This is a genomic window from Solimonas flava DSM 18980 (assembly GCF_000426685.1).
In the GTDB taxonomy this organism is placed as follows: Bacteria; Pseudomonadota; Gammaproteobacteria; order Nevskiales; family Nevskiaceae; genus Solimonas; species Solimonas flava.
Window position 1 is genome coordinate 230687 of the sequence record NZ_AUFV01000007.1, and the last position, 55065, is coordinate 285751.

General features: G+C 69.0%; 55 protein-coding genes and 2 riboswitches (2 of these 57 only partly in view). Of the genes, 37 read left to right on the forward strand and 18 right to left on the reverse strand.

Features of this window, described 5'->3' with window-relative positions:
• The 4 genes from K343_RS0108470 to K343_RS21445 form a co-directional block, all read right to left on the reverse strand.
• On the reverse strand, positions 1–252 hold the 5' portion of the coding sequence (locus K343_RS0108470; protein ID WP_028007698.1) for a SufB/SufD family protein. 1041 nt of this gene lie to the left of the window's left edge; 252 of the gene's 1293 nt are visible here — the first part of the coding sequence; its start codon is at positions 250–252; its stop codon lies beyond the left edge, outside the window.
• Entirely contained in the window at positions 252–1007 is a 756-nt protein-coding gene (gene sufC, locus K343_RS0108475; RefSeq protein WP_028007699.1) for a Fe-S cluster assembly ATPase SufC, read from the reverse strand. Before sufC ends, K343_RS0108470 begins: the two co-directional genes overlap by 1 nt.
• A 226-nt stretch (positions 1008–1233) precedes the next feature.
• Positions 1234–2715 carry a Fe-S cluster assembly protein SufB gene (gene sufB / locus K343_RS0108480; RefSeq protein WP_028007700.1) on the reverse strand — a complete coding sequence of 494 codons (1482 nt, stop codon included), beginning with the start codon at positions 2713–2715 and terminating at the stop codon, positions 1234–1236.
• Between the two features lie 29 nt (positions 2716–2744).
• Positions 2745–3203, reverse strand: coding sequence for an SUF system Fe-S cluster assembly regulator (locus K343_RS21445; RefSeq protein ID WP_043112330.1), 459 nt, complete (start codon positions 3201–3203; stop codon positions 2745–2747).
• A 96-nt stretch (positions 3204–3299) separates the two neighbouring features.
• On the opposite strand from K343_RS21445, the gene K343_RS0108490 reads away from it, so the two are divergent.
• Both K343_RS0108490 and K343_RS0108495 read left to right on the forward strand, forming a co-directional pair.
• A complete protein-coding gene (locus tag K343_RS0108490) occupies positions 3300–3791 on the forward strand; it encodes an acyl-CoA thioesterase (protein ID WP_051278071.1) in 492 nt (163 codons plus the stop codon).
• The gene (locus K343_RS0108495) at positions 3788–4075 is read left to right on the forward strand and encodes an Rdx family protein (RefSeq protein ID WP_043112331.1); all 288 of its coding nucleotides are present in this window, start codon (positions 3788–3790) and stop codon (positions 4073–4075) included. The genes K343_RS0108490 and K343_RS0108495 overlap by 4 nt, the downstream gene beginning before the upstream one ends.
• A gap of 25 nt (positions 4076–4100) precedes the next feature.
• On the opposite strand, the gene K343_RS21450 is transcribed toward K343_RS0108495, so the two are convergent.
• Positions 4101–6527: a hypothetical protein gene (locus tag K343_RS21450; protein WP_154662486.1), complete on the reverse strand. Its 2427-nt coding sequence runs from the start codon at positions 6525–6527 to the stop codon at positions 4101–4103.
• Between the two features lie 206 nt (positions 6528–6733).
• Here K343_RS21450 and K343_RS0108505 point away from each other — a divergent pair, with 206 nt between their 5' ends.
• Positions 6734–7537 carry an AraC family transcriptional regulator gene (locus K343_RS0108505; RefSeq protein ID WP_161628867.1) on the forward strand — a complete coding sequence of 268 codons (804 nt, stop codon included), beginning with the start codon at positions 6734–6736 and terminating at the stop codon, positions 7535–7537.
• Positions 7538–7571: 34 nt separating this feature from the next.
• Here the strand turns inward: K343_RS0108505 and K343_RS23330 are convergent, their stop codons facing one another.
• Positions 7572–7991 carry a DUF3293 domain-containing protein gene (locus tag K343_RS23330; protein WP_051278072.1) on the reverse strand — a complete coding sequence of 140 codons (420 nt, stop codon included), beginning with the start codon at positions 7989–7991 and terminating at the stop codon, positions 7572–7574.
• On the reverse strand, positions 7988–8497 hold the full coding sequence (locus K343_RS0108515; RefSeq protein WP_028007704.1) for a YqiA/YcfP family alpha/beta fold hydrolase: 510 nt from the start codon (positions 8495–8497) through the stop codon (positions 7988–7990). Before K343_RS0108515 ends, K343_RS23330 begins: the two co-directional genes overlap by 4 nt.
• A gap of 47 nt (positions 8498–8544) precedes the next feature.
• Between K343_RS0108515 and K343_RS0108520 the strand changes: the two genes are divergently transcribed.
• The 9 genes from K343_RS0108520 to K343_RS0108560 all read left to right on the forward strand — a co-directional run bounded on the left by K343_RS0108520 (position 8545) and on the right by K343_RS0108560 (position 18689).
• On the forward strand, positions 8545–8856 hold the full coding sequence (locus K343_RS0108520) for a hypothetical protein (RefSeq protein WP_028007705.1): 312 nt from the start codon (positions 8545–8547) through the stop codon (positions 8854–8856).
• A complete protein-coding gene (locus tag K343_RS0108525) occupies positions 8853–9146 on the forward strand; it encodes a hypothetical protein (RefSeq protein ID WP_028007706.1) in 294 nt (97 codons plus the stop codon). Before K343_RS0108520 ends, K343_RS0108525 begins: the two co-directional genes overlap by 4 nt.
• 115 nt (positions 9147–9261) lie before the next feature.
• Positions 9262–10671, forward strand: a complete 1410-nt coding sequence (locus tag K343_RS0108530) for an alpha/beta hydrolase family protein (protein WP_028007707.1) — start codon at positions 9262–9264, stop codon at positions 10669–10671.
• A gap of 37 nt (positions 10672–10708) precedes the next feature.
• On the forward strand, positions 10709–11830 hold the full coding sequence (locus tag K343_RS0108535) for a beta-ketoacyl-ACP synthase III (protein ID WP_028007708.1): 1122 nt from the start codon (positions 10709–10711) through the stop codon (positions 11828–11830).
• Positions 11831–11852: 22 nt separating this feature from the next.
• Positions 11853–13745: a signal peptide peptidase SppA gene (sppA, locus tag K343_RS0108540; protein WP_028007709.1), complete on the forward strand. Its 1893-nt coding sequence runs from the start codon at positions 11853–11855 to the stop codon at positions 13743–13745.
• Between the two features lie 5 nt (positions 13746–13750).
• The gene (locus K343_RS21460) at positions 13751–14644 is read left to right on the forward strand and encodes an alpha/beta fold hydrolase (RefSeq protein WP_154662487.1); all 894 of its coding nucleotides are present in this window, start codon (positions 13751–13753) and stop codon (positions 14642–14644) included.
• Entirely contained in the window at positions 14641–15417 is a 777-nt protein-coding gene (murI, locus tag K343_RS21465) for a glutamate racemase (protein WP_043112333.1), read from the forward strand. Before K343_RS21460 ends, murI begins: the two co-directional genes overlap by 4 nt.
• 111 nt (positions 15418–15528) lie before the next feature.
• Positions 15529–15624: riboswitch (glycine riboswitch) on the forward strand.
• A 369-nt stretch (positions 15625–15993) separates the two neighbouring features.
• Positions 15994–16102: riboswitch (glycine riboswitch) on the forward strand.
• A 51-nt stretch (positions 16103–16153) separates the two neighbouring features.
• Positions 16154–17446: a D-amino acid dehydrogenase gene (locus K343_RS0108555; RefSeq protein WP_028007710.1), complete on the forward strand. Its 1293-nt coding sequence runs from the start codon at positions 16154–16156 to the stop codon at positions 17444–17446.
• A gap of 112 nt (positions 17447–17558) precedes the next feature.
• Entirely contained in the window at positions 17559–18689 is a 1131-nt protein-coding gene (locus K343_RS0108560; RefSeq protein WP_028007711.1) for an aminotransferase class V-fold PLP-dependent enzyme, read from the forward strand.
• Between the two features lie 141 nt (positions 18690–18830).
• On the opposite strand, the gene nadC is transcribed toward K343_RS0108560, so the two are convergent.
• From nadC to K343_RS0108580, 4 genes are all read right to left on the reverse strand, one after another.
• Positions 18831–19685 carry a carboxylating nicotinate-nucleotide diphosphorylase gene (nadC, locus tag K343_RS0108565; protein ID WP_084615779.1) on the reverse strand — a complete coding sequence of 285 codons (855 nt, stop codon included), beginning with the start codon at positions 19683–19685 and terminating at the stop codon, positions 18831–18833.
• Positions 19686–19722: 37 nt separating this feature from the next.
• Positions 19723–20382, reverse strand: coding sequence for a DedA family protein (locus tag K343_RS0108570; protein WP_028007713.1), 660 nt, complete (start codon positions 20380–20382; stop codon positions 19723–19725).
• A 109-nt stretch (positions 20383–20491) separates the two neighbouring features.
• On the reverse strand, positions 20492–21394 hold the full coding sequence (argF, locus tag K343_RS0108575; protein ID WP_028007714.1) for an ornithine carbamoyltransferase: 903 nt from the start codon (positions 21392–21394) through the stop codon (positions 20492–20494).
• Between the two features lie 79 nt (positions 21395–21473).
• Complete coding sequence (locus tag K343_RS0108580; RefSeq protein ID WP_028007715.1) at positions 21474–22049, reverse strand: superoxide dismutase; 576 nt, start codon at positions 22047–22049, stop codon at positions 21474–21476.
• 172 nt (positions 22050–22221) lie between these two features.
• Between K343_RS0108580 and grxD the strand changes: the two genes are divergently transcribed.
• Positions 22222–22548, forward strand: coding sequence for a Grx4 family monothiol glutaredoxin (gene grxD / locus K343_RS0108585; RefSeq protein ID WP_028007716.1), 327 nt, complete (start codon positions 22222–22224; stop codon positions 22546–22548).
• Positions 22549–22611: 63 nt separating this feature from the next.
• Here the strand turns inward: grxD and K343_RS0108590 are convergent, their stop codons facing one another.
• Positions 22612–23157 (reverse strand): DJ-1 family glyoxalase III, encoded by a 546-nt coding sequence (locus tag K343_RS0108590; RefSeq protein ID WP_028007717.1) that lies wholly within the window; start codon positions 23155–23157, stop codon positions 22612–22614.
• 156 nt (positions 23158–23313) lie between these two features.
• Here K343_RS0108590 and icd point away from each other — a divergent pair, with 156 nt between their 5' ends.
• Both icd and K343_RS0108600 read left to right on the forward strand, forming a co-directional pair.
• Positions 23314–25077, forward strand: a complete 1764-nt coding sequence (icd, locus tag K343_RS0108595) for an isocitrate dehydrogenase (NADP(+)) (RefSeq protein WP_028007718.1) — start codon at positions 23314–23316, stop codon at positions 25075–25077.
• A gap of 49 nt (positions 25078–25126) precedes the next feature.
• Positions 25127–25891: a competence/damage-inducible protein A gene (locus tag K343_RS0108600; RefSeq protein ID WP_028007719.1), complete on the forward strand. Its 765-nt coding sequence runs from the start codon at positions 25127–25129 to the stop codon at positions 25889–25891.
• A 17-nt stretch (positions 25892–25908) separates the two neighbouring features.
• On the opposite strand, the gene K343_RS0108605 is transcribed toward K343_RS0108600, so the two are convergent.
• On the reverse strand, positions 25909–26781 hold the full coding sequence (locus K343_RS0108605; protein ID WP_028007720.1) for a DMT family transporter: 873 nt from the start codon (positions 26779–26781) through the stop codon (positions 25909–25911).
• A gap of 125 nt (positions 26782–26906) precedes the next feature.
• On the opposite strand from K343_RS0108605, the gene K343_RS21470 reads away from it, so the two are divergent.
• The 4 genes from K343_RS21470 to nadA all read left to right on the forward strand — a co-directional run bounded on the left by K343_RS21470 (position 26907) and on the right by nadA (position 31544).
• On the forward strand, positions 26907–27992 hold the full coding sequence (locus tag K343_RS21470) for a sensor histidine kinase (protein ID WP_051278074.1): 1086 nt from the start codon (positions 26907–26909) through the stop codon (positions 27990–27992).
• Positions 27993–28076: 84 nt separating this feature from the next.
• Positions 28077–28376, forward strand: coding sequence for an FmdB family zinc ribbon protein (locus tag K343_RS0108615; RefSeq protein WP_028007721.1), 300 nt, complete (start codon positions 28077–28079; stop codon positions 28374–28376).
• 206 nt (positions 28377–28582) lie between these two features.
• Positions 28583–30367: an aspartate--tRNA ligase gene (gene aspS / locus K343_RS0108620; protein ID WP_028007722.1), complete on the forward strand. Its 1785-nt coding sequence runs from the start codon at positions 28583–28585 to the stop codon at positions 30365–30367.
• Between the two features lie 79 nt (positions 30368–30446).
• Positions 30447–31544 carry a quinolinate synthase NadA gene (nadA, locus tag K343_RS0108625; protein ID WP_028007723.1) on the forward strand — a complete coding sequence of 366 codons (1098 nt, stop codon included), beginning with the start codon at positions 30447–30449 and terminating at the stop codon, positions 31542–31544.
• A gap of 665 nt (positions 31545–32209) precedes the next feature.
• On the opposite strand, the gene K343_RS0108630 is transcribed toward nadA, so the two are convergent.
• The 3 genes from K343_RS0108630 to K343_RS0108640 are packed head-to-tail and all read right to left on the reverse strand — an operon-like array spanning position 32210 to position 34843.
• On the reverse strand, positions 32210–32620 hold the full coding sequence (locus tag K343_RS0108630) for a hypothetical protein (RefSeq protein WP_028007724.1): 411 nt from the start codon (positions 32618–32620) through the stop codon (positions 32210–32212).
• 13 nt (positions 32621–32633) lie between these two features.
• Positions 32634–33716 carry a fatty acid desaturase family protein gene (locus K343_RS0108635; protein ID WP_245585147.1) on the reverse strand — a complete coding sequence of 361 codons (1083 nt, stop codon included), beginning with the start codon at positions 33714–33716 and terminating at the stop codon, positions 32634–32636.
• 38 nt (positions 33717–33754) lie between these two features.
• The gene (locus K343_RS0108640) at positions 33755–34843 is read right to left on the reverse strand and encodes a ferredoxin reductase (protein WP_051278075.1); all 1089 of its coding nucleotides are present in this window, start codon (positions 34841–34843) and stop codon (positions 33755–33757) included.
• 143 nt (positions 34844–34986) lie between these two features.
• Between K343_RS0108640 and fabR the strand changes: the two genes are divergently transcribed.
• From fabR to K343_RS0108715, 15 genes are all read left to right on the forward strand, one after another.
• Positions 34987–35658: an HTH-type transcriptional repressor FabR gene (gene fabR / locus K343_RS0108645; RefSeq protein WP_043112408.1), complete on the forward strand. Its 672-nt coding sequence runs from the start codon at positions 34987–34989 to the stop codon at positions 35656–35658.
• A 138-nt stretch (positions 35659–35796) separates the two neighbouring features.
• The gene (gene glyA, locus K343_RS0108650; RefSeq protein WP_028007728.1) at positions 35797–37074 is read left to right on the forward strand and encodes a serine hydroxymethyltransferase; all 1278 of its coding nucleotides are present in this window, start codon (positions 35797–35799) and stop codon (positions 37072–37074) included.
• Between the two features lie 29 nt (positions 37075–37103).
• A complete protein-coding gene (nrdR, locus tag K343_RS0108655) occupies positions 37104–37637 on the forward strand; it encodes a transcriptional regulator NrdR (RefSeq protein ID WP_020648187.1) in 534 nt (177 codons plus the stop codon).
• Between the two features lie 45 nt (positions 37638–37682).
• Complete coding sequence (gene ribD, locus K343_RS0108660; RefSeq protein WP_084615780.1) at positions 37683–38759, forward strand: bifunctional diaminohydroxyphosphoribosylaminopyrimidine deaminase/5-amino-6-(5-phosphoribosylamino)uracil reductase RibD; 1077 nt, start codon at positions 37683–37685, stop codon at positions 38757–38759.
• Positions 38760–38782: 23 nt separating this feature from the next.
• Positions 38783–39376, forward strand: a complete 594-nt coding sequence (locus tag K343_RS21475) for a riboflavin synthase (protein ID WP_020648185.1) — start codon at positions 38783–38785, stop codon at positions 39374–39376.
• Positions 39377–39382: 6 nt separating this feature from the next.
• Positions 39383–40522 carry a bifunctional 3,4-dihydroxy-2-butanone-4-phosphate synthase/GTP cyclohydrolase II gene (ribBA, locus tag K343_RS0108670; protein WP_051278076.1) on the forward strand — a complete coding sequence of 380 codons (1140 nt, stop codon included), beginning with the start codon at positions 39383–39385 and terminating at the stop codon, positions 40520–40522.
• A gap of 97 nt (positions 40523–40619) precedes the next feature.
• Positions 40620–41072, forward strand: a complete 453-nt coding sequence (gene ribH / locus K343_RS0108675) for a 6,7-dimethyl-8-ribityllumazine synthase (RefSeq protein WP_026352780.1) — start codon at positions 40620–40622, stop codon at positions 41070–41072.
• On the forward strand, positions 41069–41524 hold the full coding sequence (nusB, locus tag K343_RS0108680) for a transcription antitermination factor NusB (protein WP_020648182.1): 456 nt from the start codon (positions 41069–41071) through the stop codon (positions 41522–41524). The genes ribH and nusB overlap by 4 nt, the downstream gene beginning before the upstream one ends.
• A 9-nt stretch (positions 41525–41533) precedes the next feature.
• Positions 41534–42487, forward strand: coding sequence for a thiamine-phosphate kinase (thiL, locus tag K343_RS0108685; RefSeq protein WP_028007731.1), 954 nt, complete (start codon positions 41534–41536; stop codon positions 42485–42487).
• A complete protein-coding gene (locus K343_RS0108690) occupies positions 42484–43020 on the forward strand; it encodes a phosphatidylglycerophosphatase A family protein (protein ID WP_028007732.1) in 537 nt (178 codons plus the stop codon). The genes thiL and K343_RS0108690 overlap by 4 nt, the downstream gene beginning before the upstream one ends.
• A gap of 127 nt (positions 43021–43147) precedes the next feature.
• The gene (locus K343_RS0108695; protein ID WP_043112337.1) at positions 43148–44968 is read left to right on the forward strand and encodes an acyclic terpene utilization AtuA family protein; all 1821 of its coding nucleotides are present in this window, start codon (positions 43148–43150) and stop codon (positions 44966–44968) included.
• A 146-nt stretch (positions 44969–45114) separates the two neighbouring features.
• Positions 45115–46788 (forward strand): electron transfer flavoprotein-ubiquinone oxidoreductase, encoded by a 1674-nt coding sequence (locus tag K343_RS0108700; RefSeq protein ID WP_043112338.1) that lies wholly within the window; start codon positions 45115–45117, stop codon positions 46786–46788.
• A 124-nt stretch (positions 46789–46912) separates the two neighbouring features.
• A complete protein-coding gene (locus K343_RS0108705) occupies positions 46913–47659 on the forward strand; it encodes an electron transfer flavoprotein subunit beta/FixA family protein (protein ID WP_028007735.1) in 747 nt (248 codons plus the stop codon).
• 19 nt (positions 47660–47678) lie between these two features.
• The gene (locus K343_RS0108710; RefSeq protein ID WP_028007736.1) at positions 47679–48614 is read left to right on the forward strand and encodes an electron transfer flavoprotein subunit alpha/FixB family protein; all 936 of its coding nucleotides are present in this window, start codon (positions 47679–47681) and stop codon (positions 48612–48614) included.
• A 72-nt stretch (positions 48615–48686) separates the two neighbouring features.
• Entirely contained in the window at positions 48687–49550 is an 864-nt protein-coding gene (locus K343_RS0108715; protein ID WP_028007737.1) for an SDR family oxidoreductase, read from the forward strand.
• A 93-nt stretch (positions 49551–49643) separates the two neighbouring features.
• Here the strand turns inward: K343_RS0108715 and K343_RS0108720 are convergent, their stop codons facing one another.
• Together K343_RS0108720 and K343_RS0108725 are read right to left on the reverse strand one after the other, a co-directional pair.
• Positions 49644–50150: a DinB family protein gene (locus K343_RS0108720; protein ID WP_028007738.1), complete on the reverse strand. Its 507-nt coding sequence runs from the start codon at positions 50148–50150 to the stop codon at positions 49644–49646.
• A gap of 26 nt (positions 50151–50176) precedes the next feature.
• Positions 50177–50614, reverse strand: coding sequence for a YybH family protein (locus K343_RS0108725; RefSeq protein ID WP_028007739.1), 438 nt, complete (start codon positions 50612–50614; stop codon positions 50177–50179).
• A 226-nt stretch (positions 50615–50840) separates the two neighbouring features.
• Here K343_RS0108725 and K343_RS0108730 point away from each other — a divergent pair, with 226 nt between their 5' ends.
• The 3 genes from K343_RS0108730 to K343_RS0108740 form a co-directional block, all read left to right on the forward strand.
• Positions 50841–52466 carry an acyl-CoA carboxylase subunit beta gene (locus tag K343_RS0108730; RefSeq protein ID WP_028007740.1) on the forward strand — a complete coding sequence of 542 codons (1626 nt, stop codon included), beginning with the start codon at positions 50841–50843 and terminating at the stop codon, positions 52464–52466.
• 20 nt (positions 52467–52486) lie between these two features.
• The gene (locus K343_RS0108735) at positions 52487–53308 is read left to right on the forward strand and encodes an enoyl-CoA hydratase/isomerase family protein (RefSeq protein ID WP_028007741.1); all 822 of its coding nucleotides are present in this window, start codon (positions 52487–52489) and stop codon (positions 53306–53308) included.
• Positions 53309–53402: 94 nt separating this feature from the next.
• A protein-coding gene (locus K343_RS0108740; RefSeq protein ID WP_028007742.1) for an acetyl/propionyl/methylcrotonyl-CoA carboxylase subunit alpha crosses the window boundary here: on the forward strand, positions 53403–55065 show its 5' portion. Its footprint extends 344 nt past the window's final position; the window shows 1663 of its 2007 coding nt (coding positions 1–1663); it begins with the start codon at positions 53403–53405; its stop codon lies off the right edge, out of view.

The window sequence follows — 55065 nt, forward strand, 5'->3', positions numbered from 1 at the left end:
GATCCAGACGTGCTCGTCGCAGCCGTCGAGCCGCCAGGCCGAAAGATCCGGCGCGGCCGTTGCGAGCGCGAGGTGCACGGGCTGTGCCGCGAACGGCTGCAGATTGGTGTAGTGCCAGCGCTCGATGCCGTCGTCCGGCAGGCCGCGCTGCGCGAATGTATCGAAGGCGGCGGCGCGGGCGGCGCGTTCCGTGGCCGGCAGCGCCGCCGCGAAGCGTTCGAAGGCTTCGCCGTAGGATGCGTGGATCGTCATCACGCCGCCTGCTGCAGCCAGCCGTAGCCCTTTTCCTCGAGCTCGCGCGCGAGCTCCGGGCCGCCGCTCTTGACGATGCGGCCGGCGGCGAGCACGTGCACGACGTCGGGCTGCACGTGGTCGAGCAGACGCTGGTAGTGCGTGACGAGGATGGTCGCGCGCTCGGGCGAGCGCATCGCGTTGATGCCGTCGGCGACGATCTTCAGCGCGTCGATGTCGAGGCCGGAGTCGGTTTCGTCGAGCACCATCAGCCGCGGTTCGAGCACCAGCATCTGCAGGATCTCGTTGCGCTTCTTTTCGCCGCCGGAGAAGCCCTGGTTGACGCCGCGCGAGAGCATCGCCGGGTCCATCTTCATCTGCTTGACGCGGTGGCGGACCCAGGCGAGGAAGTCGCCGGCATCGAGTTCCGGCTCGCCGCGTTCCTTGCGCTGCGCGTTGAGCGCTGCCTTGAGGAACATCATGTTGCTGACGCCGGGAATCTCGACCGGGTACTGGAAGCCCATGAAGATGCCGTGCGCGGCGCGCTGTTCGGCCGACAGCGCGGCGAGGTCGCGGCCCTGGTAGCGGATCGTGCCGGCGGTGACGACGTAGTCCTCGGCACCGGCCAGCACCTTCGACAGCGTCGATTTGCCGGCGCCGTTCGGACCCATGATCGCGTGCACTTCGCCGGCGTTCACCGCGAGGTCCAGGCCCTTGAGGATTTCCTTGCCGGCGACTTCGGCGTGCAGATTTTCGATTTGCAGTAACTGGCTCATCTCTCGTTCCAACTCAGGCGTAGAGCGGGTGCAACCCGCCTTTCGCGTTGTCTGTTTTCGCGCCGGCAGGCCGTCCATGGCGCGACTTCGGTTCCTGATCCGGCCCCGGCCCGGCGTTTGCTTACCTCGTAGCGACATCGAGTCGCTCCTCGCCGTTGCAAACGCTCCATGGCCGCGCGTTCGCCGGCGCCGATTGCCATTCAAGGCAATCGTCGACAACCCCGGCTCATCCCACCGCGCCTTCCAGCGAAACCTGCAGCAGCTTCTGCGCTTCCACGGCGAACTCCATCGGCAGTTCCTTGAAGACGTCCTTGCAGAAGCCGTTGACGATCATCGACACGGCGTCTTCCTCGCCGATGCCGCGCGCGCGGCAGTAGAACAGCTGGTCGTCGGCGATCTTCGAGGTCGTGGCCTCGTGCTCGATGATCGCCGTCGGGTTGCGGATCTCGGTATACGGGAAGGTGTGGGCGCCGCACTGGTCGCCGATCAGCAGCGAGTCGCACTGCGTGTGGTTGCGCGCGCCTTCGGCTTTTTCGAGCACGCGTACCAGGCCGCGGTAGGCCTGCTGGCCGTGACCGGCGGAAATACCCTTGGAGACGATCGTCGACTTGGTGTTGCGGCCGAGGTGGATCATCTTGGTGCCGGTGTCGGCCTGCTGGCGGTGATGGGTCAACGCCACCGAGTAGAACTCGCCGACCGAGTCGTCGCCGCGCAGGATGCAGCTCGGGTACTTCCAGGTGATCGCCGAACCGGTCTCGACCTGCGTCCACGAAATCTTGCTGGCGCGGCCGCGGCAGTCGCCGCGCTTGGTGACGAAGTTGTAGATGCCGCCGACGCCGTTCTCGTCGCCCGGATACCAGTTCTGCACGGTCGAGTACTTGATCTCGGCGCGGTCGAGCGCGACCAGCTCGACGACCGCCGCGTGCAACTGGTTCTCGTCGCGCTGCGGCGCAGTGCAGCCTTCGAGGTAGGAGACCTGGGCGTCGTCCTCGCAGATGATCAGCGTGCGCTCGAACTGGCCGGTGTTGCGCTCGTTGATGCGGAAGTAGGTCGACAGTTCCATCGGGCAGCGCACGCCCTTGGGCACGAACACGAACGAGCCGTCGGAAAACACTGCCGAGTTCAGTGCCGCGTAGTAGTTGTCGCCGAACGGCACGACGCTGCCGAGGTACTTCTTCACCAGCTCCGGATGCTCGCGCACCGCTTCGGAGATCGGACAGAAGATCACGCCGGCGTCGGCGAGCTTCTGCTTGAAGGTGGTGGCGACCGAGACCGAGTCGAACACGACGTCGACGGCGACGTTCTGCACGCCGGCGAGCATTTCCTGCTCCTTGAGCGGGATGCCGAGCTTGTTGTAGGTCTCGATCAGCTTCGGGTCGACCTCGTCGAGCGATTTCGGCCGGTTGGCCATCGACTTCGGCGCCGACCAGTAGGTGATCGCCTGGAAGTCGATGCGCGGGTGCTCGACATGCGCCCAGTGCGGCTCGCGCATCGACAGCCAGCGGCGGAAGGCCTTGAGGCGGAATTCGAGCAGCCACTCGGGCTCCTGCTTCTTCGCCGAGATCAGGCGCACGACGTCTTCGCTCAGGCCCGGCGCGATGCGCTCGGACTCGACGTCGGTGACGAAGCCGGCCGCGTACTTGCGGTTCTGGACCAGCGCTTCGATCCCCTCGGCGGGGACCGGGATGTCGGAGGGATTGGCTGCCATGAGGTCGCTATCCGTTGGGGCGGATCCGGTCAGGCCCGGATCAGCGGGAATTCCTGGGGCGGCGGCGTGCGGGCCGCGGCGGCGGCGCCTTGCGCCATCTGCGCCAGCGTCACCGCGGCGAGGGCCTGGTGGATCGCCGTGTTGATGAGGCGCCAGTTGGCGCGCGTCGCACAGTCCGTCTCGATGCTGCAGGGTTCGCTGCCGTGGCCGGCGCAGGCGGTCACCGCGATCGGCCCTTCGAGCGCGCCGATGATGTCGGCGACCGAAATCTGCTCGGCCGCGCGGCCGAGCCGGTAGCCGCCATGGGCGCCGCGCAGCGATTCGAGCAGTCCGCCCTTGGTGAGCACCTTGAGCAGCTTGGCGACCGTCGGCAGCGGGATGCGGGTGCGGTCCGCGAGTTCCTGGCCGGTGTGCGTCCGCTGCGGCGCGCGCGCGACCGCCGTCATCAGGACGGTGGCGTAGTCGGCAAGGCGGCTGAGCTTCAACACGGACAATCAAGACCAAATCAGTACGGATTGAAATTGTACGAACGGAAGGCCGCCGCCGCAATGCCGGCACACGGTCGATCCGCTAATCTCCCGCGCATGAATCACGCAGATCCGCCGGGCCCGATCGCCGATCCGGCCCTCGATACCGTGTGGGATGTCGAACGTCCGTACACGCAGACCGTGCTCGTCGGCGCCGAGCACCTCGACGCTTTCGGCCATACCAACAACGTCGTCTACCTGTCCTGGCTGGAGCAGGTCGCCTGGGGGCATTCGGTGAGCCTGGGCCTGGACTTCGCCGCCTACGGCGCGCTCGGCGCCGGCTGCGTGGCGCGGCGCCACGAGCTGGACTATCTGGCGCCGACCTTCGCCGGCGACCAGCTGTGGCTGGCGACCTGGGTACACGAGAACGACTTCCGCCTCAGCATGTGGCGGCGCTACCAGATCGTGCGCGCCAGCGACCGCAAGACCGTGCTGCGCGGCCAGACGCACTGGGTCTGCGTCGACATGAAGAGCGGCCGGCCGCGGCGCATGCCGCCGGAATTCCACGCCTATCAGCCCTGGCCGCGGCGCGGCGAGGGTGCCGCGTGAGCGCCCGGCCGCGCGTCGAGATCGAATACTGCACGCAGTGCCGCTGGCTGCTGCGCGCCGCCTGGGTCGCGCAGGAATTGCTGACGACCTTCCAGGACGAGCTCGCCGAGGTCGCGCTGCAACCCGGCAGCGGCGGCGCGTTCCGCGTGCGGCTCGACGGCGAGCTGCTCGCCGACCGCGCGCGCGATCGCGGCTTTCCGGACCTGCCGCTGCTCAAGCAGGCGATCCGCGACCGCATCGCGCCGCAGCGCGATCTCGGCCACAGCGACCGCAAGGCGGACTGAGCCGCCCCGCGGCGCCGGGCCGCGCTCACAGCGTCAGCACGTACTCGACGAGCGCGTCGATGTCGTTCCTGCTGGCGGCGCACCACGGGTGCGGCGCGGCCGGCAGGCCGATCGGCCCCGGCGTGCCCATCTCGCTCGGACCGTACTCGCGGCGCATCTTCTGGTAGTCCCAGTAGTAGTGGTCGGCGTCCCAGGGCACGGTCACGAAGTACTTGTGGCGCTCGACGAAGCGGTTGCGCTGCGCCGCGGTATCGCCGGGCAGCTTCGACGTTTCGCGGTAGACGCGGAAGACGTCGCCCTTGCGGTTGAGGTCGGGGGCCGGCGTCGGCTGGTCGGCCGAGCCCGGCGCCGGCCGCAGCGGTTCGTGCAGCGTGTAGTACTGGTCGTAGAGCGCGGTGCCCTCGGTGCAGCGATCCGGGTCGACGAGGTCTTCGAGGTTGCGCACGTGGCCGTCGGTCAGCAGGCCGCGCGACTGCACCCAGTACTCGTTGCGCAGGAAGGTCGCGCGGATCGACTGCAGGTCGCGCTGGTAGACGGTCGGCTCGAAGAAGCGGCCGACCTCGTCGAGGCGGAACATGCGCTCGTTGCTGTTGGCGCCGAGCGCATCGTTGTGGCACGCGCCGCAATCGCGGTCGAAGGCCTTCTTGCCGGTGGCGACCGCGGACGCGACGCCGGAATACGCCTGCCAGCCCTTCTGCACGAACTGTCCTTCCTGGACGCTGTCGCTGCCGGTCTGCGCAGCGAGCTTGCCGCGGAACTTCAGCCAGCGGTACAGGCCGACGTCGATCAGCGTGCCGTCGTCGGCGTCGAGCGTGGTCATGTACGCGGTCAGCGCGCGCAGCGAGTCGGCGTCCATCGAGCCGAGCGCGCCGTCCGGTTCCTGGGCGTGGATGTACGAGCCCTCGAAACCGACGTAGGACTCGGTGTGCGAGAGCGAGCGGCGGATCGGCAGATGATTGGTGACGTTCGGGATCGCGATCGGCGAGAACTGGTAGTCGTTGTCGTAGAGACTGCCTTCGTCGGACTGGCGGATCAGCGTGTGCTCGCCGGTGCCCGGCGGGTTCAGGTAGACCAGCGTCGTGCGGTCGATCTTGGCCTGGTCGGAGTCGCTCGACCACGGCGGCGTCGCCTCGCGCGTGACGATGCCGTCGAACGTCGGGCCGAGCCGGTTGCCGAGCACCGCCCATTTCAGCGACCAGCCCGGGTTCGGCAGGCCGGGGAACACGCGCGTCACGTGATGACCCGGCGCATCCTCGTAGGCGATGCGGTAGCCGTGGCAGGACGCGCAGTTGAAGCCGACCCACGCGCCCTTGCCGGTGAACGGATCGACCGATTCGGCGTAGCGGTAGCCGACCCAGCCGGACGAGAAGGTGTTGCCGGACGTCGCCTGCGGACCGATCGCGAGCAGGCCCGGGATCGGGTTCTTCTGCGGATACGGATCGAAGTAGTAGTCCTCGTACGCTTCCGGCGGGACTTCGTCGGTCTTGATCGGGTAGGCGGCGAACAGTGCGAGCGGGTCCGCCTTCTGCTGGGTCACCGGATCGATGGCGTCGCCGGCCAGGATCGCCGTCCAGTCGAGCTTGCGGAAGTGGTGCGAGAGGCCGAGGTTGTAGTCGTACGACCAGAAGATCGCGCGGCCGTGATCGCGCATCGTCGCGAACTGCGGGTTGTTGACGGTGACGGCGATCGGCGTGATCGCGCGCGCCTCGGTGCTCAGCGTCGACACCACATCGCAGCCGTACGGGAACGAGGCGTCGGTGATGCGGAACTGCTGGGCGTCGATGATCTCCAGCGGCTGACCCGGCTGCGTCAGCGACTGCAGGTAGCCGGTGCGCTTCTGGATCTGCAGCTTCAGCGGGCCGCTGCTGGCGTGCGCCGGCACGCGGAAGCGGATCTCGCTGTCGGTCCAGGCGAGGATGTCCTTGTCCCAGGTGCTGCGGATCTGCGGAATCTCGTAGTTCACCTCGGTGAGGATGTTCAGCTCCTGCTCGTAGATCTGCAGATCGGTTTCGAGCACGCGCGTGTTGCCGAGCATGAGCTTGGCGAAGTCGATGTCCGGTCCGGCGCCGAAGCCGCTGCCGAGCAGCGTGACGATATCGCCGGGCTGCAGCGTCGGCGCCGCGGTGCCGCCGGCCGACCAGACCTGCGTGCCGTTGACGCGCATCGCGCTGACGCGCGGCGTCGCGAAGCGCGTGGCCGACGCCGCGCGCTCCTGCTCGCGGTCGGCGTCGAAGTGGCAGACCTTTTCCTGATCCGGGAAGCCGGCTGCCGTCGAGCCGCTGCCCGAACCGCTGTCGCCGGTGGTCGCGCCGGTCGTGCCGCCCGAGCTGTCGCCGGTCGTGCTGCCCGCGCCGCCGCCCGCTTCGGCATCGGCCACCGACACGCCATCGCTGGTCCCGCAACCCGCGAGCAGCGCGGCCAGCACGAAAATGGAAACCCCGATACGACGCATCCTGCGTTCCCCCTTGAATCGCTGATCCGTAGACATGCGCCGCCGTCATGCGGGCGCAACATCCGGATTCTCCGCAGCCGCCTTGGCCCGTGTCTTGTATGCACCTGCTGCGGCGGCCAATGCCGCTGCGCCGCGGATTCGCTATCAATCCGCGCTCGGTCGCACGAAGGGAACCGTGCGATGCCAGTTCTTCAGGGATCAGAACCGTGCGTTCCGCTTATCTGTGGCCAGGCCACGTGCTGCTGGCCGTGCCGTCGCTGTTCAATGCGCCGCACCGCCATCTCGGCGCGTCGGTGCTGATCGGCGTCGATGCACCGTTCCGGCTCGACGTCGCCGGGCGGTCGCTGCGCTGTCGCGCCGCGGTCGTGGCGCCCGACGTCGAGCAGAGCCTGCACGCCGAAGGGCCGCTGCTGGCGCTGCAGGTCGATCCCGATCAGCCCGCCTACCGCCAGCACCTCGCGCCGCTGCTCGGCGCCGACCGCGTGGTGCTGCCGGACCCGGACTGCATCGACATCGCGCGCCGGTGCTTCGACTTTCTGAGCCTGCGCGCGTCCGGCTGCGCCGAGGCGGATCGCCTGCTGCAGGAAACGCTGCTCGGCCTCGGTCTCGGCGGCGCGCGGTCGGCGGCGCGGCCGCTCGATCCGCGCATCGACGCGATCGCCGGGCGCCTGCGCGAGGCGCGGCCGGCCCGCCTCGATCCGTCGCCGCTGGTCAGCGCCAGCGGGCTGTCGCACTCGCGCCTGATGCACCTGTTCAAGGACGAGATCGGCGTGTCGATGCGGCGCTTCGTCGCCGGCATCCGCGTCCAGCACGCGTTGATGCGCCTGCGCGCCGCGCGGAACCTGACGCACCTGGCGCACGAGACCGGCTTCTACGATCTGGCGCACCTCTCGCAGGCCTGCCGTGCGCATGCCGGCACGACGCTGAGCGGGCTGCTCGAGCAGTTCGCGCACCAGCCGGGCCGGGTGTTCGCCTGCGTCGAGCCGCACGAGGATTGCGTGCGCGCCTGAGCCGGCGCCGATCGCCGGCGCGGCGATGTTGCGTTCAGCGCGTCCAGACCAGCGCCGGCGGCGCACCGAGGCGGCCATGCACGAACGCGGCCTGGCCGTAGTCGCGCGCCAGCGCCAGGACGGCCGCCGGCTCGGCATCGAACACGCAGGCGCCGGGTTCCGGCCAGCGGCCGTCGTCGGCGCGCCCGAGACTCGGCCGCGTGTCCCAGTGGCGTGCGGCGAGGTCCGCCGCGAAGCGTGCCAGCCGCGCCTCGTTGTCGGCGTCCGGCAGCCGCCGCGAATCCGGATTGCACGGCGTGACGACGAACCAGTGCCGGCGGCAGCCGGCGGCGCGCAGCGCGGCGTCGGCGCCGGCGTCGCGCCGGCCGATGCGGCGCACGAGACGCTGCGTACCGAGATCAATTTCGTAGCACGCGCCCGCATACGCCGCGGCCCGCGCGGCGTCGCGGCTCATGCGGCGAGCACCTCGGCGAGCAGGCGGTCGAGAAGCAGATCGAGCATCGGCAGCTGGTCGTTCAGCGTGTGCCCGGCGTCGAGCACGTGCAGTGCGGCGCGATGCTGCAGCGCGAAGCGCTGCGCCTGCGCCAGCGGCACGATGTCGTCGTGCCAGCCGTGCACGACGCTGCAGCGCGGCGGAATGCCCTGCGGCTCGCCGTCCCAGCCGGGATAGGGGAAGTAGAGCGCCGGCGCCATCAGGAACAGGGCCTGCGGCTGCAGCGCGGCGCAGGCCATCGCCGAGACGTAGCCGCCCATGCTCGAGCCGGCCAGCACCAGCCGCCGCGCCGTCGGCCGCAGCGCGAGCAGCTGCGCGATGCGGGCCTGCGGGTCCTGCGTGTGACTATAATCCGGGCTGATGACGGCGAAGCCGCGGCGTTGCGCGGTCTGCGCCAGATGCGTGATCTTGGTGCCCCACGGGCCGCTTTCCTTGCCGTGGGCGAAGACGATCAGGTTCTCGGTCATCGAAGGTCGGTCACGCGGGCGGGGCGAAGTCTGGAGAGGCGCGACGGATGATACGCAAAGGGCAGGCAGAGGCGGAGGCAGGCACGAAGCGCCGGCGGCGCCGCGCGGCCGAGCCGCTCGACGTGCAGCTGACCGTGCGCTTCAACTTCGGCGCGGCGCCGGACGATCACGTCACCGTCATCAACAATCGCCGCGTGCCGATGGTCGGCAGCGTGATCGCCAATCGCGACCGCATCCTGCGCGGCTTCGTCAGTCTGCTGATCCGCACCGCGATGAAGCAGCCGCGCATCGCCCGCGAGCTGTTCCCGCTGCTGACGCTGCCGGTGCGCCGGCGCAAACCGGAAGATGCCCGCGGATGAAGGCTCTCAACATCTTCAATGCCGTGATGCTGGCGCTGGCCGCGACGTTCGCCGTGACGCTCGGCGTCGTGTGGATCCTGTACGCCTTCAACATGGACAACGAGCCGCGCCTGCACAGCGAGTGGCGTCTGGTCACGCACATGACGCTGAGCTTTCTGGCGTTGACGCTAGTCGCCGCGTTCGCGTTCTGGGGGCAGCACCGGCAGCGGGCCTGGCGCTGGCCGGCGCAGGGCGTGCAGCTGCTGGCGCTGGCCGGCGGCGTCTGGTGGATGTCGCGCCTTCTCACCTGAACGCTGCCGGGGCCGTCGCGGCGCTCGAAATGCCGCGGCCGGCCCGCCTACACTGACGCCGGCCGCGATGCGGTGCGTCCCTCGGCTCCAAGCGCCAACCGAAGAAGAGGAAAGGATGGAATATCCCAAGCCCAAGCAGTGGGAAGTGCTGAGCTGGGTGCCGATCGTCGCCGGCCTGTACTGGCTGCTCGCGCACGACGGCGGCGCCTGGCTGTTCTGGGCGATCGTGCCCGGCGCGCTGCTGCTGGCGTCCGGCATCGGCCTGCTGCTGACGCCCGGTGATCCGCGCACGATCAGCCTGATGTCGGTCGGCGCCGTGTTCGGCCTGCTGTTCACGCTGCCGGCGTGGTGGGTCGCCGACTTCGGCACGGCGTTTTTCACCGGCTTGCTGTCGTTCGCCAGTTTCCTGGCGTCCGGCCGCGCGGCGCTGCGCCGCGCGCCGCTGTATCTGGGCGCGACGCCGCCGGAGATTTCCACGCGCATGGACTTCAAGGTGGCGATCGACGAGGCCGTGCTCGGCTACTTCGTCGGCGCCTCGCGCATTCCGAGCGGGCAGGAGGCGTCGCGCACCTGTGAGGATTCGCTGCGCATGGAGGACGCGATCCGCCAGCACGGCTGGGACCGCGATCCGCAGGCCATGCATCCGGCCCCGCCGGCGCCGGAGGAGACGTACATCGACCGCGGCCGCATCTTCGGCCACGACTACGAGGTGCTGCGCTTCGACAGCGGCTACGCGCCGCCCAGCGAACTGCCGAACGCGGTGATCTGGAAGAGCTACGCCAACAACGCCGAGTGCCACGTGCGCCTGCTGCGCCATCCGGGCAAGCCGCGACCGTGGCTGATGTGCATTCATGGTTATCGCATGGGCTCGCCGTGGATGGACCTGAGCCTGTTCTCGCCCGGCTGGCTGCATCACAAGCTCGGCCTGAACATCATCCAGCCGGTGCTGCCGCTGCACGGTCCGCGTCGCGCCGGCCTGCGCTCCGGCGACCTCTATCTCGACGGTGACCTGTCGGACCTGATCTACGCCGAGTCGCAGGCGCTGTGGGACCTGCGCCGCACGCTGGCCTGGCTGCGCGCCAACGAGCCCGGCGCGCGCGTCGGCGTGTTCGGCGTGTCGCTCGGCGGCTACAACGCGGCGCTGCTGTCCGGCTACGACGCCGAGCTCGATTTCGCCGTTGCCGCGATTCCGGTGATCGACCTCGCGTTCGCGTTGTGGAGCGTGGCGCCGCCGGCGCATCGCGCGTACTACGCCGAGCACGGCCTCGACGAGGCCCGCTACCGCAGCGTCCTGCAGCCGGTGTCGCCGCTGGCGCGGGCGCCGCTGCTCTCCCGCGAGCGGCTGTTCGTGGTCGCCGCGACCGGCGACCGCATCGTCGTGCCGCGCCATCCGCTCGAACTCGGCCGTCACTGGAACGTGCCGGTGCAGTGGTACCAGGGCTCGCACCTGTCGATCCGCCGCGAGCACGAGGTGCGTGACACCCTGAACCTGGCGATCGCCAGGGCCGGCTGGAGCGTGGAGTAGAATCGGCGCCATCCCACGGACCCCTCATCCTGAAGCCATGATCAAAGCCGCGATTACCGGCACCGGACTCTTCACGCCTGCGCAGTCGATCTCCAACGACGAGCTGGTGGCCTGCTACAACGCTTACGTCGAGCGCTACAACGCCGAGCACGCCGAGGCGATCGCCGCCGGCACGACCGTGCCGCTGCAACCGTCGAGCAGCGAATTCATCGTCAAGGCCTCGGGCATCAAGTCGCGCTACGTGCTCGACAAGACCGGCGTGCTCGACCTCGACATCATGCGGCCGCGGCTGCCGACGCGCAGCAACGACGAGCCCTCGCTGCTCGCCGAGATGGGCATCGCCGCCGCCCGCCAGGCGCTGGAGCGCGCCGGGCGCACGGCGGCCGACGTCGATTTCGTGATCGTCGCCTGCTCGAACCCGCCGCGCGCCTATCCGGCGCTGTCGGTCGAGATCCAGGCGCTGCTCGGTATCCAGGGCTTCGCCTACGACATGAACGTGGCCTGCGCGTCGGCGGCGTTCGGCATCCAGGCGGCGGTCGACGCGGTGCGTCAGGGCAGCGCGCGCGCGGTGCTGGTCATCAATCCCGAGGTCTGCAGCGGTCACCTGAACTGGCGCAGCCGCGACTGTCATTTCATCTTCGGCGACGCCGCCACCGCAATGCTGGTCGAGCCGCTCGAAGGCGCGGCCTCGAAGACCCGTTTCGAGGTGCTCGGCACCAGGCTGGCGACGCAGTTCTCGAGCAACATCCGCAACAACTTCGGCTTCCTCAACGAATGCGAGGTGCCGCCGCGGCCGTGGGACGACGTGCTGTTCCGCCAGGAAGGCCGCAAGGTCTTCAAGGAAGTGGTGCCGATGGTGTCCGAACTGCTCGGCGCGCACCTCGGCGCGCTCGGCATCGAGCCCGGCCAGGTCAAGCGCTTCTTCCTGCACCAGGCCAACCTCAACATGAACGAGCTGATCGCGCGCAAGGTGCTGGGCCGCGATCCGTCGATCGAGGAAGCGCCGGTCATTCTCGACGAATACGCCAACACCAGCTCGGCGGGCTCGGTGATCGCGTTCCACAAGTATCACGACGATCTCGTGCCCGGCGACGTTGCCGTACTGTGTGCGTTCGGCGCCGGCTACTCGGCCGGTTCCGTGGTCATGAAGCGCGTCTGAGCACGCGAAAGGAATTTTGCCGATGAGCGACAGCCAGACCCCCGTGCGCGGACGTTCGGTGCTCGGCCGCCTGTTTCATTTCCTGTGGATGCTGGTCAGCGGCTTTCTCAAGCTGATCACGATCGTGCTCGTGCTCGGCTCGCTGGCGGCGATCTGGTTCCTGATGCGCAGCGGCCACGGCGGCCTGCGCATCGAGAACAACACGCCGCTGGTGCTCGCGCCGAGCGGCGTGCTGGTCGAGCAGATCGACGAGGACCCAAGCCAGCGCCTGCTCGAAAATCTCAACGGCCAGCTGCCGTCGCAGTCCTCGCTGCGCGATCTGATCGACGCGCTCGAGACCGCCAAGGACGATCCGCGTATTCCGTTCGCGGTACTCAAGCTCGACGGCCTGTCCGACGCCGGCCTGCCGCAGCTCGAGGAGCTGGCGGCGGCGATGAAGGACTTCCGCGCCGCCGGCAAGAAGATCATCGCCTGGAGCCCCTCGTACGAGCAGGCCTATTACTACGCCGCGGCGCAGGCCGACGAAGTGGTGATGGACCCGATGGGCAGCCTGTCGATCGAGGGCTTCAGCAGCTACAACAACTACTTCAAGGACGGCCTCGACAAGCTCGGCGTCGACGTGCACGTGTTCCGCGTCGGCGAGTACAAGTCGGCGGTCGAGCCGTTCACGCGCAACGACATGTCGCCGGACGCGCGCACCGCCAACCTCGACTGGCTCGGCGATCTGTGGAAGGACTACGGCAAGGGCGTCGCCGAGGGCCGCAAGCTGTCGGAGACGGCGGTCGACGACTACGTGCGCCGCTTCGCCACGGGGCTCGAAGAGCACGGCGGCGATCCGGCCGCCTATGCCAAGGCCAGCGGCCTGGTGAGCAGCGTCGAGACGCAGGCGGAGTTCCGCAAGCGCATGGGCGCGATCGTCGGCTTCGACGATGATCTCGGCAGCTTCCGGCAGATCTACTATCTCGACTACCTGTCGGCGGTCGAGCGCGAGGGCGCGCTCAAGGGCGGCAAGGGCCATGACACGCACACGATCGCGCTGGTTGCGGTGCAGGGCGAGATCGTCGACGGCACCGGCCAGGTCGGCCAGGCCGGCGGCGACACCATTTCCGATCTGCTCGACCAGGCGCGCCGCGACGACGACATCTCGGCCGTCGTGCTGCGCGTCAACTCGCCGGGCGGCAGCGTCTGGGCCTCCGAGCAGATCCGTCGCGCGGTGCAGGCGCTGAAGGCCGACGGTAAGCCGGTCGTCGCGTCGATGTCGACGGTCGCCGCCAGCGGCGGCTACTGGGTGTCGATGGACGCCGACCAGATCTACGCGCACGACTCGACGGTGACCGGCTCGATCGGCATCTTCGGCATGATCCCGACGATCGATCGCGGTCTCGCCAAGCTCGGCATCCACACCGACGGCGTCGGCACGACGCCGCTGGCCGGCACGCTGCGCATCGACCGGCCGCTGTCGGCCGAACTCGGCCGCATCATCCAGGCGCAGATCGACAAGGGCTACCGCGACTTCATCGGCGGCGTGTCGAAGGCGCGCGACATTCCGGTCGAGAAGGTCAACGAGATCGCCCGCGGTCGCGTCTGGAGCGGCGCGCACGCCAAGGCCCTGGGCCTGGTCGACGACATCGGCGGTCTGCAGCAGGCCGCCGACGCCGCGGCCAAGCTCGCCGGCATCGAGGCCGGCGACTACGAGTTGCAGGAGATGTCGCCGAAGCGCGAGTTCGCGCTCGACTTCCTGTCGCGCTTCTACGGTCAGGCGCACATGGCCTGGATGCCGGCGCGCATGCGCGGCTGGCTGCAGACGATCAGCGCGCAGACCGATATCGAGCGCTGGCTGTCCGGCTTCAACGATCCGCGCGGCATGTACGCGCAGTGCTTCTGCACGCCGCAGCAGGGTGGCCGCAGCCGCTGAGCGCGATGCCGCAGCTACGCGTCGACGATTTCGACATGCACTACGCCGAGGCGGGCTCCGGCCCGCCGCTGGTGCTGGTGCACGGGCTCGGCGGCAGCCATCTCGACTGGGAGCACCAGATCGGGCATTTCGCGCAGCACTACCGCGTGATCGCGCCGGATCTGCGCGGGTTCGGTGACAGCGGCCACGGCCGGCGCCTGTTCACGATCCGGCGGCTGGCGCGCGACGTCGCCATGCTGCTCGCCGCGCTCGGTGTCGAGCGCTTCGCGCTGGTCGGGCATTCGATGGGTGGTGCGATCGCCCAGCAGCTGGCGCTCGACGGCGGCGGCCGCGTCGAGCGCCTGGTCGTCGCCAACAGCATGCCGATGTTCCGGCCGCAGACGCTGCGCCACCGCCTCGAATTCGGCTACCGCTGGCTGGTGATGGGTCTGCTCGGACCGGCGCGGCTGTCGCGCATCGGCGCCGCGCGCATGTATCCCGGTCGCGATCAGGCCGAAGCGCGGCGCAAAAGCATCGCGCGCGGCGCGCGCAACACGCGCTACGCCTATCTCTCGGCGCTGGCGGCGCTCGGCCGCTGGTCGGTGCTGCCGCGCCTCGGCCAGCTGCGCATGCCGGTGCTGGTGATCGGCGCCGAGCACGACTTTTTCACGCGCGAGGAGACGGTGCGCTTCGCGCATGCGCTGCCTTGCGCGCGACTGCACATCGTCGCGGGCGCGCATCACGCGCTGCCGGCCGAGCGGCCCGAGATCTTCAACGAGCTGGTCGGGCGCTTCCTGCGCGCACGCGCGGCGCCGGCCCGGCCGCGTGCCGGCCGCCGTCTGCGGCCGCGCGATCTGGCGCCGCATCCGCATTCGCCGCCGCCGGTCGCGGCGATCGCCGAAGCCGGAGGCGACGAGTGAGAGCGGATCGTGCGGCTGCGCCGATCGGTGTGTTCGATTCGGGTGTCGGCGGCCTGTCGGTGCTGCGCGAGCTGCGTCGCGAGCTGCCGCACGAGCATTTCATCTACTACGCCGACAGCGGGCATTGCCCGTACGGCGGCAAGCCGGCGATCGAGATCACGGCGCGCGCGTTCGCGATCACCGACGAGCTGCTCGCAGCCGGCGCCAAGCTGATCGTCGTCGCCTGCAACACGGCGACGATCGCCGCCGTCGAGCAGCTGCGCGCGACCTATCCGCTGAGCTTCATCGGCATCGAGCCGGCGATCAAGCCGGCGGTGCGACAGACGCGTAGCGGCGTGGTCGGCGTGCTGGCGACCGGCGCGGCGCTGGCCGGCGACAAGTTCCTGCGCCTGCAGGCCCAGCACGGCGACGGCGTGCGCGTCATCACGCAGCCCTGTCCGGGGCTGGTCGAATTCGTCGAGCGCGGCGAACTCGACAGTCCGGCGCTGCGCGCGCTGCTGCGCCGCTACATCGAGCCACTGCTGCGCGACGGCGCCGATACGCTGGTGCTCGGCTGCACCCACTATCCGTTTCTGCGCCCGCTGATCGCCGAGATCGCCGGGCCGTCGGTGGCGCTGCTCGATACCGGCGCGGCGGTCGCCCGCCAGGCGCGCCGCGTGCTCGAGCGCGAGGGACTGCTGGCGCCTGATGCCCAGGCGGGGCGCGTCGACTGGCGCAGCAGCGGCGACGCGGCGCGCGTCGGACCGGTGATCGAGCGCCTGCTCGGCGGCTGAAGTCCGCCGCGCCTTATGCGTGCGCGACGGCGCCGGCGTGTGGCATGCTTCGTGCTCGAATGAATCGCCGCTCGCAGCCCGCTCCGGGCCTGCCGGCGGCAGGACATTTCACCCAGCCACGCAGGAGAGCGGCAGCCGTCAGGAGCGGCTGCCCACCGAAGGCGCAATCTCCCATAAACGCTCAGGTCCCCGTACTGCGTCGCTGTTTGCCGACTGAAGAGTGATCCGCGCGAGCGGGTCCGCCGAAGAAGCAAGGTCGCCGCCCGCGGCGCACCGAATCTTTCAGGCCCCAGGACAGCGGGAGCGGCGCCGGTTGCCTCGTATAGCGGGGTTGCGGTGTCGTTTCGCGTCCGGGACAGAGGAGGATTCGGGCTTCGGCCCGCCGTGCCATCGTCGAAGAGGCTCGCCTGCGGCACGTTCGCGCGTGCGGCGATCGCGGCCGGTCGGCGGTGACGGCCCGTTCACGCACCAGCCATACCCTCGAGTGGTAAACCCAGGAGAACGCGCGTGCCCCGCAGTCGGGGCCGCGCTGCCGAAGGCGCAGACCCGAAACGCTCAGGCCTCGATACTGGAAGCAGCACACAAACTGGAGAGCGCCGCGCCGGCAACGGTCGAGCGGCCGCCGAAGGGGCAAGCCGCGTTGGGGCGCGGTGAATCTCTCAGGCAAAAGGACAGTGGGGCTTCGGCAGCGCGGCGCGAGACGCCGCGCTGCCTCACTATCTTTTTGGAGCTTGAGATGAAAGTGATCGTGATGGGCGCCGGCGTGATCGGCGTGGCCTCGGCGTGGTATCTGGCGAAGGCCGGGCACGAGGTGGTGGTGCTCGAACGCAATGCCGGCGCGGCGCGCGAGACCAGCTTCGGCAACGGCGGCCAGATCTCGGTGAGCCACGCCGAGCCCTGGGCCAATCCGTCGGCGCCGGGCAAGATGCTGCGCTGGCTCGGCAAGGAAGACGCGCCGCTGCTGTTCCGCCTGCGCGCCGATCCGACGCAGTGGTCCTGGGGCATGAAGTTCCTGCGCGAGTGCAGCGCCAGGCGCTCGACGCACAACATGATCCAGCTCGTGCGCCTCGGCACCTACAGCCGCGAAAGCCTGCAGGCGCTGCGCGTCGAGGCCGGCGTCGAGTACGACCATCTCGAGCGCGGCATCCTGCACTACTACACGAGCGCCAAGGAATTCGATCTGGCGATCGAGCCGGCGCGCATCATGCGCGAGATCGGCTGCGAGCGGCGCGTGATCGACGCCGACGAGGTGGTCCGCATCGAGCCGGCGCTGGCGCAGATCCGTTCGCAGCTGGCCGGCGCCACCTACACCAGCGCCGATGAATCGGGCGACGTGCACAAGTTCACGACCGGACTGGCGGCGCGCTGCGCCGAGCGCGGCGTGCAGTTCCGCTACGGCGTGCGCATCCAGCGCCTGCACACCGAGGGCGGGCGCATGAGCGGCGTCGAGTATGCCGACGAAACCGGCGCCTACCAGGTCGAGAAAGCCGACGCTTACGTGCTGGCGCTCGGCAGCTTCAGCCCGCAGCTCGCGCGTACCGCCGGCGTCGGTCTCGATATCTATCCGGTCAAGGGCTATTCGATCACGCTGCCGGTGCTCGAACCGGCGCTGGCACCGACCGCGAGCCTGACCGACGACGAGTTCAAGCTGGTGTTCTCGCGCTTCGGCGATCGCCTGCGCGTCGCCGGCACCGCCGAGTTCGACGGCTATTCGATGGCGCTCAACCAGGTGCGCTGCGAGGCGATCGTGCAGCGCACGCTGCAGGTCTTTCCGGGCATGAGCCGTGCGGAACTGGCGCAGTACTGGACCGGCCTGCGTCCGGCGACGCCGGGCAACGTGCCGTACATCGGCCGCAGCAAGGTCGAAGGCCTGTATCTCAATACCGGCCACGGCACGCTGGGCTGGACGCACGGCTGCGGCTCGGGCCGCGCGATCGCCGACATCATCGACGGCCGCCAGCCCGACTGCGATTTCGCGTTCTGCGGCCTGCCGGCGCGCAAGCCGATGGTGAGCGCGGCTGCCCCCTGACGCGGCGCGGGCGCCGCGCGACTCCGGCGGGCGCGGCGGTCGGCGGGGCGGGGGCGGCTACAATGCCGCTCCCCCCTCGCCAGACGGGCTGCGAACCCGCGGGAGTCATCAGATGTCGCGCCTCTTTTCGTCGGTCGATCCGGACGGCCTGCTCGAGTACTCGGTCGTCTTCAACGACCGGGCGACCAATCACATGTCGCAGCGCTTCCAGCAGGCGATGCGCGACATCTCGGCGACGCTGAAGTCGGTCTACAGGGCGGACGCCGTCGCCATCGTGCCGGGTGGCGGCACCTTCGGCATGGAAGCGGTCGCGCGCCAGTTCGGCTCGGGACGGCACTGCCTGGTTGTGCGCAACGGCTGGTTCAGTTACCGCTGGTCGCAGATCTTCGAAATGGGCGGCATCCCGTCGCGCGAGACCGTGCTCTGCGCGTCCGCCGTCGCCGACGCGCCGAAGGCGCCGTTCGCGCCGCCGGCGATCGAGGCGGTCGAGGCGAGCATCGCGCGCGAGCGTCCGGACGTTGTGTTCCTGGCCCACGTCGAGACCGCGGCCGGCCTGATCCTGCCCGACGATTACCTGCGGCGCGTCGCCGCGGCGGTGCATGCGCATGGCGGCCTGCTGGTGCTCGATTGCGTCGCCTCCGGCGCGATCTGGGTCGACATGCAGGCCTGCGGCATCGACGTGCTGCTGACAGCGCCGCAGAAGGGCTGGTCGGCGAGCCCCTGCGCGGCGCTGGTCATGCTCGGCGCCGACGCGCGCCGCCGCCTCGAACAGACGCGCAGCAGCAGTTTCGCGGCCGACCTGAAGAAGTGGCAGCAGATCATGCAGGCCTACGAGGACGGCGGCCACGCCTATCACGCGACGATGCCGACCGATGCGCTGCTGACGCTGCGCGAGGCGATGCAGAAGACGCTGGCCGCCGGCATCGAGACGCTGCGCGAGGCGCAGTGGGCGCTCGGCACGCAGATTCGCGCGGTGCTCGCGCGGCACGGCTATCCGAGCGTCGCGGCCGAGGGCTACGAGGCGCCGAGCGTGGTCGTCGCCTATACCGACGACGTCGAGATCAGCAGCAGCCGCCGCTTTGCCGCGCTCGGCCTGCAGACCGCTGCCGGCGTGCCGCTGATGTGCGGCGAGCCCGAGGGTTTCCGCAGCTTCCGCGTCGGCCTGTTCGGACTCGACAAGCTCACCGACGTCGACGGTGCGGTGCAGCGCTTCGAGGCGGCGGTGCGCGCGCTGCGCGCCTAAGGAAGGTCTGAAGAATCCGTCATCGCGAGGCCGCGCAGCGGCCGCGGCGATCCACACAGGACCGGCGTTGTGCACCGCTGGATGGCTTCGTCGCCTACGGCGCTTCGCAATGACGATGTATGCGCTTTTTCAGAGGGTTTCCTAAGCGAAGCGCATCGACAGGTCGACGGCGCGCACGTGCTTGGTGATCGCGCCGATCGCGATGCGGTCGACGCCGCATTCGGCGATGGCGCGGACCGTCTCCAGCGTCGCACCGCCCGAATATTCGATGACGGTCCGGCCGCCGCGTGCGCGGTGCGCGCGCGTCAGCTGCACGGCCTCGCGGATCTGCGGCAGCGTGAAGTCGTCGACCAGCAGCAGGTCGACGTCGGCCTCCAGCGCCGCCTGCACCTGATCGAAATCCTCGGCTTCCGTCATCAGCGGCACGCCGGCGTTCAGCGCGCGGGCATTGGCGATCGCCTGGCGGATGCCGCCGGCGGCGGCGACGTGGTTTTCCTTGATGAGAATGCCGTCGTAGAGGCCGATGCGGTGGTTGATGCCGCCGCCGCAGAGCACCGCGTACTTCTGCGCGTTGCGCAGGCCGGGCAGGGTCTTGCGCGTGTCGGCGATCTTGCAGCCGGTGCCGGCCACGGCGTCGACGTACTGGCGCACCGCGGTCGCGGTACCGGACAGCGTCTGCAGGAAGTTCAGCGCCGTGCGCTCGCCGGTCAGCAGGGCCCGCGCCGGGCCGTGCAGTTCGTAGAGGCGCTGGTCGGGGACGACGCGATCGCCTTCGGCGACGAGCCAGCGGATCGCGATCGCCGGGTCGAGCGCGGCGAACACGGCGTCGACCCAGGGGCGGCCGCAGATCACCGCGGCCTCGCGCGAGATCACGGCGGCGCTTGCGGTCTGTTCCGCCGGCACGAGGCGGGCGGTGACGTCGCCGCTGCCGATGTCCTCGGCGAGGGCGCGCTGTACGGTCGCGGAAACGTCGGTCGGAGGCGTCGGGGCGGTCATGGGCAGTGAACGGCTGGAAAAATGCGGACAGGCGATTCTACGGGCCCGGCTGGCGCCGCTGGCGGCGCGCCTCGCGTTCGCGGTACAGGCGCCGCCGGCGCGCGCGGCGGCGCCAGACATAGACCAGCAGCAGCGCGAGGAAGAGGGCGAAGACGACGGCGAGCACGGTCTTGCTGCGCCCGATCCACAGCAGCAGCCACGCGTGGTTCTCGGCGCCGAAGTAGCCCAGATAGACCCATAGCGGCACGCTGATCAGCGCCGCGAGGCCGTCGAGCATCAGGAAGCGCCAGAACGGCACGCGCCGCGTCATGCCGGCGGTGAGATAGATCGGCGTGCGCAGGCCGGGCAGGAAGCGGGCGATGAACATCAGGCGGTTGCCGTGCCGGCGGTACAGCGCCTCGATGCGCGCGTAACGCTTCGGGGTCAGCAGCCACGAAACCCAGCGCAGCTGGCGCGCGCGTTCGCCGAAGTGGCGGCCGGTCCAGAACATGACGGCGTCGCCCGACAGCACGCCGGCGAGGCCGACCAGGCACATCAGGTGGACATTGGCGTCGCCGATGCCGGCGATGATGCCGCCGGCGACCAGCGTGATGTCCTCCGGAATCGGCATGCCGAAACCGCAGGCCAGCAGCACGACGAAGACGGCCAGATAGCCGTTGTCGGTGAAGAACGCGAGCAGCGGATCGAGCAGGTCCACGGGCGATGCCGGGCGGCGCTTCAGCGGCGGCGGGGCCGCAGCGCGGCCGCGATCTGCCGCGGATCGGGCGCGTGTCCCGATCCGTCGCGGGCCGCGGGCGCGGTCATGCTCAGGCGGCGATGCCGAACAGGAACTCGAGCAGCGCCATCTGCGCCCAGAGCCGGTTCTCCGCTTCGTCGTAGATCACCGACTGCGGACCGTCGATCACTTCGGCGGCGACTTCCTCGCCGCGATGCGCAGGCAGGCAGTGCAGGAAGATCGCATCCGGCTTGGCGAGCTGCATCAGCGCCGTGTCGACCTGATAGCCGGCGAAGGCCTGCAGGCGCTTCTGCTGCTCGGCTTCCTGGCCCATGCTGGTCCAGGTATCGGTGACGATCAGATCGGCACCGCGCGCGGCGGTGGCCGGCGAGTCGGCGAGCCGGACGGCGTCGCCGGCTGCGCGCATCAGCTCGGCGTCCGGCTGGTAGCCGGCCGGCGCCGCGATGTTGAGCTTGAAGCCGAACAGCGTCGCGGCTTCGATGAACGAATGGCAGACGTTGTTGCCGTCGCCGATCCAAGCCGCGGTTTTGCCGCGAGGATCGCCGCGATGCTCGAACCAGGTCTGCAGGTCGGCGAGCAGCTGGCACGGATGGTGGAGATCGGACAGGCCGTTGATGACCGGGACACGCGAATGCGCCGCGAACTCTTCCTGCTCCTGCTGCGAATCGTTACGGATCATGATCGCGCTGCACATGCGCGACAGCACGTTGGCGGTGTCGCGAATCGGTTCGTCGCGACCGATCTGCGTCGCGCCGGCGGCCAGGAACAGGGCATGCCCGCCGAAGCGCGCCATGCCGGCCTCGAAGCTGACGCGCGTGCGCGTCGAGTTCTTGGCGAAGATCATCGCCAGCGTCTTGCCGACGAAGGGCCGGTAGCCGCTGTCCGTCTGCCGCTTGAGCGCGCTCGCGCGCAAGACGATCTGCCGGGCTTCGGCCGGCGCAAGATCGGACAGTTTCAGCAGGTGACGCGGCATGGCGGCTCTCTCATTTCCGCACAACAGAAAACGGCGAAGGCCGCGCAAGCGCGGCCTTCAACCCCATCGGCTGAGGATTTTACCCCAGATTCTTCTCGACGAATTCCCAGTTCACGAGCGCCCAGAAGTGCTCGAGGAAGCTCGGCCGCGCGTTGCGGTAGTCGATGTAGTAGGCGTGTTCCCAGACGTCGCAGGTCAGCAGCGGCTTCAGGCCCTTGGTCAGCGGGTTGTCGGCATTGGCGGTGGTGGTGATCGCCAGCGTGCCGTCGGCGTTCTGCACCAGCCAGGCCCAGCCCGAACCGAACTGGCCGATCGCCGCTTCGGTGAACTGCTTCTTGAAATCTTCGACGCCGCCGAACTGTTTGACCAAAGCGTCGGTCAACTTCTTGCCCGGCGCCTTCTGGCTCGGCGTCAGCGAGTTCCAGAAGAAGTTGTGGTTGTAGACCTGCGCAGCGTTATTGAAGATCTTGCCGGAGGACTTCTTGACGATGTCCTCGAGCGGCATGTTCTCGAATTCGGTGCCGGCGATCAGCTTGTTGCCGTTGTCGACGTAGGCCTTATGGTGTTTGCCGTAATGGAAATCGAGCGTTTCCGCGGACATGTGCGGCGCGAGTGCGTCGCGGGCGTACGGAAGCTCGGGGAGGGTCAAAGCCATGTGTTATTCCTCTTGTGCTGGTTCAGCGCGAAGCGCCTACTGGCTCGTGGGGCTCGACAACATAGGCGAATACCACCAGCGAATTCAATAGCGATGACGGCGTCGGGCAGCGGACGCCAGCGGGCATGCGTATAATCCGCCGCCGTTTGAACTCCTCTTGTCGGAGAGAGACATGGATGCATTGGAACGAATCAAGAAGCAAGTCACTGATAACCCGATCATTGTCTACATGAAAGGGACGCCGGACTTTCCGCAGTGCGGCTTCTCGGCGCGCGTCGTGCAGGCCCTGAAGGCCTGTGACGTGCCGTTCGCCTTCGTCAACATTTTCGAGGACGAAGAGGTCTACCGGGCCCTGCCGAAGTTCGCCAACTGGCCGACGTTCCCGCAGCTGTACGTGAAGGGCGAGCTGATCGGCGGCTGCGACATCACGCTCGACCTTTACCAGAGCGGCGAGCTGCAGAAGATGCTCGCCGAGGCGGTCGGCAAGAAAGCGGCCTGAGCCGCGCCGCTGCAGAAAAAACGCCCGCTTCGAGCGGGCGTTTTTTTTGCGACGGCGGGCGCCTCAGGCTTCGGCCAGCATCGCCGCGGCGACCTCGTGGCGGCGCGCGCTGCCGGCCAGCTTTTCGAGCAGGCCGAGCCCGAACGCGATTGCCGTCGCCGGCCCTTGGCTGGTGATGCAGTGGCCGTCGGCGACCACCGGCTGGTCGACCCAGTGCAGCAGGGCCTCGCGATACGAGGGGTAGCAGGTCGCCTGCTTGCCGTCGAGCAGGCCATGCGGCGCCAGCGCCAGCGCCGGCGCCGCGCAAATGCCGCCGAACCAGCGGTGCGCCATGCGCTGTTCCTTGAGCTTCTCGATCAGCGCGGCATGCGCGCCGAGTGCGCGCGCGCCGGCATCGCCGCCGGGCAGCACGATGGCGTCGAACGTGCGATGCGCAACGTCTTCGAACAGGGCATCGGCGTGCAGCACGATGTCGCGCGTGCCGTGGACCGTGCGGCTCCTGCCGATCGCGGCGACGGTGACGTCGACGCCGCCGCGGCGCAGGACGTTGACGATGGCGACGGTCTCCAGGGACTCGGATCCTTCGGCAATCGGGACCAGGACATTCATTGTTGTTCTCCAGTGTGCGAAGCGTGACGCCGGCGCGCGGCGCGCTTCCGATGGTGGGTTCCGCGGTTCGCCGGGGCCAGCATAACGGGCGTAAAATCGTTTCGACAAACGGCTCGTGAGGCCCATCCGGAATCAGCACAGGAGCGCGAGAGTCCCATGACCTACCGTCATATCCAGCTGCCCGCGTCGGGCGAGAAAGTCACCGTCCGGGACGGCAAGCTGCGGGTTCCGGACCAGCCGATCATCGGCTACGTCGAGGGCGACGGCATCGGCCCCGACATCACCAAGGCCTGCCTGCGCATCTGGAACGCGGCGGTCGAGAAGGCCTACGGCGGCCAGCGACGGATTCACTGGTGCGAGGCCTTCCTCGGCGAGAAGGCCGCCGGACTCTACGACGGCAACTATTGCCCGGACGAGACGATCGCCGCGCTGCGCGATCTGGTGATCTCGATCAAAGGGCCGCTGACCACGCCGGTCGGCGGCGGCTTCCGCTCGCTGAACGTGGCGCTGCGCCAGGATCTCGATCTCTACGCCTGCGTGCGGCCGGTGCGCCACTACGCCGGCGTGCCGAGTCCGCTGAAGAATCCCGGCAAGGTCGACGTCGTCATCTTCCGCGAGAACACCGAGGACGTTTACACCGGCATCGAATACAAGGCGGGCTCGGCCGAGAACGACAAGCTCACCAAATTCCTGCGCGAGGAACTGAAGGCGAAGTTCTTCGACGGCGCCGGCCTCGGCGTCAAGCCGATCTCGGCCTTCGGCAGCAAGCGCCTCGTGCGCAAGGCCATCCAGTACGCGATCGATAACGGCCGCGAGTCGGTGACCCTGGTGCACAAGGGCAACATCATGAAGTTCACCGAAGGCGCGTTCCGCAACTGGGGCTACGAGGTCGCGCGCGAGGAATTCGGCAACGTCACGATCACCGAAGAACAGCTCTACGCCGAGTACAAGGGCAAGCAGCCGGAAGGCAAGATCGTCATCAAGGACCGCATCGCCGACATCATGTTCCAGATGATGCTGCTGCGGCCCGACGAGTTCGACGTGATCGCGACGATGAACCTCAACGGCGACTATCTCTCGGATGCGATCGCCGCCGAGGTCGGTGGCGTCGGCATCGCGCCGGGCGCCAACATCGGCGATTTCGTCGCGGTGTTCGAGGCCACGCACGGCACCGCGCCGAAGTACGCCAACCTCAACAAGGTCAATCCCGGCTCGCTGCTGTTCTCGGGCGTGATGATGCTCGAGTACATGGGCTGGAAGGAGGCCGCGGACCTGATCACCCTGGTCTATCCGGAAGTGGTGTCGGACGGCATCGTCACCTACGACTTCGCGCGCCAGATCGACGGGGCGACCGAGGTCGGCACCTCGCAGTTCGCCGACGCGCTGATCGAGCGCATCGAAGGCGGCGTCGATCTCGAAGCCCGGCGTCGCGCGCAGCAGGCGCAGCTCGCCAAGGAGCGCAAGCAGCGCGAGATCCGCCGCCTGCTGCAGCCGCTCGAGGAAATGATCGACACCGGCCGCCTGCCGACCACCGTCTCCGACCTGATGACACGTTCGCTGATCACGGTCTCCGAGAAGGAGAGCGTCGAGGCGGCGATGCATCTGATGACCGACAACGACGTCAGCTCGCTGGTCGTCGAGCCGAGCGGCGACGGCGAGTGGGGCATCCTCACGCGGCGCGACATCGTCGCCAAGCTGGTGCGCGCCGGCAAGAACCCGGCGACCGCGCGCGTCGGCGAAGTCTGCACGCGGCCGGTCGTCTCGGTGCCGGCGGAAACGAGCATCCGCGACGCGGCGGCGAAGATCTCGGATGCCAATTTCAGCCGCCTGACCGTCACCCAGGGCGGCCGGATCATCGGCATCGTCACCGAGACCGACATCTTCAACGCCTTCGAAAAATACGCATGGACCGCCGAATGATCCGTCCCCCTTCGTGGGCCTTGCGCTTTTCGCCGCCCGGAGGGCGCGCATGAGCGTCGGCCTGCTGGTGATCGGCGACGAAATCCTCAGCGGCAAGCGCCAGGATCGCCATTTCGCGCGCGTCATCGAACTGCTGCGCGCGCGCGGCATGGAGCTGTCGTGGGCACGCATTCTCGGCGACGACGAAGCCGCGATCGCCGAGGCGATCGTCGCCGCGCAGGCGTGCGGTGACGCGCTGCTGTCCTGCGGCGGCATCGGTGCGACACCGGACGATTGCACGCGGCAGGCGGCGGCGCGCGCGTTCGGCGTGCCGATCGAGCGCCATCGCGAGGCCGAGGCGCTGATCGTCGACCAGTACGGCGCCGCGGCGCGGCCGAACCGCGTGCTGATGGCCGACTTTCCGCAGGGCGCGGCGCTGATCCCCAATCCGGTCAATCGGGTCGCCGGCTTTTCGATCGGCCGCTGCTACTTCGTGCCCGGCTTTCCCGAAATGGCCTGGCCGATGCTCGAATGGGTGCTCGACGGACCACTGCGCGCGCTGCACCGCGCCGAGCCCGACATCGAGTTCCGCCTGCGCGCGATCGGCACCAGCGGCGAGGGCGATCTGCTGCCGCTGATGCAGGAGACGCTCGCACGCTATCCGGGCATCAAGCTGTCGAGCCTGCCGTCGCGCGGCGGCCCGGAGCGTCCGCGCCACATCGAGTTCGGCTTCAAGGGCGCGCGTCAGCCGGCCGGCGCGGCGTACCGGCATTTCCTCGCCGGGCTCACGCGCTTCGCCGATCTGCGCGTCGAGGCGCTGGCGCCGCCGCCTTAAATGCCCGGCGGCAACGGCTAGCTGGCGACGACCGGCGGCGCCGGGCGCCAGCTGACCAGCACGCAGGTCAGAACGACGAGCAGCGCGCCGAGCGCCGCCCAGCGGTCGAGGCGTTCGCCCCAGAGCAGCCAGGCCAGCACCGCCGAGAACAGCACCGAGAAATACGTGAACGGGCCGACGCGCGCCGCCGGCGCCCAGGCGTAGGCATGCGTCAGGTGCAGCTGGCCGACGGTCGCGGCGATGCCGGCGCCGATCAGCAGCGCCAGCGCGTGCGGCGTCGGCGTCTGCCAGGCCCAGATGAGCGGGATGGCCGAAATCGCGGTCGCCATCAGCGCGAAATAGAACACGATGCGTTCGGCTGGTTCGGAATCCGAGATGCGGCGGATGCTGACCATCGCGCAGGCGGCGAGCAGGCCGGACGCCAGCCCGATCAGGCCGGCCCAGCCGAGGCCGCCGTAGCCGCCGGCACCGGGCCTGACGATGAGCGCGATGCCGGCGAGGCCGATGACGGCGGCCGGCAGCGCGATCCATGGCGGGCGTTCGCCGATCCAGGCCCAGGCGATGAACGGCAGCCACAGCGGCGTCGAGTACGTCAGCAGCATCGCCGAGGCCAGCGGTAGCGCGGCGATCGCATAAAAGAAGCAGTACATTGCCGCGACGCCGAAGGCGGAGCGCCAGAGATGGCCGCCGAGCCGGGTGGTGCGCACCGCCGACCGTCCGCGGCGCAGCAGCCAGGGCAGCAGCGCGAGCAGGCTGACGAAGCAGCGGATGAACACGACCATCTCGTTCGGCGTCGTCGCCGACGCCGCTTTGATGCAGACGCCGGTGATCGAGAAGGCGGCCGCAGCGAGCAGGGCGTGCAAGGCGCCACGGCGGAGGTTGTTGCGCATGGGGAGGCGGTGAACGGCGGTATTGGCCGGATGAACGGAGAGCGGCCGGCAGCGACGGGCCGCAGAATTTTACGATCAAGAAGACGCGCCGGCACGGTCCGGCATGAGCGACCGATGCCGGAAGCATGAAACTTTTCGATGCCCCCTTTCTCGCGCACGGTCTGGCGGCGGCCGCCTGCGCGCTCGCGGCGGCGGCCGGGGCGCTGGCGTGGTGGGCGGCGCGGCCGCGAACCTTGCTCTGGGAGCGCGGCCTGCTGATCGCGCTGCTGCTGGCGACCGGCGCTTCGCTGCTGCTCAGCGGCGGACAGTTCAACATGCCCTGGCTGCTGACGCTGTGCTCGGTGCTGCTGATCGGCTGCGCCGGCATGCTCGCCGCGCACTGGATCGGCACGATCGGTGCCGGCGAGCCGCCGGCCGCCGACAGCACGGTCGAGAAGCTGCGCGAGGAACTGCTGCTGCGCGAAGCGGCCGAGCAGCATCTGCGCAACGCGCTGGCCGATTACCGGCGTTCGGCGGCCGATTTCGAGCAGTTCGCCTATGCCGCATCGCATGATCTGCAGACCCCGCTGCGCAACATCGAGGGTTTCGCCCGACTGCTCGAACAGCGCTACGGCGAGGCGCTCGACAACGACGGCCGGAACTACCTGCGCTACATGACGCAGGGTGTGCAGCAGATGCAGCAGCTGGTCGACGCGCTGCTGCAGCTGTCGCGCATCGGCCGGCGCGAGGCCAAGATCGAGGAATGTCCGCTCGGCGACACCGTGCGCCAGGCCTGCGAGCAGCTGGCCAGCGACATCGAGCGCAGCGGCGCCGAGATCGTCGCGCCGGACCTGCCGGCGATCAGCGCCGACCATGCGCTGCTGACGCAGCTGTTCCAGAACCTGATCAGCAATGCCCTGAAGTTCCAGCCGCCCGGGCAGAAGCCGCGCGTGACGATTCGCGCGCGTCGCCAGAACGACGATTGGCGCCTGACGATCACCGACAACGGCATCGGTATCCCGGCCGAACAGATCGACCACGTCTTCGCGCCGTTCCGGCGCCTGCACAGCCAGGACCAGTTCAGCGGCGCCGGCATGGGCCTGGCGATCTGCCGCAAGATCGCCGCGCACCACGAGGGCGACATCTGGGCCGAGCCGCATGTCGGCGGGGCGCAGATTCACTTGCTGCTGCCGCAGCGCTCGCGCCTGGCCAGCCGCGAACCCGGCGGCTGATCGCTGGACCGCGGCGGCACGCTTCTTGAAAATACGCGCCCCGGCCTCATCGATGGACCGGGCCTCTTACGCTCGAGGATTGTCATGCCGATTTACGACTATCACTGCACGGCCTGTGGCGCCGATACCGAAGTGATGCACAAGATTTCCGATCCGCCGGCGACGGTTTGTCCGGCTTGCGGCAAGCCGAATCTGGTCAAGCAGGTGTCGGCCGCGGGTTTCCGCCTCAGCGGCGGTGGCTGGTACGAGACCGACTTCAAGTCCGGCAGCAAGAAGAACATCGCCGGCGATCCCGGCGGCGGCAGCACGGCCTCGGCCGAGTCCTGCGCGCCCGGCGGCTGCGGCCAGCCGGCCTGCGCGGCCAAGAGCGACGCCGCGGTCTGAGTCCGGCTTCCTGGCCGATCCGATGCCGGATGGCGCCGGTCGATTGCGGCCGGCGCCGCCTTGCGTGGCGCGGCGTCCGGCGCGTGGCCGATGCCGCGGGGCGCGGTTACACTACGCGGCCCTAAGCGGGCGCCGTCCGTTGCGAACGGTCTGCCTCCATCCACGCCATACGTTCCGCCCCGGGCGGAATCTCCACGAAATCATCGATGCGTAGCCATTACTGCGGCCAGGTCACCGAAGCGCTGACCGGCCAGACCGTTACCGTTTGCGGCTGGGTGCATCGCCGCCGCGATCATGGCGGCGTGATCTTCATCGACCTGCGCGATCGCGAAGGTCTGCTGCAATGCGTGTTCGATCCGGATACGCAGGAAGCCTTCGCCGCCGCCGACAAGCTGCGCTCCGAATACGTCGTCAAGATCAGCGGCCGCGTCCGCCCGCGTCCGGCCGGCACCGAGAACGCCAATCTGGCGACCGGCAAGGTCGAGCTGCTCGCCAAGGACATCGAGCTACTGAACCGCGCCGAAACGCCGCCGTTCCACCTCGACGACGAGACGGTCGGCGAGGACACGCGCCTGAAGTATCGCTACATCGACCTGCGTCGCCCGCAGATGCAGAAGAACCTGCGCCTGCGCCACGACGTCATCAAGCGCATCCGCGACTTCATGGACGCCAACGGCTTCGTCGATGTCGAGACGCCGATCCTGACCAAGGCGACCCCGGAAGGCGCACGCGACTATCTCGTGCCCTCGCGCACGCACCCCGGCAAGTTCTTCGCGCTGCCGCAGTCGCCGCAGCTGTTCAAGCAGCTGTTGATGATGTCGGGGCTCGACCGCTACTACCAGATCGCGCGCTGCTTCCGCGACGAGGACCTGCGCGCCGACCGCCAGCCGGAATTCACGCAGCTCGACGTCGAGACCTCGTTCCTGACGCAGGAACAGATCATGGCCCTGATCGAAGGGCTGGTGAAGGATCTGTTCCAGGGCGTGCTCGGCGTCGACCTCGGCACGCTGCCGCACATGAGCTACGAGGAGGCGATGCGCCGCTACGGCTCCGACAAGCCGGACCTGCGCAATCCGCTCGAACTGGTCGACGTCAAGGATCTGGTCGCCGACGTCGACTTCAAGGTCTTCTCGGCGCCGGCCAACGATCCGAAGTGCCGCGTCACGGCGCTGCGCGTGCCGGGCGGCGCCAAGCTGTCGCGCGGCGAGATCGACAAGTACACCGAGTTCGTCAAGATCTACGGCGCGCGCGGTCTGGCGTACATCGTCGTCGACGACAAGACCAAGGGCCGTGACGGCCTGCGCTCGCCGATCGTCAAGAACCTGCACGACGCGGCGCTCACCGGCATCCTCGAACGCAGCGGCGCGCAGACCGGCGATGTGATCTTCTTCGGCGCCGACAAGAGCAAGGTCGTCAGCGACGCGCTCGGCGCGCTGCGCCTGAAGATCGGCAACGATCTCGGCCTGACGGCAACCGGTTGGCGCGCGCTGTGGGTCGTCGACTGGCCGATGTTCGAGTGGGACGAGGACGACGGCCGCTGGGTCTCGCTGCACCATCCGTTCACCGCACCCAAGCCGTTCGACGCCGCCGCGCTGCGCGCCGATCCGGGCGCGACGCTGTCGCAGGGTTACGACATCGTGCTCAATGGCGTCGAGATCGGCGGCGGCTCGGTGCGCATCCACGCGCCGGACGTGCAGCAGGCGGTGTTCGATCTGCTCGGCATCGGCGCCGAGGAGCAGCAGGAGAAGTTCGGCTTCCTGCTCGAAGCGCTGTCGTACGGCGCGCCGCCGCACGGTGGCCTGGCGCTCGGCCTCGACCGCCTGGTCATGCTGATGGCCGGGGGACAGTCGATTCGCGAGGTGATCGCGTTCCCGAAGACGCAGACCGCGTTCGATCCGCTGACGCAGGCGCCGAGCGAGGTCGACGCACGTTCGCTGCGCGAGCTGAGCATCCGCTCGACGGTGCAGCCGAAGGAAGCGCCGAGTTCGTGAAGCGCCGGCAGCGGCCGCGCCTTGTCGCGGCCGCTGTGTCGCGGGATCGCGGCGCGGGACAGGCAGATGGAGGTGTGAGATGGCAGCGGCTCTGAAAATCGACGAATTCAACCTGCTCGACGACGGCGAGTGCGACGCCCGCATCGCCGCCGCCAAGCAGATCCTCGGCAAGCGCCTTTGCATCCTCGGCCATCACTACCAGCGCAACGAGGTCTTCAAGCACGCCGATTTCACCGGCGACTCGCTGAAGCTCTCGCAGCTGGCGTCGAAGACCGATGCCGATTTCATCGTGTTCTGCGGCGTGCATTTCATGGCCGAAGTCGCGGACATCCTGACCGACGGCAAGCGCACGGTGATCCTGCCGGACCTCGCCGCCGGCTGCTCGATGGCCGACATGGCGAATCTGGTCAAGGTCAACAAGTGCTGGGCCGAGCTGTCCGAAATCCTCGATCCGGACCAGACCGTCACGCCGGTCACGTACATCAATTCGGCGGCCGACCTGAAGGCCTTCTGCGGCCGTCACGGCGGCATCGTCTGCACGTCGAGCAATGCCCGCGCGGTGCTCGAATGGAGCTTCGCGCGGCGCGAGAAGGTGCTGTTCTTCCCCGATCAGCATCTCGGCCGCAATACGGCGAAGAAGATGGGCATCCCGCTCGAGCAGATGATCGTCTGGGATTTCACCAAGCCGCTCGGCGGCAATACGCCGGAGCAGATCAAGGCCGCGAAGATGATCCTGTGGCGCGGCTTCTGCTCGGTGCACCAGATGTTCCAGCCGGCGCACATCGACGCTTTCCGCCAGCGCGTGCCGCACGGCAAGGTCATCAGCCATCCGGAGAACGCGCTCGCGGTTTGTGAGGCGAGCGACTACGTCGGCTCGACCGAGTACATCCTGCGTGTGGTGCGGGCGTCGGCGCCGGGCGAGCACTGGCTGGTCGGCACCGAGCTCAATCTGGTCAACCGCCTCGCCGACGAGATGAAGGACAAGGGCGTGACGGTCGAGTTCATGTCGCCGACCGTGTGCATGTGCTCGACGATGTTTCGCACCGATCCGCAACATCTGGCCTGGACGCTCGACAACCTCGTCGCCGGCAACACGGTCAACCGTATCCGCGTGCCGGAAGAGGTCGCGAAGCCGGCGCGCGCGGCGCTCGATTTGATGCTTGAGGTCGTCGACTGAGCGCGACGGTTCGGGAGGGTGGGCCGGTGCGCTTTCGTCTGCGCGCCCTTCGTCGCGTTTCTTCCTGATCGGGCATTTGATTTCGCGCTGACGCGCGCCTCACTTTTCTTTGCTTATGCAAAGAAAAGTAAGCAAAAGAAAGCACACCCCTGGGTCGGCGCTGGCGCTGCGCGCCGGTCCGCTGCGATGCTCGGCACGAAGGGCGCGGCCGAAACTCGCATCGCTGCGCGATGCTCAGACACTCGGCCGCTTGTTTCCCTTCGCGCCTGCGCTTCTCGCCGCCTCCCAAGGGGACCCGTACGGCAAAAGCAACGACAGAGCTTCGCGGCAAGCACGCTTTGCTGTTCGCCTTTGGGTCCCCTTTGCGCAGCGCCGAGAAGCGCAGCCGGTCCGGGGCTGTCCGGCGCTGACTGTTTGAGCGGTGCGTAGCACCGCGAGTTTCAGCGCCGGCCGGGCCGGCGAGCATCGCAGGGTGAGCCGGGGGTTTGCGGATGTCCGGTGGACATCCGCCCCGGCGAACGCCCGAGCTACTGCGAGGGCCGGCGCGTAAGCCAGGGGTGTGTTTCTCTTGCCTACTTCTCTTTGCATAAGCAAAGAGAAGTAGGGCGCGCGTCAGCGCGAAATCCAAAGTCCGATCAGGAAAGGCCTGATCAGGAAAACCCCGATCAGGAAGCGGCCGGCTTCTTGGTCTTGGCGCCTGATTTGCGTGCCTTGCTTGCCGGGGCGCGCTTCTTCGCGGCCGGTTTGCGCTTCGGTGCCGGCTTGGGCGCTGGCTGCGTCTGTTCGTCGAGCACCTGCTTGATGTGCGCGCCGTCCTCGACGAGTTCGAACTGGTCGGACAGCAGCTGGCCGATCTGCTGGTTGACGCGGCGGATCGCGTCGTAGACCGCGCCGATCGTGCGCTGCTGCTTTTCCTTCAGCTTGAGCTTGTCGTCATCGAGCAGGCCGGACTTCTCCAGCATCTCGAACGGCAGCGCCGCGATGTGCTGGTGGACGGCTTCGACCGAGGTCGCGCCGCGATCGACGGCCTGCTGCACGAGATCCTTGAGCAGTTCGAGGCGCTGCAGCGTCTTCATGGCGGGGAGTGCCTCAAGCGAACGCCGGGGTGGCGCGCCGCGACGGTAACGCATGGCGGAACACCTTGGCCAGCACCGTGCCGTACTGCCGCGCGAAGCTCGCGGTGTTGTAGGCGAGGCCGTACCTGGCGCAGATGGCGCGAACCTGCGACGCGATCTCGGCGTAGCGATGCGCCGGCATGTCCGGGAACAGATGGTGTTCGATCTGGTGGCTCAGATGGCCGCTGAGGATATGGAACGTGCGGCTGCCCTCGATGTTCGCCGAGCCGACGATCTGCCGTACGTACCAGTCGCCGCGCGTCTCGTCCCGCGTTTCCTCTTCGCTGAACACTTCGGTGCCGTTCGGGAAATGACCGCAGAAGATGATCGCGTACGACCACAGGTTGCGGATCAGGTTGGCGAGCAGGTTGCCGAGCAGCACGCGCGGCGCATTCCAGAACGTCAGCAGCGGGAACAGCACGTAGTCCTTGGCGAGCTGCTTGCGGATCTTGCGATGGAAAGGCTTCGAGCGCGCCTTGAATTCCTGCCAGCTCATCGTGCCGTTCAGCAGGCGCTCGGCCTGGATGTCATGGCCGCCGACGCCGAACTCGAAGGCGAGCGCCAGGATCGCGTTCCAGAGCGGCTGGAACAGGAAGAACGGATGCCACTTCTGCTCGTCCGACAGGCGCAGGATCGTGTAGCCGAAGTCGCGATCCTTGCCGAGGATGTTGGTGTAGGTGTGGTGCTCGTAGTTGTGGAAATGGCGCCACATGCCGGCGTCGCAGACGTTGTCCCATTCGTAACGCAGCGAGTTCAGGGCCGGATCGTTGGTCCAGTCGTACTGGCCGTGCATGACGTTGTGGCCGATCTCCATGTTCTCGACGATCTTGGCGTGCGCCAGTGCGGCGACGCCGACGACGAAGCTGAAGGGATCGAGCCCGAGTCCGATCATCGCGCGGCCGGCGATCGCGCTGCCGCGCGCGCGACGGATCATCTTGCGGATGTGGGCGACGTCGCGCTCGCCGAGCGTGCTCATCACGCTGTCGCGCACGGCGTCGAGTTCGGTCTGCAGCGCGGCGACCTGGGTGCGGCTGAGGCGGGGCCTGGCGGCGTTCATGCGCTTCTCCATGGACTTCGAGAGGGTGGTCATCGGATTCAAAGGTCGAGTTCGAGATCGCTGCGGGCGGCGCTGACGCAGAGGCGGATCCATTCGTCGCCGTCGCTGCGCTCGCCGCTCACCAGGTTTTCGACGCTGCCGCTGCGCTTGTGGCACAGGCAGGTGTGGCAGATGCCGATGCGGCAGCCGTAGGCGGGCTTGAGACCGGCGCTTTCGGCGGCGGCCAGCAGGGCCGTGCCGGGCGCCGCCGCGAAGGCGCGCTCCGAACGGGTGCAGCGCACGTCGGCGGCAGCGCCGTCGACCGGCGCGCGCGGCGGCAGGCCGAAGCGTTCCAGATGCAGCGGCGCGCTCGCGCCGAGGGCCTGCCGCTGCGTTTCGATCGCTGCCATGAACGGCGCCGGGCCGCAGACATAGGTTTCGCGCGCGGCGGCGTCGGCGACGCCGGCCAGCAGCGTCGCCGCGTCGGGGCGGCCGCGCTGCGCCGTATGCCAGACCTGCACACGCAGGCCCGGCCAGTCGCGCGCCAGCGCCTGCAGTTCACCGGCGAACAGTTCGTCGGCCGGGCTGCGGCAGACCTGCAGCAGCACGACGTCGGCCTGCGGCGCGCGCGTGCGCAGCGCATACAGCAGCGAGAGCACCGGCGTCATGCCGCTGCCGGCGCCGATCAGCAGCAGCGGATGTTCGAGGCGTGCCGGCAGCACGAAGTCGCCGCTCGGCGCGCCGAGCGTGACGACGTCGCCCGGCTGCAGGCGCTCGTGCAGCCAGCGCGAGACGCGGCCGCCGTCGTGGCGCTTGACGGTAAGGCGCAGCAGGCGCGGTTCAGCCGGGTCCGAGCTGAGGCTGAAGCAACGCTGCTGGCGCACGCCGTCGATCTCGACCTGCACGCTGAGGTGCTGGCCGCCGGCGAAGCCCGGCCACAGGTGGTTCGGGCGCAGCCAGAAACTGCAGACCTCGTCGGTTTCCGGCTCGCGGCGGACCAGTTCGGCGCGGATCTCGGTCAGCGACCAGCGCGGATCGACCCAGCCGAGCAGATCGTTGAGGGCGTCGGCGTCGTTCAGCGGATGCAGCCAGGACGCGCGCAGGACGCGGTCGGCGGCGCGGCGCAGTAGCGGGGCGGCGGAGGGCATGGGCGCGGCTCGGTGAACAAGTGTGCACACATCCTGCCGATGCCATCGTCCGATGTCAACAAGTGTTCACTGAAAACGCGATCTCATCGAGATGTGAACCGTAAGTCCATGCTGGAAAAGGCTGTTATGCTGTGAACATGGCGATGAAAACTTCCTCGCGCCCGGTCCCGCTCGACGGCGAACCGCTCGGCCGCGGCGCGCGCAAGCAGCTGACGCGCGAGCGTCTGCTCGACGCGGCGCTGACGCTGATGAGCCGCGGGCACAGCTTTCCGAGCCTGAGCCTGCGCGAGCTGACGCGCGAGGCCGGCGTGGTGCCGACGGCGTTCTACCGGCATTTCCGCGACATGGACGAACTCGGCCTCGCGCTCGTCGAGGAGTGCGGGCTGACGCTGCGTCGCCTGCTGCGCGAGGCGCGCAAGGGCGGGGTGCCGACGCACGACATCATTCGCCACTCGGTGGCGATCTACCTGCAGTACGTGCGCGCCCATCCGCGCCAGTTCCGCGCCGCGACCAGCGAACGCAGCGGCGGCTCGCCGGCGATGCGCCAGGCGATCCGCACCGAAGTCGGCCACTTCATGCGCGAGATGGCCCAGGATCTGCGCCAGCTCGGCTTCCGGCCGGATCTGCCGAGCGAGACGCTGGAGATGATCTGCAGCCTGGTCGTCAACACCATGCTCAACGCGGCCAGCGACATCCTCGACCTGCCGCCGGAGCAGCCGCAGCTGGCGCGCGAGCTGGAGGCCAACTTCGTCGGCCAGCTGCGCCTGATCTTCCTCGGCGCCGAGCAGTGGCGCGCCGAACCGGGCACGCCCTGAGCCGCGGCTTCCCCTAAGCCTCACTACCGATTGCGGGCTGCCGGGGTGCGAGCCCCAAGTGCTTGGGGCTCGGGTAGAATATGCGCCCCCAAAGTCGTCTCCATCTTCAATCCTTTGCCCGCCGAGGGACTCCCGCCCATGTTCGAACGCGCCCCGCGTCTCGCCGAATTCGATCCTGAACTGAACGCTGCCATCGTCAAGGAAGCCGGCCGCCAGGAGGCGCACATCGAGCTGATCGCCTCCGAGAACTACGCCAGCCCGGCGGTCATGGAAGCGCAGGGCAGCGTGCTCACCAACAAGTACGCCGAAGGCTATCCGGGCAAGCGCTACTACGGCGGCTGCGAGTTCGTCGACATCGCCGAGCAGCTGGCGATCGACCGCCTCAAGCAGCTGTTCGACTGCGATTACGCCAACGTGCAGCCGCACTCGGGCGCGCAGGCCAACGCGGCGATCTTCCTCGCCCTGGTCAATCCGGGCGACACCGTGATGGGCATGAACCTCGCGCAGGGCGGCCATCTGACGCACGGCAACCCGGCGAACTTCTCCGGCAAGCAGTACAAGATCGTGCCGTACGGCCTGGACGTCGAAACCGGCCTGATCAACTACGACGAGATGGAGCGCATCGCGCTCGAGACCAAGCCGAAGCTGCTGATCGGCGGCTTCTCGGCGTACTCGCGCGTCAAGGACTGGAAGCGCATGCGCGAGATCGCCGACAAGGTCGGCGCTTACTTCTGGGTCGACATGGCGCACGTCGCCGGCCTGGTCGCCGCCGGCGAATACCCGAGCCCGCTGCCGTACGCGCACGTCGTCACCAGCACCACGCACAAGACGCTGCGCGGTCCGCGCGGCGGCATCATCCTGACCAAGGGCCAGGGCGAGGACTTCAACAAGAAGTTCCAGTCGGCGGTGTTCCCGGGCATCCAGGGCGGCCCGCTGATGCACGTGGTCGCCGCCAAGGCCGTCGCTTTCAAGGAAGCGCTGGACCCGAGCTTCAAGGTCTATCAGAAGCAGGTCGTCGCCAACGCCCGGGCGATGGCCCAGGTCTTCCTCGACCGCGGCTACAAGGTCGTCTCCGGCGGCACTGACAATCACCTGTTCCTGCTCGACCTGATCGCCAAGAACGTGACCGGCAAGGACGCCGAGGCCGCGCTCGGCCGCGCCCACATCACCGTCAACAAGAATTCGGTGCCGAACGACCCGAAGTCGCCGTTCGTGACCTCGGGCCTGCGTCTCGGCTCGCCGGCTTCGACCACGCGCGGCTTCAAGGAAGCCGAGATGGCCACCGTCGCGAACTGGATCGCCGACATCGTCGATGCGATGTCGGCGGCCGCCGACGTCGAAGCAGTCGTCGCGCGCGTGCGCGGCGAGGTCGAGGCGCTGTGCGCGCGCTTCCCGGTCTACGGCCGGCGCGCCTGAGCCGCCGGCCCGCGACGGGATAGACGACGATGCAGTGTCCGTTCTGCAAGGCGCCGGATACCCGCGTCGTCGATTCGCGTCTGGCCGAGGACGGCGCGCAGGTACGCCGCCGCCGCGAATGCGAGCGCTGCGGCGGCCGCTTCACGACTTTCGAGCGCGCGCAGCTGTCGATGCCCAATGTCGTCAAGCGCAGCGGTGATCCGGAGCCGTTCCGCGAGGACAAGCTGCGCGCCGGCATCGGCCACGCCATCTACAAGCGCCCGGTGTCGCCGGAGATGGTCGATCACGCCGTCGAGAACGTCATGCGCAAGATGCGCGCGTCGGGCGAGCGCGAAGTGCCGTCGCGCCAGGTCGGCGAGTGGGTGATGGAGGAGCTGCGCGATCTCGACCACGTCGCCTACGTGCGCTTCGCGTCGATCTATCGCGCGTTCTCCGACGTCAACGCCTTCCGCGAGGAAATCGAGCGCCTGCAGGCGCAGCCGAGCGCCGAGGAGCGCAAGTCGCAGCTGCCGCTGCTCGAAGCCGACGCGACGGCCGCCCGCCGTCGCGGCAAGTCCGGCTGAGCGCCCCGCTCTCCGTCCATGACTCCGGCTGACGCGGCGCTACACATGGCGCGGGCCCTGCGGCTCGCCGAGCGGGGTGTCTACACGACGCACCCGAATCCGCGCGTCGGCTGCGTGATCGTCCGCGACGGCGATGTGGTCGGCGAGGGCGCGCACCTGCGTGCCGGCGAGCCGCACGCGGAGGTTTACGCGCTGCGCATGGCGGGCGAACGGGCGCGCGGCGCCGAGGTGTTCGTCACGCTGGAGCCCTGCGCCCATCACGGCCGCACGCCGCCGTGCGCCGACGCGCTGGTCGCCGCCGGCGTGCGCAAAGTCTGGGTCGCGACCGTCGACCCGAATCCGAAGGTCGCCGGCGGCGGCATCGCCCGGCTGCGCGCCGCCGGCATCGAGGTCGAGACCGGTCTGCTCGCCGCCGATGCCGAGCGCCTCAATCGCGGCTTCCTGTCGCGGATGCGGCGTGCGCGGCCGTGGCTGACGCTCAAGCTCGCCGCCAGCCTCGACGGCCGCACGGCGATGGCGAGCGGCGAGAGCCAGTGGATCACCGGCGCGCCGGCGCGCGCCGACGTGCACCGCCTGCGCGCCGCGGCCGGCGCGGTGATGACCGGCGTCGCGACAGTGATGGCGGACAATCCGCAGCTGACGGTGCGCCTGCCGGCGGCCGACGGCGACGAGACGGCGCCCGGCCGGCGCCAGCCCGATCGCATCGTGCTCGACTCGACCGCGCGCGTGCCGTCGACGGCGCGCGTCTGGGACGGTGAGGCGCGGCGCTTCTGGGTCGTCGGCGTGGCGCCGCGCGAAGTGCCGGACGGCGTCGAGGTGCTGAAGGTGGCGCGCGCGGCCGACGGCTCGCTGCAGCTCGACGCGGTGCTCGCGGCGCTGGCGCGCGCCGAGGTCAACGAGATCCTGCTCGAATGCGGGCCGCGGCTGGCCGGCGCGGCCCTGCTGCACGGCCTGGTCGACGAGATCGTCGCCTACGTCGCGCCGACGCTGCTCGGCCACGACGCGCGCCCGTTCGCGTACCTGCCGGGCCTGACGCGGCTGTCGCAGCGCATCGCGCTCGAATTCGTCGATACGCGCGCGGTCGGCGCCGACCTGCGCCTCACGCTGCGCCCCCGGCCCTGACGGCCCCACGCAAGGAGTTTGCGATGTTCACCGGCATCATCGAAGCGCTCGGCCGCATCGACAGCATCGAATCGGTCGGCGGCGATCGCCGCATGGTCTTTCGCGCGCCGGGCTATCTGCGCGGCACGCAGCTCGGCGACAGCATCGCCGTCAACGGCGTGTGCCTGACGGCGACCAGCCTGTCCGACGACGGCTTCATGGCCGACCTGTCGGCGGAGACGCTGAACCTGACCACGGCCGGCCGCTGGCAGGCCGGCGCCGCGGTCAACCTCGAACGCGCGCTGACGCCGGAAAAGCCGCTCGGCGGCCATATGGTGTCCGGCCATGTCGACGGCGTCGGCCAGCTGCTCGAACGGCACGAGGACGCGCGCTCGACGCGCATGCGCTTCGAGGCGCCGGCGGCGCTGGCGCGCTACATCGCGCGCAAGGGCTCGATCTGCATCGACGGCGTCAGCCTCACGGTCAACGACGTCGAGGGCCGCACGTTTGGCGTTAACATCATTCCGCACACGCTCGCCCATACCAGCCTGGGCGCGCTGCAGCCGGGTGACGCGGTCAACCTCGAGGTCGACCTGATCGCCCGCTATCTGGAGCGGCTGCTGGAGGCGAGGAGTTAAGCAGGTATGAGCACCAGGATTGCGAACATCGACGAGGCGCGCGGCGGCAAGCTCGACGCGATCGAGGACATCGTCGCCGACATCAAGGCCGGCAAGATGGTCATCCTCATGGATGACGAGAACCGCGAGAACGAAGGCGATCTGATCATGGCCGCCGAGCGCGTGCGCGCGGAGGACATCAACTTCATGGCCCGCTACGGCCGCGGCCTGATCTGCCTGACGCTGACCCAGGAGCGCTGCCGGCAGCTGCGCCTGCCGCAGATGGTTTCGCGCAACGAGGAAAACCACAAGACGGCGTTCACGGTCTCGATCGAGGCCGCGCACGGCGTCACGACCGGCATCTCGGCGCACGACCGCGCGCGCACCGTGCTGGCCGCGGTCAAGCACGACGCCAAGCCCGAAGATCTGGTTCAGCCGGGCCACATCTTTCCGCTGATGGCCCAGCCCGGCGGCGTGCTGACGCGCGCCGGCCACACCGAGGCCGGCTGCGATCTGGCGCGCCTGGCGGGCTTCGAGCCGGCGGCGGTGATCGTCGAGGTGCTGAACGAGGACGGCACGATGGCGCGCCGCCCGGACCTCGAAAAGTTCGGCCGCGAGCACGGCATCAAGCTCGGCACGATCGCCGACCTGATCCGCTACCGGCTCGACAACGAGCACACCGTCGAGCGCGTCGCCGAGACCCACGTCAGCACCGAGTTCGGCGACTTCCGCCTCGTCACCTATCAGGACACGGTCGACAACACCGTGCATCTGGCCATGGTCAAGGGCAATGTCGATTCGGCCAAGCCGACGCTGGTGCGCGTGCATCTGCGCAACACGCTGCAGGACGTGCTCGGCGTCCGCCACGACGACTTCGCCTGGCCGCTGCGCCGCGCGCTCAAGCGCATCGCCGACGAGGGCAGCGGCGTGGTCGTGCTGCTGCGCAAGCCGGAATCGTCGCGCGAGCTGGTGCAGCAGATCGTCTCGCTGAACATGCAGGACGAGACGCCGCACGATACGCGGCCGCTGCTGCGCACCTACGGCATCGGCGCGCAGATCCTTTCCGACCTCGGCGTGCGCAAGATGCGCGTGCTGTCGGCCCCGAAACGCATGCAGGGAATCTCCGGCTTCGGTCTCGAAGTCGTCGAATACGTGGCCTGCGACTGAAAACCTGATGAGCAAGAACCCGAAACCGAAGAAGAAGGCGCCGGCCGCGCGCCGCGCAGTACCGGCCGACGCCAAGACCGGCTACGCCGTGCCGGAGATGCCGAAGGCCGGTGAGTTCGCCAAGGCGCGGATCGCGATCGTCGCGACGCGCTGGAACGTCGAGATCGTCGACGCGCTGGTCGCCGGCGCACGCGCCTGCCTGAAGGCCTGGGGCGTCGCCGACAAGCGTGTCGATTTCCATCGCGCGCCCGGCGCCTACGAGGTGCCGCTCGCCGCCAAGCTGCTGCTCGATTCCGGTTACGACGGCGTGGTCGCGCTCGGCGCGGTGATCCGCGGCGACACGCCGCACTTCGACTACGTCGCCGGCGAATGCGCGCGCGGCCTGCTCGACGTGCAGCTGGCGACCGGCAAGCCGGTCGGCTTCGGCGTGCTGACGGTCAATACCGTCGCGCAGGCCGTCGAGCGTTCCGGTCCGGGCGAGACCAACAAGGGCTACGAGGCCGCCGCCGCGATGCTCGAAATGCTGCGCCTGCGCAAGGAACTGGCATGAGCGAGCTCCCGCAGAGTGCGCCGCAGAGCCGCCGTGGTCTGGCGCGCCGCCTGACGGTGCAGGCGCTGTATCAGTGGCTGCTCAACGAGGCCTCGCCGGAAGCGCTGCTCAAGCAGTTCCGCGAGCAGGAGGAAGGGCTCGGCCGCGCCGATCCCGCGTACTTCGCCGAACTGCTCAACGGCGTCGTGCAGCAGGCGCCGGACCTGACGATGGCGCTGGTGCCGCACCTCGACCGGCCGCTGACGCAGCTCGATCCGGTCGAGCACGCGATCCTGCTGCTCGGCGCCTACGAGATCGAGCATCGCCGCGACGTGCCGTGGAAGGTCGTCGTCAACGAGTCGGTGAACCTCGCCAAGATGTTCGGCGCCGAGGACGGCTACAAGTTCGTCAACGGCGTGCTCGACAAGCTTGCGCACGTGGCGCGCGCCGAGGAAATGCGCGCGGGCTTCTAGTCGTGCACCATGGATGAGTTCGCGCTCATCCGCCGCTACTTCGCCGGCCTGACGCCGGACGGCGAGGGGGTGGCGCTCGGCGTCGGCGACGACTGCGCGCTGCTGCAGCCGCCGCCCGGCGCGCAGATCGCGATCACCTGCGACACGCTGATCGCCGGCCGCCATTTTCCGGCCGAGACCGCGGCTTTCGACATCGGCTGGAAGGCGCTCGCCGTCAATCTCTCCGATCTGGCGGCGATGGGCGCGCGGCCGTGGACGTTCACGCTGGCGCTGAGCCTGCCGCAGGCCGATGCTGCGTGGCTCGCGGACTTCGCGGCCGGTGTCGGTGCGCTGGCGCGCGAAGCCGGTATCGCGCTGGTCGGCGGCGACACCACGCGCGGCCCCTTGTCGATCACCGTCACCGCGCTCGGCAGCGTGCCGCCCGGCGCCGCGCTGCGCCGCGCCGGCGCGCGTGTCGGCGACTGTATCTGCGTCACCGGCACGCTTGGCGATGCGGCGCTGGCGCTGCGCCGCTGGCAGGCCGGCGAGCTGCCGCGCGACGACGACGGCCGCGCCTTGCGCGCCCGGCTCGACCGGCCGACGCCGCGTAACGCCGCCGGGCTCGCGCTGCGCGGCATCGCCAGCGCCGCGATCGATCTGTCCGACGGTCTGGCCGGCGATCTCGGTCACGTCTGCGCGGCGAGCGGCGTCGGCGCCGAACTGGAACTGGCGGCGCTGCCGGCCTCGCCGGCGTTCGCGCGCGGTGCCGGCAGCGCCGCTGCCGCGCTGCAGCTTGCCGGCGGCGATGATTACGAGCTGTGCGTCTGCGTGCCGCCGGAGCGCCTCGACGACGCGCGCCGTGCCTGCGCGCCGCTGGCGCTGAGTGTGGTCGGCCGCATCGTCGCCGAGCCCGGCCTGCGGGTGCGCGACGCGGGCGGTGGTATCGTCGAGCACCTGCCGCAGGCCTACCGACATTTCCCATGAAGCCGATCCCGAAGACCGCTCCGTTCCCGAAGCCGCCGGCCGAGCTGATCTGGTCGACGCCGGAGCACGTGCTGGCCTTCGGTTTCGGCGCCGGACTCGCGCCGCGCGCGCCGGGCACTTTCGGCACGCTGGTCGGCGTCGCGTTCTTCCTGGCGCTGCTGTGGCTGCCGTGGCCGGCGTTCGTGGCGGCGACGGCGCTGCTGTTCGTCGCCGGCTGTTTCATCTGCGGCGAGAGCGCGCGCCTGCTCGGCGTGCATGATTACGGCGGCATCGTCTTCGACGAGATCGTCGGCTATCTGATCGCCGCCGCGCCGCTGGTCTGGCTGGCGCCGCAGGGCGCCGGACGCTGGGCGCTGGGCATTGCGCTGGCGTTCGCGCTGTTCCGCCTGTTCGACATCGCCAAGCCCTGGCCGATCCGCGTGATCGACCGTCAGGTGCACGGCGGCTTCGGCATCATGCTCGACGACGCCGTCGCCGGCCTGCTCGCGGCCGCCGTGCTGTGGGCGCTGCGGCGCTGGCTGCTGCCGCTGTAGCGCGCGTCCGGGATCGCGGCGCGGCGCGCCGCTACACGATCCTGCCGTAAGCCAGGTTTTCCTTGCTTCGTCCCTGAGTCTGCACGCATTCTGCCGTGCAGGCGCCGTCATACACGGTGCCGCGGCAATGTGGCTTACCGCAGGAGGGTTCGTGAACAAGAGCATCCGCATCGGCTGCGCCTCGGCGTTCTGGGGCGATACCAACACGGCGGCGGCGCAGCTCGTCGAGCGCGGCGCGCTCGACTATCTGGTGTTCGATTACCTGGCCGAGATCACCATGTCGATCCTCGCCGCCAAGCGCCTACGCGACCCGAACGAGGGGTACGCGACCGATTTCGTCGAGCACGTGATGGCGCCGCTGCTGCCGCAGCTGGTCGAGCGGCGCATCAAGGTCGTCGCCAATGCCGGCGGCGTCAATCCGCTCGCCTGCAAGGCGGCGCTCGAAGCCGCGGCCGCCAAGGCCGGCATCGCGCTGCGTGTCGCGGTGGTGCTCGGCGACGATCTCAATGCGCGGCGCAAGGACTTCGCCGACTGCGTCGAGATCGGCAGCGGCAAGCCGCTGCCGGCGACGACCATCTCGATGAACGCCTACCTTGGCGCGATCCCGATCGCCCGCGCGCTCACCGCCGGCGCCGACGTCGTCATCACCGGCCGCTGCGTCGATTCGGCGGTCGTGCTCGGCCCGCTGATGCACGCATTCGGCTGGCGCGCCGACGACTACGACCGCCTCGCCGCCGGCTCGCTCGCCGGCCACATCATCGAATGCGGCGCGCAGTGCACCGGCGGCAACTTCACCGACTGGGAGCTGGTGCGCGAAGGCTACGCCGACATGGGCTTTCCGATCGTCGAGGTCGAGCCCGACGGCGGCTTTGTCGTCACCAAGCCGGACGGCACCGGCGGTCTGGTTTCGGTGCACACCGTGCTCGAACAGATGCTCTACGAGATCGGCGATCCGCGCGCCTATCTGCTGCCGGACGTCGCCTGCGATTTCACCCAGGTGCGGCTGGAGCCGGCCGGCGACAACCGCGTCCGTGTCAGCGGCGCGAAGGGGCAGGCGCCGACCGACACCTACAAGGTCAGCGCGACGATGCCGGCCGGCATGCGCTGCGCGGCGCTGTTCATGATCGGCGGCATCGACGCGGCGAAGAAGGGCCGCGCCTCGGCGACGGCGATCGTCGACAAGGTGCGCCGCCAGCTGTTGGCGCAGAAGCTCGGCGATTTCTCCGGCGTCGACATTCATTGCATCGGTGCCGAGGAAAGCTACGGGCCGCACGCGCGGCCCGGCGCCGCGGCGACGCGCGAGGTGGTCGTCAAGATCGCCGTCCAGCATCCGCACCCCAAGGCGCTGAAGCTGTTTTCGCGCGAGATCGCGCAGGCCGCGACCGGCATGGCGCCGGGCTTCACCGGCTACTTCGGCGCCGGCCGGCCCGAGCCGCACATGGTGCCGAAGCTGTTCTCGACGCTGGTGCCGAAGACACGCGTGCCGATCGAGGTGGCGATCGGCACGGAGCGCTTCGCGGTCGAGGTGCCGACCGCCGGCGGCTTCGTGGCGCCGCCGCCGCCCGCCGCCGCGGCGCCGGCAGCGCCGTCCGGCGACTGCGTCGAGCTGCCGCTGCTGCGTCTGGCGCTGGCCCGCTCCGGCGACAAGGGCGACGACGCCAACATCGGCGTGATCGCCCGCCGGCCGGAGTTCCTGCCGCTGATCGAGGCGGCGCTGACGGCCGAGGCGGTGCGCGACTGGTTCGCCCACGTGCTCGCCGGCGGCCGCGACGGCCGGGTCGAGCGCTGGACGCTGCCCGGCACGCAGGCGCTCAACTTCCTGCTCCACCATGCCCTCGGCGGCGGCGGAGCGGCCAGCCTGCGCACCGACCCGCAGGGCAAGGCCTTCGCCCAGATGCTGCTCGACTTCCCCGTGCCGGTGCCGCGGGCTCTCGCGCAAGCGCTTTAGGCGGCTGGGTATTTTTTGGCTCCTGGGCCAGCAGCACGCTGTTCTTGCGGCGCTGCGTCATGGCCGCGCGCGTAATACAATGCGCGACCTTTACGTATCCCTAGCCATCCGAGCCCGGCCTTCCGGGACGCCAGGAATCAGAGCCCATGTCCGTCGAACGCGATGTAATGGAATATGACGTGGTGGTGGTCGGTGCCGGTCCCGCCGGCCTGTCCGCCGCCTGCCGCCTCAAGCAGAAGGCCGCCGAAGCCGGCCAGGACATCAGCGTCTGCGTGGTCGAGAAGGGCTCGGAAGTCGGCGCCCACATCCTGTCCGGCGCGGTCTTCGAGCCGCGCGCGCTCAACGAGCTGTTCCCGGACTGGAAGGCCAAGGGTGCGCCGCTGAACGTGCCGGTCGCCGGTGACGAGATCTACTTCTTCCGCAGCGAGAGCGCGGCATTCAAGATGCCGAACCTGTTCGTGCCGAAGACCATGCACAACGAGGGCAACTACGTCATCTCCCTCGGCAATCTGTGCCGCTGGCTCGCCAAGCAGGCCGAGGACCTCGGCGTCGAGATCTACCCGGGCTTCGCCGCCCAGCACGCGATCGTCGAACCAGGGCCTGATGGGGGCGTCATCAAGGGCGTGCAGATCGGCGACATGGGCATCAACCGCGAAGGCGAGCGCAAGCCGGATTTCACGCCGGGCATGGAGCTGCGCGCCAAGTACACGCTGTTCGCCGAAGGCTGCCGCGGCCACCTCGGCAAGCAGCTGATCGCGCAGTACCAGCTCGACAAGGACGCCGACGCCCAGCACTACGGCATCGGCATCAAGGAAATCTGGACGGTGCCGCCGGAGAAGCACAAGCCGGGTCTGGTCGTGCACACCGCCGGCTGGCCGCTGAGCCTGACCGGCACCGACGCGCTCGGCGGCTCGTTCCTGTACCACTTCGAGAACAACCAGGTCGTCGTCGGCCTGATCGTCGATCTGTCGTACACGAATCCGTACCTGTCGCCGTTCGACGAATTCCAGCGCCTCAAGCATCACCCGGTGATCCGCAAGCACCTGGAAGGCGGCACGCGCACCTCGTACGGCGCCCGCGCGATCTGCAAGGGCGGCCTGAACTCGCTGCCGAAGATGGTGTTCCCGGGCGGCGCGCTGATCGGCTGCGACCTCGGCACGCTGAACTTCGCCAAGATCAAGGGCAGCCACACGGCGATGAAGTCGGGCATGCTCGCCGCCGAGGCGGTCGCCGAGGCGCTGCTGGCCGGCGACGAAGGCGGCAAGGCGCTCGACAGCTATCCGGCCAAGTTCAAGGCCAGTTGGCTGCACGACGAGCTGTTCCGCTCGCGCAACTTCGGCCCGATCATGCACAAGTTCGGCGCCCTGATCGGCGGCGCGCTGAACTACATGGAGCAGAACTGGTTCGGCGGCAACTTCCCGTTCACCGTCCACGACCTCAAGCCGGACTACAAGTCGCTGAAGCCGGCGGCCGAGTCGGCGAAGATCGAATACCCCAAGCCGGACGGCAAGCTGTCCTTCGACAAGCTCTCGTCGGTGTTCCTGTCGAGCACCAACCACGAGGAAGACCAGCCGATCCACCTGCAGCTCAAGGACCCGTCGATCCCGATCGCCAAGAACCTGCCGATGTACGCCGAACCGGCGCAGCGCTACTGCCCGGCCGGCGTCTACGAAGTGGTCGGCGAGGGCGATGCCAAGCGCTTCCAGATCAACGCGCAGAACTGCGTGCACTGCAAGACCTGCGACATCAAGGACCCGGCGCAGAACATCAACTGGGTCGCGCCGGAAGGCGGCGGCGGTCCGAACTACGCCAACATGTAAGGAACCCAGGCGCGTCGCGCTCGACTGGTCCGCATGAGGGAAGCGCGGGCCGGAAGCTTGGTTAAAGTGCGGCGCGGCGTCTCCAAGGATCATTTTTCACTCGGTAGGTATCAGGAAAGAGCGAATGAAAGCCCTAGTAAGCGTGAAGCGCGTGGTGGACTACAACGTGCGCATCCAGGTGAAGTCGGATGGCACGGGCGTGGTGACGGATGGCGTCAAGCACTCGATGAATCCGTTCGACGAAATCGCCATGGAAGAGGCGGTGCGTCTGAAGGAGAAAGGCAAGGTCACCGAGATCGTCGCGGTGACGATCGGCGGCGACAAGAACGAAGAGACCCTGCGCACGGCGCTGGCCTTCGGTGCCGATCGTGCGATCCACATCAAAGAAGCCGGTGAAGTGCAGCCGCTGACGGCCGCCAAGGCCTTCGCCGCGGTGCTGAAGAAGGAAGGCGCGCAGCTGTTCATCGCCGGCAAGCAGGCGATCGACGACGACGCCAACCAGACCGGCCAGATGGTCGCCGCGCTGCTCGACATCGCCCAGGCGACGTTCGCCTCGAAGGTCGAGGTCGAGGGCAACAAGGCGATCGTCACACGTGAGGTCGACGCCGGCCTCGAAACGCTGGAAGTGGACCTGCCGGCGGTGATCACCGCCGACCTGCGCCTCAACGAGCCGCGCTATCTCAAGCTGCCGGACATCATGAAGGCGAAGAAGAAGCCGGTCGAAACGGTGAGCTTCGCCGATCTCGGCGTGACGCCGGCCGCCGGTCTGAAGACCACCAAGACCGTGCCGCCGCCGTCGCGCAGCAAGGGCATCGTCGTCAAGACCGTCGACGAGCTGGTGTCGGCGCTGAAGGCCAAGGGCCTGGTCTGAGAAGAGGGATAAAGACAACATGAGCAAGATTCTCGTCATCGCCGAGCACGCCGAAGGCAAGCTCAACGCCTCGGTGTCCAAGACCCTGGCCGTCGCCGAAAAGATCGGCGGCGAAACGCACGTCGCCGTGCTCGCCGCCGACGGCGCCGCCGTCGCCGCCGAAGCCGCCAAGCTGGCCGGCGTCGCCAAGGTGCTGGTCGTCAACAACGCCGCCAACGCGCAGCCGACCTCGGCCGTGCTGGCGCCGCAGATCGTCGAACTCGCCAAGCAGGGCTACACCCACGTGCTGTTCCCGGGCACGACCTTCGGCAAGGACCTCGCCCCGCGCGTCGCCGCCAAGCTCGACGTGCAGCAGGTCAGCGACATCATGGCCGTGCACGGCGCCAGCAGCTTCGATCGTCCGACCTACGCCGGCAACGCCATCACCACGGTCGAAGCACCGGCCGGCACGGTCGTCGCGACGGTGCGCCTGGCGTCGTTCAACGCCGTCGCCCAGACCGGCAGCGCCGCCGTCGAGACGGTGAGCGTGTCGGCCGCGCTGCCGACGCACACCCGCTTCGTCAAGCTCGAAGCGCAGAAGTCGGAGCGTCCGGACCTGCAGTCGGCCGCCAAGGTCGTCTCGGGCGGCCGCGCGCTCGGCTCGTCGGAGAACTTCAAGGTCGTCTACGCGCTCGCCGACAAGATCGGCGCCGGCGTCGGTGCCTCGCGCGCCGCGGTCGACTCGGGCTACGTGCCGAACGACATGCAGGTCGGCCAGACCGGCAAGATCATCGCGCCGGAGCTGTACATCGCGGTCGGCATCTCGGGCGCCATCCAGCACCTCGCCGGCATCAAGGACGCGCGCACGATCGTGGCGATCAACAAGGATCCGGAAGCGCCGATCTTCGAAGTCGCCGACTTCGGCCTCGTCGGCGATCTGTTCCAGGTCCTGCCGGAAATGACCGCCAAGCTGTGAGATTCCATCGCGGTACATGCTGATCGCGAAGGCCGGCTCTTGCCGGCCTTCGCCGTTTCTGGAGAAAGAAACATGTCTTACCAGAGTGTGTTCCGCCACGGCCTGTTCGCGGGCCAGACGATCGTCGTCACCGGCGGCGGCTCCGGCATCGGCCGCTGCACCGCGCACGAGCTCGCCAGCCTCGGCGCACATGTCGTCATCACCGGCCGCAAGGCCGAGAAGCTGGAGAAGACCGCCGCCGAGATCGTCGAGGACGGCGGCAGCGTGTCGACGCAGGCCTTCGACATTCGCGACGAGGACGCGGTCCGCGATGCGGTCAAGGCCATCCTCGCCGAACGCGGCCGCATCGACGGCCTCGTCAACAATGCCGGCGGCCAGTATCCGATGCCGCTGGCGATGATCGGCAAGAAGGGCTGGGAGGCGGTGGTCGCCAACAACCTGACCGGCGGCTTCCTGATGGCGCGCGAGGTCTACACGCAGTGGATGCGCAAGAACGGCGGCGCGATCGTCAACATGATCGCCGACATGTGGGGTGGCATGCCGGGCATGGGCCACAGCGGCGCGGCGCGCGCCGGCATGCTGAACTTCACCGAGACGGCGGCGATCGAGTGGGGCGTGTCCGGCGTGCGCGTCAACGCCGTGGCGCCGGGCTACGTCGCGTCGAGCGGCATGGACCACTACGACGCCAATTTCGCCCGGGAAGTAATCCCGAAGCTGTCGAAGATCGCGCCGCTGCAGCGCATGGCCGAGGAAGCCGAAGTGAGCAGCGCGATCGTCTTCCTGCTCAGCGAGGGCGCGGCCTTCATCACCGGCGCCTGCATCAAGATCGACGGTGGCTCCAGCCTCGGCGCCAAGGCCTTCCCGCTGCTGGAACACAAGAACGCGAAGCCCTACCAGGGCTTTCATCGCGCGGTGAAGCCCAAGGCCGTCGGCTGAGCGAGGCGGCGGCCGGCGAGCGGTCGCGCGGCGGATCGTCCCGCGCCGCTGACCGCCGCGCCGCCGCCCGTACGGCGCGGCGGCGCGCCCTGCTCAGGCGAGCTCGGCCGCGGGCATGGCGATCAGATCGGTGACGCCGGGATCGATCCCGCTCTGCTTCAGCAGCGTGGTGATCTGGCCGCGATGGTGCGTCTGGTGGTTGAAGAAATGCACGACCGCCCGCCACAACGGCAGGCGCACGGGCTGCGGCGAGCTGATGCGGGTGTACGCCAGCTCGCCGGCGCAGTCCTGCGCCGTCAGCGTCGCGCTCCAGGCCTCGATCGCGGCGTCCGTGCGTTCCCGCTCGGCGCGGAGTTCGTCGAAGCCGGCGTACAGCTCCTGATCGAGCGAGGCGGCGCGAAACGGCACGCCGGTGAAGCGTCCGAGCCAGACGCGATCCGCCAGCAGCAGGTGATTGAGCGTGCCGTGTATCGATTTGAAGAAGGCGCCGAGATCTTCGCGCCGTCGCGTGTCGGGCAGTTGCGCGCAGGCTTCGTACAGGCGCTCGTTCATCCAGCGGTTGTACGCCGCCATCGTGCGCGCGTAGGGCAGCAGGTCCATCGGTTTCGCTCCAGGGTGGTGTGTCGTCAGGCCGGCGCGCCGCCGGTGCGTGCGGCCTGCGCCCGTTCTCTTGCCGCGGCAATCCGGGCGAGCAGCGCGCTGCGGTCGAAGTAGACCTCGTTGCGCCGGATCCGTCCGTTGTCGTCGAGCTGTACGAGGCAGACGCCGATGACTTCCATCACTTCCGTGCCGACCGGAATCTGCGCCGACCACTTGTTGAGGAAGCCGTCTTCCATCGGAATGCCTTCGATCTGGCGCCAGATCCAGTCCGGGTTGTAGGCGAGCAGCTTGCGGAAGTAAGCGAGCAGCGCGTCCTTGCCGCGTACGCCGGCCGGCACGCCGGGGTCGAGATAGAAGGCGTCGTCGGCATAGAAGGCGGCGAGTCGTTCGGGATCGTTGCCGGTCCAGGCCGGCAGCCAGCGATCGGCGAAAGCCCGCGCCTCGGCGGCGCTCATGGTTTTCATGCGGTCGTTCCTCGCGTCGTGGTCGGATCAGTCGAAGCGTCGATTACAGCGGTGGATGCGGCGGACGGCAAATCGCTCGCGCCGCGGGCGCGGCGCTGACCGGCGGGCGCCGGCGGGTCCGTCTCCGGACTGAAGCGGGTCTTCTCGGGAATGAAAATTTCCGATGAAAACTCAATATTGGCAAGGCAGAATCGCCTGACAGTCAAAACGGATCGGCGGAGCGGAAATGTCTGTTATCGAATCGAACATCGATACCGCGGGCGCGGCGTTCCAGCGCAACCGCGAGGAGATGCTGAAGCTGATCGAGGCCTGGCGGGCGGTCGAGGCCAAGGGGCGTGCCGAGGAAGAGAGCAAGCGCGAGCGCTTCCACAAGCGCGGTCAGATGCTGCCGCGCGAGCGCGTGCATCTGATGCTGGACCGCGGCTCGCCGTGGCTGGAGCTGTCGACGCTCGCCGGCTATCGCCTGCACGACGACAAGGACGGCTCGCTGGCCGGCGGCAACCAGATCGCCGGCATCGGCTACGTGTCCGGCGTGCGCTGCCTGATCGGCGCCTCGAACGCGGCGATCAAGGGCGGCACGATGACGCCGTGGGGTGTGCAGAAGGGCCTGCGCATGCAGGAGATCGCCCTGCAGCAGAAGCTGCCGGTGATTTCGATGATCGAATCCGGCGGCGCCAATCTGCTTTATCAGGCCGAAGTCTTCATTCCGGGCGGCCGCACCTTCGCCAACCAGGCGCGGCTGTCGGCGGCCGGCATTCCGCAGATCACCGTCGTGCACGGCTCGTCGACGGCCGGCGGCGCCTATCTGCCGGGCCTGTCGGACTACGTGGTGATGGTGCGCAAGCGCGCCAAGGTGTTCCTTGCCGGGCCGCCGCTGCTGAAGGCGGCGACCGGCGAGATCGCCGAAGAGGAAGCGCTCGGCGGCGCCGAGATGCACGCGCAGCTAGCCGGCACCGCGGAGTTCATCGCCGAGAACGATGCCGATGGCGTGCGCATCGCCCGCGACATCGTCGGCCGCCTGAACTGGAACGCGCAGCGGCCGCGCCTGGAACTGCTGCCGGTGCGCGCGCCGCTGTACGACGTCGAGGAACTGTGCGGCGTGGTGCCGCCGGACTACCGCAAGCCCTACGACTGCCGCGAGCTGATCGCGCGCCTCGCCGACGGCTCGGAGTTCCTCGACTTCAAGGCCGGCTACGACGCGCAGACGGTCTGCGGCCGCGCCGTGATCCACGGCCACGCGGTCGGCGTCGTCGCCAACAACGGCCCGATCACCGTGCAGGGCGCCACCAAGGCTGCGCAGTTCATCCAGCAGTGCTGCCAGTCCAACGTGCCGATCGTGTACCTGATGAACACGACCGGCTACATGGTCGGCACCGAGAGCGAGCAGGGCGGCATCGTCAAGCACGGCTCGAAGATGATCCAGGCGGTCGCCAACGCCCACGTGCCACAGCTGACGATCGTCGTCGGCGGCAGCTTCGGCGCCGGCAACTACGGCATGTGCGGGCGCGGCCTCGGTCCGCATTTCATCTTCGCGTGGCCCAACTCGCGCACCTCGGTGATGGGCGGCGAGCAGGCGGCCGGCGTGATGGAAATCATCACCCGCGAGAAGTGGGCGCGCGAAGGCAAGGTGATGGGCGAGACCGACGAGAAGATGCTGGGGATGATCCGCCAGAACATCGTCGGCCAGTTCGACAAGGAGTCGCATGCCTTCGCGGCGACCGCGCGCCTGTTCGACGACGGCCTCATCGATCCGCGCGACACGCGCCGCGTGCTCGGCCTGTGCCTGTCGATCTGCCGCGAGTCGCAGGCGCGCCAGGTCTTCCCGAGCAGCTACGGCGTGGCGCGCTTCTGAGCGGCCGGAGACGCAAGCCCATGGACTTTTCTTCGTTCGAATCGCTGCTCGTGCGCATCGAGCGCGGCGTGATGCACCTGACGCTGAACCGGCCCGATACGCGCAACGCGATGACGGCCGCAATGCTCGCCGAGATCGGCGCCGCGGTCGACGCCGTGCGCGACGACCGCGGCGTGCGCGCGATCGTGCTGCGTGGCGCCGGCGGCCATTTCTGTGCGGGCGCCGATCTCAAGTCGATGATGGCCGGCGGCCTCAAGGCGCCGGCGCCCGGCGAGCCGGACCCGGTCGCCGTCGTCAATCGCGGCTTCGGCGCGATGCTGCGCAAGGTCGCGCAGGCGCCGCAGGCGGTCGTCGCCGTCTGCGAGGGCGCGGTGCTCGGCGGCGGTTTCGGCCTGGCCTGCGTGTCCGACATCGCGCTCGCGCATGCCGGCGCCAAGTTCGGCATGCCGGAGACCACGCGCGGCCTGCCGCCGGCGCAGATCGCGCCGTTCGTCGTCGAGCGCATCGGCCTGACGCAGGCGCGCCGCCTGTGCCTGACCGGCGCGCAGTTCGACGGCGCCGAGGCCGTGCGCCTCGGCCTCGTGCACGAGGTCTGCGCCGATGGCGAGGCCTTGCAGCGCGCGCTCGACGACACGCTCGCGCAGGTTCTGCGCTGCGCGCCCGGCGCCAACGCTGCGACCAAGGCGATCCTGCTCGACGTCGGTCGCGTCGACATCGACACGTTGCTCGACGGCGCCGCGCAGAGCTTCGCCACCTGCGTGCGCGGCGGCGAGGCTGCCGAAGGCATCGCCGCGTTCATGCAGAAGCGGCCGCCGAAATGGGCGGGCGAGGGCGCTGCCTGAGCGCGGCGCCCGGACGCGCGCCGGGGCGGACTTTGCCGCCGGCGCTTCATCATCGGAAACGGCGTTTCGCGACGCCGCCAGCGGGAACGAGAACATGACCCAGCGTTTCAACAAGATCCTGGTGGCCAACCGCGGCGAGATCGCCGTGCGCGTGATCCGCGGTGCGCGACGCCTCGGCTACCGCACCGTCGCCGTCTACAGCGACGCCGACGCCGACGCGATGCACGTGCTCGAAGCCGACGAGGCGGTGCGCATCGGCCCGGCGCCGGCGCGCGATTCCTATCTTTCGATCGACGCCATCCTCGCCGCCGCGCGGCAGAGCGGCGCCGAGGCGATCCATCCCGGCTACGGTTTTCTTTCCGAGCGCGCCGACTTTGCGCAGGCGGTGCAGGACGCCGGCTTGGTCTTCATCGGCCCCGATCCGGCGTCGATCGCGGCGATGGGCAACAAGTCTGCGGCGAAGGCGCGCATGCTCGCCGCCGGCGTGCCCTGCGTGCCCGGCTACCAGAGCCTGGACGCGGATGGCGACGCGCAATCGGACGCGACGCTGGGCGCCGAGGCGCGCCGCATCGGCCTGCCGGTGATGATCAAGGCCGCAGCCGGCGGCGGCGGGCGCGGCATGCGTCTGGTCGAAGACGAATCAGCGCTGGCGGCGGCGATCGCCTCCGCGCGCTCGGAGGCCGAGAACGCCTTCGGCAGCGGCCAGCTGTTGATCGAAAAGGCCGTCGTCGACGCGCGCCATGTCGAGATCCAGGTGTTCGGCGACCGCCACGGGCAGCTCGTGCACTTCGGTGAGCGCGACTGCTCGGTGCAGCGGCGTAATCAGAAGGTCGTCGAGGAAGCGCCGAGCCCGGCGGTCGACGAGGCGCTGCGGCAGCGGATGGGCGAGGCGGCGGTCGCCGCCGCGCGCGCGGTCGACTACGTCGGTGCCGGCACCGTCGAATTCCTGCTCGGCGCCGACGGTGCGTTCTACTTCCTCGAAATGAATACGCGCCTGCAGGTCGAGCATCCGGTGACGGAGCTGGTCTACGGCGTCGACCTCGTCGAGTGGCAGCTGCGCGTCGCGCAGGGCGAGCCGCTGCCGATGACGCAGGACGAAATCCTCGCGCGTCGCCGCGGCTGGGCCATCGAAGTGCGCCTGTGCGCCGAGGAGCCGCAGCGCAACTACCTGCCGCAGACCGGCCGCGTGCTGCGCTGGCAGGCGCCGCAGGGCGCCGGCGTGCGCGTCGACACCTGGCTGCGCGACGGACAGCTCATCGGCCCGCACTACGACTCCATGCAGGCCAAGATCATCGCCTGGGGCGAGGACCGCGAGACCGCGCGCATGCGCCTCGTGCACGCGCTGCGCGACACGACGCTGCTCGGCGTCGCCCACAACCGCGACTACCTCGCCGCCGTGCTGGCGCACGAGGCCTTCGCGTCCGGACGCTTCAGCACCGCCTTCGTCGAGCGCTACTTTCCGCAGTCGCGTCTGGCTGCCGAGCGGCCGGGCCTGCGTCCGCTCGCGCTAGCCGCGCTGGCGCTTTACCTCGACGATGCGCGCCGGCTCGGCGAGGCGCATCAGCTGTCGGCGGAATTCCTCGGCTGGCACAGCTCGCACGAAACACCGCTGCAGCTGCGCCTCGGCTGGCGCGATGCGATCCACGCGCTGACGCTGCGCGCGCACGGCCCGCGCTTCGTCGTCACCGGCGACGGCGAGACGCTGACGATCGAAGTGCCGCGCAGCGCCGACGGCGAGTTCCACTACCTTTGTGATG

What these genes read in the sequence shown, in the direction of transcription:
- sufC (WP_028007699.1), bottom strand. Translation starts at nt 1,007, where the DNA reads ATGAGCCAGTTACTGCAAATCGAAAATCTGCACGCCGAAGTCGCCGGC.
- sufB (WP_028007700.1), bottom strand. Translation starts at nt 2,715, where the DNA reads ATGGCAGCCAATCCCTCCGACATCCCGGTCCCCGCCGAGGGGATCGAA.
- K343_RS0108490 (WP_051278071.1), top strand. Translation starts at nt 3,300, where the DNA reads ATGAATCACGCAGATCCGCCGGGCCCGATCGCCGATCCGGCCCTCGAT.
- K343_RS21450 (WP_154662486.1), bottom strand. Translation starts at nt 6,527, where the DNA reads ATGCGTCGTATCGGGGTTTCCATTTTCGTGCTGGCCGCGCTGCTCGCG.
- K343_RS23330 (WP_051278072.1), bottom strand. Translation starts at nt 7,991, where the DNA reads ATGAGCCGCGACGCCGCGCGGGCCGCGGCGTATGCGGGCGCGTGCTAC.
- K343_RS0108515 (WP_028007704.1), bottom strand. Translation starts at nt 8,497, where the DNA reads ATGACCGAGAACCTGATCGTCTTCGCCCACGGCAAGGAAAGCGGCCCG.
- K343_RS0108520 (WP_028007705.1), top strand. Translation starts at nt 8,545, where the DNA reads ATGATACGCAAAGGGCAGGCAGAGGCGGAGGCAGGCACGAAGCGCCGG.
- K343_RS0108525 (WP_028007706.1), top strand. Translation starts at nt 8,853, where the DNA reads ATGAAGGCTCTCAACATCTTCAATGCCGTGATGCTGGCGCTGGCCGCG.
- K343_RS0108530 (WP_028007707.1), top strand. Translation starts at nt 9,262, where the DNA reads ATGGAATATCCCAAGCCCAAGCAGTGGGAAGTGCTGAGCTGGGTGCCG.
- K343_RS0108535 (WP_028007708.1), top strand. Translation starts at nt 10,709, where the DNA reads ATGATCAAAGCCGCGATTACCGGCACCGGACTCTTCACGCCTGCGCAG.
- sppA (WP_028007709.1), top strand. Translation starts at nt 11,853, where the DNA reads ATGAGCGACAGCCAGACCCCCGTGCGCGGACGTTCGGTGCTCGGCCGC.
- K343_RS21460 (WP_154662487.1), top strand. Translation starts at nt 13,751, where the DNA reads ATGCCGCAGCTACGCGTCGACGATTTCGACATGCACTACGCCGAGGCG.
- K343_RS0108555 (WP_028007710.1), top strand. Translation starts at nt 16,154, where the DNA reads ATGAAAGTGATCGTGATGGGCGCCGGCGTGATCGGCGTGGCCTCGGCG.
- K343_RS0108560 (WP_028007711.1), top strand. Translation starts at nt 17,559, where the DNA reads ATGTCGCGCCTCTTTTCGTCGGTCGATCCGGACGGCCTGCTCGAGTAC.
- nadC (WP_084615779.1), bottom strand. Translation starts at nt 19,685, where the DNA reads ATGACCGCCCCGACGCCTCCGACCGACGTTTCCGCGACCGTACAGCGC.
- argF (WP_028007714.1), bottom strand. Translation starts at nt 21,394, where the DNA reads ATGCCGCGTCACCTGCTGAAACTGTCCGATCTTGCGCCGGCCGAAGCC.
- K343_RS0108580 (WP_028007715.1), bottom strand. Translation starts at nt 22,049, where the DNA reads ATGGCTTTGACCCTCCCCGAGCTTCCGTACGCCCGCGACGCACTCGCG.
- grxD (WP_028007716.1), top strand. Translation starts at nt 22,222, where the DNA reads ATGGATGCATTGGAACGAATCAAGAAGCAAGTCACTGATAACCCGATC.
- K343_RS0108590 (WP_028007717.1), bottom strand. Translation starts at nt 23,157, where the DNA reads ATGAATGTCCTGGTCCCGATTGCCGAAGGATCCGAGTCCCTGGAGACC.
- icd (WP_028007718.1), top strand. Translation starts at nt 23,314, where the DNA reads ATGACCTACCGTCATATCCAGCTGCCCGCGTCGGGCGAGAAAGTCACC.
- K343_RS0108600 (WP_028007719.1), top strand. Translation starts at nt 25,127, where the DNA reads ATGAGCGTCGGCCTGCTGGTGATCGGCGACGAAATCCTCAGCGGCAAG.
- K343_RS0108605 (WP_028007720.1), bottom strand. Translation starts at nt 26,781, where the DNA reads ATGCGCAACAACCTCCGCCGTGGCGCCTTGCACGCCCTGCTCGCTGCG.
- K343_RS21470 (WP_051278074.1), top strand. Translation starts at nt 26,907, where the DNA reads ATGAAACTTTTCGATGCCCCCTTTCTCGCGCACGGTCTGGCGGCGGCC.
- K343_RS0108615 (WP_028007721.1), top strand. Translation starts at nt 28,077, where the DNA reads ATGCCGATTTACGACTATCACTGCACGGCCTGTGGCGCCGATACCGAA.
- aspS (WP_028007722.1), top strand. Translation starts at nt 28,583, where the DNA reads ATGCGTAGCCATTACTGCGGCCAGGTCACCGAAGCGCTGACCGGCCAG.
- nadA (WP_028007723.1), top strand. Translation starts at nt 30,447, where the DNA reads ATGGCAGCGGCTCTGAAAATCGACGAATTCAACCTGCTCGACGACGGC.
- K343_RS0108630 (WP_028007724.1), bottom strand. Translation starts at nt 32,620, where the DNA reads ATGAAGACGCTGCAGCGCCTCGAACTGCTCAAGGATCTCGTGCAGCAG.
- K343_RS0108635 (WP_245585147.1), bottom strand. Translation starts at nt 33,716, where the DNA reads ATGAACGCCGCCAGGCCCCGCCTCAGCCGCACCCAGGTCGCCGCGCTG.
- K343_RS0108640 (WP_051278075.1), bottom strand. Translation starts at nt 34,843, where the DNA reads ATGCCCTCCGCCGCCCCGCTACTGCGCCGCGCCGCCGACCGCGTCCTG.
- fabR (WP_043112408.1), top strand. Translation starts at nt 34,987, where the DNA reads ATGAAAACTTCCTCGCGCCCGGTCCCGCTCGACGGCGAACCGCTCGGC.
- glyA (WP_028007728.1), top strand. Translation starts at nt 35,797, where the DNA reads ATGTTCGAACGCGCCCCGCGTCTCGCCGAATTCGATCCTGAACTGAAC.
- nrdR (WP_020648187.1), top strand. Translation starts at nt 37,104, where the DNA reads ATGCAGTGTCCGTTCTGCAAGGCGCCGGATACCCGCGTCGTCGATTCG.
- ribD (WP_084615780.1), top strand. Translation starts at nt 37,683, where the DNA reads ATGGCGCGGGCCCTGCGGCTCGCCGAGCGGGGTGTCTACACGACGCAC.
- K343_RS21475 (WP_020648185.1), top strand. Translation starts at nt 38,783, where the DNA reads ATGTTCACCGGCATCATCGAAGCGCTCGGCCGCATCGACAGCATCGAA.
- ribBA (WP_051278076.1), top strand. Translation starts at nt 39,383, where the DNA reads ATGAGCACCAGGATTGCGAACATCGACGAGGCGCGCGGCGGCAAGCTC.
- ribH (WP_026352780.1), top strand. Translation starts at nt 40,620, where the DNA reads ATGCCGAAGGCCGGTGAGTTCGCCAAGGCGCGGATCGCGATCGTCGCG.
- nusB (WP_020648182.1), top strand. Translation starts at nt 41,069, where the DNA reads ATGAGCGAGCTCCCGCAGAGTGCGCCGCAGAGCCGCCGTGGTCTGGCG.
- thiL (WP_028007731.1), top strand. Translation starts at nt 41,534, where the DNA reads ATGGATGAGTTCGCGCTCATCCGCCGCTACTTCGCCGGCCTGACGCCG.
- K343_RS0108690 (WP_028007732.1), top strand. Translation starts at nt 42,484, where the DNA reads ATGAAGCCGATCCCGAAGACCGCTCCGTTCCCGAAGCCGCCGGCCGAG.
- K343_RS0108695 (WP_043112337.1), top strand. Translation starts at nt 43,148, where the DNA reads ATGTGGCTTACCGCAGGAGGGTTCGTGAACAAGAGCATCCGCATCGGC.
- K343_RS0108700 (WP_043112338.1), top strand. Translation starts at nt 45,115, where the DNA reads ATGTCCGTCGAACGCGATGTAATGGAATATGACGTGGTGGTGGTCGGT.
- K343_RS0108705 (WP_028007735.1), top strand. Translation starts at nt 46,913, where the DNA reads ATGAAAGCCCTAGTAAGCGTGAAGCGCGTGGTGGACTACAACGTGCGC.
- K343_RS0108710 (WP_028007736.1), top strand. Translation starts at nt 47,679, where the DNA reads ATGAGCAAGATTCTCGTCATCGCCGAGCACGCCGAAGGCAAGCTCAAC.
- K343_RS0108715 (WP_028007737.1), top strand. Translation starts at nt 48,687, where the DNA reads ATGTCTTACCAGAGTGTGTTCCGCCACGGCCTGTTCGCGGGCCAGACG.
- K343_RS0108720 (WP_028007738.1), bottom strand. Translation starts at nt 50,150, where the DNA reads ATGGACCTGCTGCCCTACGCGCGCACGATGGCGGCGTACAACCGCTGG.
- K343_RS0108725 (WP_028007739.1), bottom strand. Translation starts at nt 50,614, where the DNA reads ATGAAAACCATGAGCGCCGCCGAGGCGCGGGCTTTCGCCGATCGCTGG.
- K343_RS0108730 (WP_028007740.1), top strand. Translation starts at nt 50,841, where the DNA reads ATGTCTGTTATCGAATCGAACATCGATACCGCGGGCGCGGCGTTCCAG.
- K343_RS0108735 (WP_028007741.1), top strand. Translation starts at nt 52,487, where the DNA reads ATGGACTTTTCTTCGTTCGAATCGCTGCTCGTGCGCATCGAGCGCGGC.